The organism is Pseudomonas sp. S2_F03 (genome assembly GCF_054668335.1).
Genome location: NZ_CP162759.1, coordinates 3206507 through 3263007, shown reverse-complemented (window position 1 = coordinate 3263007; position 56501 = coordinate 3206507). Strand labels below are relative to the sequence as shown.

The following is a 56501-nucleotide window of genomic DNA, read 5'->3' as shown; positions in this document are numbered from 1 at the left end:
CTCGCCGGCCTGAAAATCCTGCCGCTGGCCGAGGCCAAGGGCCTGGCCGTGCAATTGGAGCGCGACTGGCCGGGCGTGGTGGTCAGTGACATTCGCATGCCGGGCATGGACGGCCTCGAACTGCTGACCGAACTGCATGCCCAGGACCCGGAGCTGCCCGTGCTGCTGATCACCGGCCACGGCGATGTACCGCTGGCGGTGCAAGCCATGCGCGCCGGGGCTTATGACTTCCTGGAAAAACCCTTCGCCAGCGATGCCTTGCTCGACAGTGTGCGTCGCGCCTTGGCGTTGCGTCGGTTGGTGCTGGATAACCGCAGCTTGCGTCTGGCCTTGAGCGATCGCAATGAATTGAGCACCCGGCTGGTCGGGCAATCGGCGCCGATGTTGCGTCTGCGCGAACAGATTGGCGCGCTGGCCGCGACCAAGGCTGATGTGTTGATTCTGGGTGAAACCGGTGCCGGCAAAGAAGTCGTGGCGCGGGCGCTGCACGATTTGTCGAACCGTCGTAATGGCCCGTTCGTGGCGATCAATGCCGGTGCGCTGGCCGAGTCGGTGGTGGAAAGCGAGTTGTTCGGCCACGAGCCCGGAGCGTTCACCGGCGCGCAAAAGCGTCGCATCGGCAAGTTCGAGTTCGCCAACGGCGGCACGTTGTTCCTCGATGAAATCGAAAGCATGAGCCTGGATGTGCAGGTGAAATTGCTGCGATTGCTACAGGAGCGCGTCGTCGAGCGCTTGGGTGGCAATCAATTGATCCCGCTGGACATCCGCATCATCGCCGCGACCAAGGAAGACCTGCGCCAATCCGCCGATCAAGGACGCTTTCGCGCCGACTTGTATTACCGCCTGAACGTCGCACCGCTGCGCATTCCGCCGCTGCGCGAACGTGGCGAAGACGCGTTGATGTTGTTCCAGCATTTCGCCGATGAAGCCAGCGCCCGCCACGGTTTACCCTCCCATGAATTGCAACCGGGGCATCGCGCCCTGTTGCTGCGCCACACCTGGCCCGGCAACGTTCGCGAGCTGCAAAATGCCGCCGAACGCTTTGCCTTGGGCCTCGAACTGGCGCTGGACAACAACACGCCCGGCGGCGGCCCCAACACGATGGTTGATGTGGTCAGCGGCGGCTTGAGCGAGCAAGTGGAAAACTTCGAAAAGAGCCTGATCGCCGCCGAACTGGCGCGCTCACACAGCTCCGTGCGCAGCCTTGCCGAAGCGCTGGGCATCCCGCGTAAAACCTTGCACGACAAGCTGCGCAAACATGGGCTGATCTTCGCCAGCGGCCCGACCGACGATCTCGATTGAGCGACCGTTAATCAACACCTTCAGACAAGAGGCCCATGCATGAACCGCGACAGTCGTCACCTGGAATCCATTCTCCATCACGACATCCCCTTGACGCAGGCCATGGGTATCAAAGTGCTCGACTGGCACGACCAGCAATTGCGCCTGTACTTGCCGCTGGAAGCCAACGTCAACCACAAAAGCACCATGTTCGGCGGCAGTCTCTATTGCGGGGCGGTGCTGGCGGGTTGGGGCTGGCTGCATTTGCGCTTGCGTGAAGAGGGGATCAAAGACGGGCACATCGTGATTCACGAAGGGCAGATCAGCTATCCACTGCCGGTGACCATGGACGCGACGGCGATTTGTCAGGCGCCGAGTGCGGCGGTGTGGAAGAAGTTTTTGGTGATGTATCAGCGCTATGGGCGAGCGCGGTTGACGTTGCATTCGCGGATTGTGAATGTCGACAGTGATGACGATGCGGTGACGTTTACCGGGCAGTACGTGCTTCACCGTTGACGCAAAAATTCGCAGCCTCGTTTCACTCGACAGCTCCTACAGAAGACCGCGCGCCCCTTGTAGGAGCTGTCGAGTGAAACGAGGCTGCGTTTTTTTGATCTTTATGCCCGCGCCAACGCCAGCAGTTTTTCGCGCCAGGCAGCCTTGGCCGGCAGCGCCAAAAAGAACTCATTCAACAACGACTCGCGCGCCGGATAGCAAAACGGCGCACCGCTCAAATCCAGCACCTCGCCGCCCGCGCCTTCCAACACGCCTTGCGCAGCTGCCGTGTCCCACTGCGACGTCGGCGCCAGACGCGGATAACAATCTGCCGCCCCTTCCGCCAACAGGCAGAACTTCAGCGAACTGCCGATATTGGCCAGTTGCAACTCACCCAGACTCTCGCTCAACCCGGCCAGCAAGCGCTCTTGTTCCGGGCTGGAATGCCGACGACTGGCGACTACGGTAAACGCCTCGCCCGCCGCAGGCACTTCGCGGACCTGGATCGGCAATGGCTCACCGCCCTTGTCGCCGCGCCAGGCCCCCAAACCTGCTCCCCCGACGTAGAAACGTCCGTTGGTCGGCATCGACACCACGCCAAACACCACACGCCCGTGCTCGATCAGCGCGATGTTGACGGTGAACTCTTCACTGCCGGAAATGAATTCCTTGGTGCCGTCCAACGGGTCCACCAGCCACCAGCGCTGCCAACCGGCGCGCACGCTTTGCGCGATGTTGGCGTCTTCTTCGGACAGCACAGGAATACTGGGGTCCAGTGCAGTCAACCCGGCCAGAATCAAATGATGAGCCGCCAGATCGGCAGCGGTCACTGGCGAATCGTCAGCCTTGGCCGTCACGGTTGTGCCGGTGCGCCAGAACGGCAGAATCGCTTCGCCCGCCTTCAAGGCCAGTTCAACCACCTGCGCCATCAATGGATGCGGAAAATTCATGGCAGAAACACCCCTCGCTGAGTCAGCAGATCACGGGCCAGATACAGCGCCGCCAAGGCACGGCCCTCGGTGAAGCGCGGGTTCTGCGCCAGGGCAGACAGTTCATGCAGATTGATCTTGTCCACGCCCATCGGCTCAGGCTCGTCGCCCTCAAGGCTTTCCTCGTACAAGTCAGTGGCCAGCACCACCTGAATTTTTTGGCTCATGTAACCGGGTGACAACGACAACTCGGTCAGGTGCTCCAACTGCCGTGCGCCATAGCCGGCTTCTTCCTTGAGTTCCCGCTCGGCCGCCGCCAGCACGTCTTCGCCCGGCTCGATCAGGCCTTTAGGCAAGGACAGCTCATATTCATCCGTACCGCCGCAGTATTCCTCGACCAGTACCGCATGATCGGCATCGAGCATGGCCACGATCATGACCGCGCCATACCCCGCGCCCTTGCCGACCAAACGCTCGTACGTGCGCTCCACGCCATTGGAAAAGCGCAGTTTCAGCTCTTCGACACAGAACAAACGGCTGGTGGCAACGATCTCGCGGGCGAGTACGGTGGGTTTCTGGCGCATGAAAAGCTCCTTGGCGTGAACGCGTTACTATACCCGGCCTATCCTGATTGTTGACCTCGGATATCTTTTTTACCGCTGGAGATTTTTTAATGCCCCTGCTGCCCTGGCTCGACATCGATACCGTTCTGCTGGACATGGACGGTACGCTGCTGGACCTGCACTACGACAACCATTTCTGGATGGAGCACTTGCCCCAGCGCTACGCCGAATTGCACGGAGTGAGCCGAGCGATGGCCGAGTTGGAGTTGCAGCCGCTGTTCGAGCGCAATGCCGGTCAGTTGCAGTGGTATTGCCTGGATTTCTGGAGCGCCGAACTGAAGTTGCCAGTGCGCGAACTGAAACTGGAAACCGCCCACCTGATCGCCCTGCGCCCCGACGCGGATACCTTCCTGGCAGCGATCAAACAGGCCGGCAAGCGCGTGGTGATGATCACCAATGCGCACCGCGACTCGCTGTCATTGAAGCTGGAAAGGATTGAACTGGCGCCGTACTTCGAGCGTTTGATCAGTTCTCACGATTACGGTTTTCCCAAGGAAAATCCACAGTTCTGGGAGGCGTTACAGGCCGACATCGGCTTTGATCCGGCGCGCAGTCTGTTTATCGATGACACGCTGCCTATCCTGCGCAGCGCGCGCCATTTTGGCGTGGCACATCTGTTGGCGGTGAGTGAGCCGGACAGTCGAAAAGGGCCCAAGGACACGGCGGAGTTTGCGGCGCTGGGGGATTATCGGGATTTGATTGCAGGGCTCTAGACCGCGCCGCCTGCATCGCGGGCAAGCCATGCTCCTACAGGTTTTGCGTCGTATGCACTCCACGCGAACAACACAAAACCTGTAGGAGCATGGCTTGCCTGCGATGGCCATCACACGGTCTTGAACCTTACTCAGGAATCCGCAACGACTGCCCCGGATAAATCTTGTCCGGGTGCGACAGCATCGGTTTGTTGGCATCGAAGATTTTGTTGTACTTGTTGGCGTCGCCATACACGCGCTTGGAAATCGCGCTGAGGGTGTCGCCCTTCACAACCGTGACAAATACCGCCGCGGCCACCACCGGCCCGGTCACCGTGATCTGGTCATCCACACTGCCGACACCGGCAATATTGCCCACCGCCAGCAGAATCTTTTCCTTCTCTTCCTGACTGCCAACTTCACCCGTCACGGTCACCTTGTCGCCGTCGACCGTCGCCTGCACATTCGGGTTACCCAGACCGACCTTGCTGATGTGATCCTTCAACTGCTCACTGGCATTGGCGTTGCCGGGGGTCAACAGATCCAGCAATTTTTCGCCTGCTTCCTTCACAAAGCTCAAAAGACTCATGGTGCACTCTCCTTGGGTTTAAAGTTCCAGACGCAAAAGACTAGACCAGGCCTGTCATCCCCGGTTCCAACCCGACCAATGACGTCGATCCGGCGCAAGCGCTAGAATCGCGCCTTCACCGCGCCCTGGAGCGAAGATGGACATCAAGCAGCTGAAATTCCTCATCGCCCTCGACGAAACCCGGCACTTCGGCCAGGCCGCCGCGCGTTGTCACATCACCCAGCCAACCTTGTCCATGCGCCTGCGCAGCCTCGAAGAAGAGCTTGAATTGCCGCTGGTCAATCGCGGTCAGCGTTTCGAAGGGTTTACCGCCCCCGGCGAGCGCGTGCTGGCCTGGGCGCGCACAGTGCTGGCGGCTTACGACGGTTTGCAGGCTGAAGCCGCGGCCTGTCGTGGCAACCTGGTCGGCACATTGCGGTTGGGCGTGGTGCCGTTGTCGAGTTTCGATCCGTTGCCCTTGATGCAACGCTTGCACGCCGAACACCCGAACCTGCGCTTCGAACTCTCGGCGTTGAGTTCCGAGCAAATCCTCGAACAGCTGGCGAACAACCGCCTCGACCTCGGCGTGTCCTATCTGGAGCGTCTGGACAACGAGCGCTTCGATTCGCTGGCCTTCAGCGAAACCCGTATGGGTCTGCTCTACGACCAGCGCTTCTTCAATTTCGGCGAGGCGCCGTTGAGCTGGGAATCGTTGATCGAACTGCCGCTGGGCATGCTCACCAGCGGCATGCACTTTCGCCAATCCATCGACCACAACTTCCACAGCCGTGGCCTGACGCCCCAGCCGTTGCTGCAAACCGATGCAGTCCATCAATTGCTGCAAGCGGTACACGGTGGCATGTGCTGCGCGGTGATGCCGCTGGACGGCGGGCTGGAGAACCTCACCGATCACCTGCGCCTGCAACCGATCGAAAACGCGCAGACCCTCGCCCGGCTGGGGCTGATCATGCGTCGAAGTGCGCCGCGTTCGGCGTTGGCGGAAGCCTGTTTCGCGCTCTATCAGAAATCACCAATAGCTTCTTGATCGACGGCATCTATCGGCAGATCAGTAATAGCGATTAGACGCGACAAGTTGACACGCCTAGGCTTAAAGCTGACTAAAACGTCGGTGATACCTCATGAACGCCAAGCGCCCTACTTGCGCGGCGCCTGCCCTCGACACGCCCGCGCCAGACGCTAGCCAGAAGTACAGTTTTTGCGACCTTCAATACACCGAATCGGCCAGCACCGCGCTGGCTGAAGAAGTCGCGTTGGCGATCGCCTACAACGGCATCAGCCAAGCCGTAATGCTGGTAACACCGACGGACCTTGAAGACTTTATTGTCGGCTTCAGCCTCGGCAGCGGCATCATCGAAGACGCCAACGACATTTACGACCTGCAACTCAGCGGCTCGGGCTCGGCGCAGTACGCGCAAGTGACCATTGCCAACCGCGCCTTCTGGAACCTCAAGCAACAGCGTAGGCAATTGGCCGGCACCAGCGGTTGCGGGCTCTGCGGCGTGGAAGCCGTGGAACAGGCGTTGCCGGATCTCAAGGTGTTACCCGGCGCACCGCTGCCGCCTGCCGAATGGCTCGATGGCCTGCGCCAACGCATCGGCGCCTTCCAGCCGTTGGGCCAGCATTGCGGCGCAGTGCACGCGGCGGTGTTCATGAACGGTCAGGGCGAATTGCTGATGGGCCGTGAAGACATCGGTCGGCACAACGCCCTCGACAAACTGATTGGCGGGTTGATCCGCCAGAAGATCCCGACCACCGGCGGCCTGGCGATTGTCACTAGTCGGTGCAGCCTCGAACTGATCCAGAAAGTATTGCGCGCCGGTATCCAGACCCTCGTCAGCCTGTCGTCGCCCACGGGCCTCGCCGTGCAATGGGCCCGTCGTCACCACCTCAATCTCATCCACCTGCCGCAAAAAGTGCGCCGCGGGTTTACAGCCCTGCGATGGAGAACCAAGCGTGAGTCAACACCGTCAAGCCGATCAGACACCCGTCCCTCGCTACAAGCCCTACAAAGGACCGGCCGGCGGCTGGGGTGCACTGATCAGCGTGGCCCAGGCCTGGTTGACCAGCGATAACGCACTGAAAAACCTGCGCATCATGCTCAAGACCAACCAGAACGGTGGCTTCGACTGCCCAGGTTGCGCCTGGGGCGATTCTCCGGAAAAGGGCATGGTGATGTTCTGCGAGAACGGCGCCAAAGCGGTGAACTGGGAAGCGACCAAACGCCGGGTGGACGGTGCGTTTTTCGCCAAGCACAGCGTTACGTCCTTGCTGGAGCAGAGCGACTATTGGCTCGAATATCAGGGTCGTCTGACTGAGCCTATGGTTTATGACGCCCAGACCGATCGCTACAAACCGATCAGCTGGGAGGGCGCCTTTGCGCTGATCGCCAAACATTTGAAGGGCCTGTCGAGCCCGGATCAGGCCGAGTTTTACACCTCGGGCCGGGCCAGCAACGAAGCGGCTTACTTGTATCAGCTGTTCGTGCGCGCCTACGGGACCAACAACTTCCCGGACTGCTCGAACATGTGCCACGAGGCCAGCGGCGTGGCGCTGGCGCAAAGTGTCGGCGTCGGCAAAGGCACCGTGACCTTCGATGACTTCGAGCACGCCGACGCGATTTTCGTCTGGGGCCAGAACCCCGGCACCAACCATCCACGGATGCTCGAACCACTGCGTGAAGCGGTGAAACGCGGCGCTCAAGTGGTGTGCATCAACCCGCTCAAAGAGCGTGGCCTGGAACGCTTCCAGCATCCACAGCACCCGATCGAAATGCTCACCAACGGCGACAAGCCCACCAACACCGCCTACTTGCGCCCAGCGCTTGGCGGCGACATGGCGCTGATGCGCGGCATGGCGAAGTTCCTGCTGCAATGGGAGCGCGACGCACAGAAGGCCGGTGAGCCGGCCGTGTTCGACCACGACTTCCTCAATGAACACAGCGCCAACGTGCTGGAGTACCTGGGCATCGTCGACGATACGTCATGGGAGCAGATCGTCGAGCAGTCCGGCCTGACCCTGGTGGAGATCGAGCAAGCGGCGCGCATGTACGCCAAAGGCAAGAACGTGATCATGTGCTGGGCGATGGGCATCACCCAGCACCGCCATTCGGTGGCGACCATCCAGGAAATCGCCAACCTGATGCTGCTGCGTGGCAACATCGGCCGACCGGGCGCCGGCCTGTGCCCGGTACGTGGTCACAGCAACGTGCAGGGCGACCGGACCATGGGCATCAACGAACGTCCGCCAGTGGCGTTCCTTGACTCGCTGGAGCGTCGCTTCCAGTTCAAAGTGCCACGCCACAACGGCCACAACGTGGTCGAAGCGATTCACGCCATGGCTGAAAGCCGCTCCAAAGTATTCATTGGCCTGGGCGGCAATTTCGCCCAAGCCACCCCGGACAGCCCGCGCACCTTCAAGGCCCTGAGCAATTGCGACCTGACCGTGCAAATCAGCACCAAGCTCAACCGCAGCCATTTGGCCCACGGCAAAGACGCGCTGATCCTGCCGTGCCTGGGCCGTACCGACATCGACATCCAGACTGAAGGCCCGCAAGCGGTGACCGTGGAAGACTCGTTCAGTATGGTCCACGCCTCCAACGGCCAGTTGCAGCGATTGTCCGATCAGATGCGTTCGGAGCCGTCGATTATCGCCGGTATCGCCGCCGCGACCCTGGGCAGCAAACCGGTGGACTGGAACTGGCTGGTGGCTGATTACGGGCGCATTCGCGACCTGATCGCCGACACCATTCCGGGCTTTCGCGATTTCAATGAGAAGGTCAAGAACCCGGGCGGTTTCTACCTTGGCAACAGCGCCGGCGCGCGCAAGTGGAATACCCCGTCGGGCCGGGCCAATTTCCGTCCCAATACGCTGCCCAAAGACCTTGTGCACGAACGTACGCGTGCGACGGGCGTGTTGCCTGACTTGATCATGCAATCGATGCGTTCACATGATCAGTACAACACCACGATTTATGGTCTCAACGACCGTTACCGTGGAGTGAAAGGTCAGCGCGATGTGCTGTTTGTGAACGAAGCCGACATCATTCGCCTGGGTTTCAAACCGGGGCAGAAGGCCGATATCGTTTCGATCTGGGATGACGGACGTGAGCGCCGCGTCAAGGGCTTCACCCTGCTGGCGTTTGATATTCCGGCGGGGCAAGCGGCGGCTTACTACCCGGAAGTGAATCCGCTGGTGCCACTGGAAAGCACCGGGGATGGCAGCCATACGCCGACGTCGAAGTTTGTGGCGATCCGTTTGGAAGCAGCGAGTGAAACCGGATTGATCATGGCCAGGTCGGCCTGACGTCCAACCCCTGATCGTTCCCACGCTCTGCGTGGGGATGCAGCCCAGGACGCTCCGCGTCCCAATGCGTCCATTGAGGCGTTCCCACGCAGAGCGTGGGAACGATCACTCTTCGCGACGAACAACTTTCCAATCGCCCACAAAAAAGGCCGTTTCTGTATAGAAACGGCCTGTCCGAAGTAACTAAAGACCGGCGAAAAACCGTTAAGTTCCGTCTATAAAACAGTAACTTATCAAAATGTGCTGAAGTCGTGTTACTCGTCGGATTTCGATTGTCACACCCCTGACACAGCCTCAGGATCGCGCCGTCATCCCCTTGAGGTTCCCCCATGAAGTTCTCCTCGATTCTCTTGTTGTCCCTTGGCTTGGTCAGTGGCATTGCTTCTGCTGGCGGCACCACCGAAGCAGGTGTGGGCGGCGCATTGGGCGGGGTTCTTGGCTCGGTCGTCGGTCAATCGTTAGGCGGCAATACAGGTTCCACCATCGGCGCGGCCCTGGGCGGCGCGGGTGGTAGCGCAGTTGGCGCAAACAAACACAGCCGTGGCGAAGCCGCTATCGGCGGCGCACTGGGCGCAGCAGGCGGTAACGTGGTCGGCCGCAGCATGGGCGGCACCACCGGCAGCCTGATCGGCTCCGCAGCAGGCGGCGGCGCCGGTGGCGCGCTGGGTAACTACATGGGCAACAAATACGATGATGAGGGCGACAACGATAATCGCTCCTATCGCGGTGATCGTGGCTACTACCGTGACGGTCACCACGATCGTGGCCACCACTACGGTCATCGCAAGCACCACAAGTACTACCGCGACCGCGATTGAGACTTCAGTCGCCTCGCTAGCCGGTACGTCAAAAAATCGCAGCCCTCGGGCTGCGATTTTTTTTGCCCGGTCTAAACCACCAAACGCTCCAGCGCCCCACGCAATCCGGCCGGAATCGACACAGGCTGATTCGACAGGCGATCTACAAACACATGCACGAAGCGCCCCGCCGCGCAGGCTTCCTCTTCCCCTTGCTTGAACACGGCCAATTCATATTGCACCGAACTGTTGCCCAGCTTGCCGACTCGCAGACCGATCTCGATCCGGTCCGGAAACGCGATGGAAGCAAAGTAATCGCAAGCCGAACTCACGACAAAACCCACCACCTCGCCGTCATGGATATCCAGGCCGCCGACTTCGATCAGGTAGGTGTTCACCGCCGTGTCGAAGAAGCTGTAGTAGGTGACGTTGTTGACGTGACCGTAGGCGTCATTGTCGTGCCAGCGGGTGGTGATGGGCTGGAAGTGCGGGTAGTCGGTGCGTTGGTTCATGGGAGGCTCTCGTCTTGAAAGATCGTTCCCACGCTCTGCGTGGGAATGCAGCCCGTGACGCTTGGCGTCACAGTGGACGCAGCGCGTCCAAGGAGGCGTTCCCATGCAAAGCATGGGAACGATCACCGGTATTGAAGTCTACCGATCCGCGAATCCTTTACCCACCGCCGCCAACTCGCCAATCAGCCGCGCTGGCTGCCAGTGATCGCCTTGCCGGGTTTCCAATGCCATCAAGCGTTGGTGGATGTCCGCCAATCCTTGCTGATCCGCCCAGGCCATCGGCCCGCCCTTGTTCGCCGGGAAACCATAGCCGTTGAGGTACACCAGATCGATGTCGTGTGCCGACCCGGCAATGCCTTCCTCAAGGATCTTCGCGCCTTCGTTGACCAGTGCCAGCAAGCAACGCTCCAGAACCTCTTCAGGGCTGATTTCGCGGCGCAGGAAGCCCAAGCCTTCGCTGACCTTCAATACCAGCGCATCTACCTCTACATCGTGCTCAGCCTGGCGACTGCCCGGTTCGTAGTGGTAATAGCCGTTGCCACTTTTCTGACCGAAGCGCCCGAGTTCACACAGTCGGTTATCCACTTGAACCTCTGGCGCATCCTGCCCGGTGCCGGCCAATTCCCGCGCACGCCACCCCAGGTCGACCCCGACCACGTCGTACATGCGGAACGGTCCCATGGCAAAACCGAAACCTTGCAGCGCCGCATCCACCTGGTAGGGATAGGCCCCCTCCAGCAGCATCTTGCGCGCTTCGAGCACGTAGGTATTGAGCATGCGGTTGCCAATGAATCCGTCACAATTGCCCGCCACCACGCTGACCTTGCCCATGCGCTTGCCCAGCACCAGCGCGGCATCGAGTACCGCCGGCGCAGTCTGGGCGCCACGGACGATTTCCAGCAGTTTCATGATGTGCGCCGGGCTGAAGAAGTGCAGCCCCAGGACCTGTTGCGGACGGCGAGTGGCGGCGGCAATGGCGTCGATGTCCAGGGCCGAGGTGTTGCTGGCCAGGATCGCTTCGGGCTTGAGCAGGCCGTCCAGTTCCCGGAAAATTTTCTGCTTCAATTCCAGGTTTTCGTAGACCGCTTCAATCACCAGATCAACATCACGAATCGATGCGTAATCGGCAGCCGCCGTTACCCGTGCGAGGCGCGCATCCGCCTCCGCCTGATCGATGCGGCCCTGACGCACGTTATGGGCGTAGGTGTCCGCGACGGTGGCCAGCGCCTGTTCAAGCATCTGCGGATTGTTATCCACCCACTGCACCGGCACCCCGGCATTGGCCAGACACATGACAATGCCACGGCCCATGGTGCCTGCACCGATGACGGCGGCACGCTGAATATTGAATGGCGTCTGGCTCATGATTTGCTCTCTTGTTGGCGATCCAAAGACAGCCCTCACCATAGTCAGACGCCCTGCATTTTTGAAATTTATTCCTGTGATGAGCAACATTCAGCGGATGGATCTACCCCGGGAGATGCGCCTCGGCCCACTCCCGCACGTCGGCATAGGGATAATTCTCCAGCGCCGCGAACCCCGCAATTGCCCGCACCTTGAGCTTGGTAAACAGCGGTACGCTGATGCCGCACAGAAACCGCGTGGCGCGCTCGGCCGACGGTGCATTGCCGGTGTGCTGCTCGTGCCTGTGGATAAAATCACCGCACAGTGCTTCGAAACTTTTATCCACAAGTGCCGGCAACTCCGGCGGTGCTGGCAGCCGGGCTACGTGCCCGTGACAGACCGAACAATGCCCGCACTGCCGAGGCGCGTTTTCATCACCGAAATACTCGGCCAGGCGATAACCCAGGCACTGGTCAGTGGCAAACAGATCAAGCATGGCGTGAATCCGAGCGATCTCGGTTCGCTCGTGTTGAGTGAGGTAGGCATGTAACTCGACACTCAAGGCCTGAGAATCAACTTCCGATTGCAGCAGGCTGTAGACCTCGGTCATCTGCTTGCTTTCGAGTTCGACCCAACCCTTTTCCTGGAAGTAATCCAGTGCCTTGACCACCCGATTGCGCTCGGCCTGGTGCTGCTCGTACAGCGCATCGAAATTCACCGTCGCCCAAGTCCGTGCGCGACTGGAGGTCTGGATGATTGCCGCGACAAAGTCCCTTCGCTCACCCTCAAAACGGGCTAACAGGGCCTCGGGTTCCTGCAAGTATTTGAAGCGGTATTCGGCGTAATAGGCGTAACGCGGGGCAATCAATCCGCGCAGTTCCAGTTGCACCAGCAAGGTCTTGAGCGGTAATTGCCGGATGTTGCTCTGGTCCGCCAGCGGGCCGATTAAAAACTCCCATTGACCTTCGGGGGCGGACGCTTGCAACTCGTCGAGTACGCAGCGAATGCCGTCCAGTTCCGGCGTATCGCCGTAGACGAAGTTTTCCAGCACGTTGAGGCTGTCGCGGTTGGCTAGCACCAGACAATCGGACGGCTGCCCGTCACGTCCGGCACGGCCGATTTCCTGGCTGTAGTTTTCGATGGATTTGGGCAGGTCGAAATGCACCACATTGCGGATGTCACTCTTGTCGATGCCCATGCCAAACGCGATGGTGGCGACGATGCAATTGGACTGCCCGCCCATGAAGCGTTTTTGAATGGCTTCGCGTTGTTCGTGGGGCAAACCGGCGTGATACGCCTCGGCCTGAATGCCGTTGCGGCTCAAATGTTCAGCAATATGCTCAGCGGTTTTTTGCAGGGTGACGTAGACGATGCTTGGCTGATTGGGGCGCTCGTTCATCCATTCGACCAGCCGTCGGCGTTTGTCCTGACCACGCACGGGCTCTACCAATAAGTTGAGGTTGGGTCGATAGAAACCCGTGGTCACTACGTCTTCCGGTGCGATGGCAAACTTGGCCTCCATGTCGGCGATGACCTTGGGCGTCGCGGTCGCGGTCAGCAGCAGCGCCTGTGGAATATTGAACTGGCGCTGGTAGTCCGGGAGCTTGAGGTAGTCGGGGCGGAAGTTGTGGCCCCACTCGGAAATACAATGCGCCTCGTCCACCACCAGTAGCGAGATGGGCACTTGCTGCAAAAAGTTACGGAAGCGCTCGTTCTTCAGCCGCTCCACTGAAATCATCAAGATCTTCAGCTCGCCAGACTTGGCCCGCGCCATCACATCACTGGCGTCATCACGGCTCTGCGCCGAGTCGATGCTGCCCGCGGCAATACCGTGGCGTTGCAGGAACGCCAGTTGATCCTGCATCAGCGCCAGCAATGGCGAGACCACCAGCGTCAGGTGTGGCAGCAGCACGGCGGGTAATTGGTAGCAAAGGGATTTGCCCGAACCTGTCGGGAAAATCGCCGCCGCCGAGCGCCCGGCCAAGACCGCGCTGACTGCCGCCTCCTGGCCAGGACGAAACTGTGGATAACCGAAAACCTGTTCCAGGGTGTTGTGCATAAGCTGTCACTCCGTTGACCGCTGCGAAGCCCAAAGCCTAGCCGGCAAACGCAGCGAGTCGACAAAAGGTCGGGGGCCAAAACGATACGGGATGATACAGCTTCAAAGGATCACCAGCAGGCGAAGGGGCTAAGGCATCGCATGCCTGACTCGCTTTAAGCGAAACGCAGGCGTTTTCGAATCGTCCTACGGATTCTGGCGCGCGCGTAGGCAAAAGACGACATCGACGGTAAACCCCCTACAAAACCTGTCCATTTGCGCGGTATTGCGACCCCCTGATGCGCGCCCCTATAGTTTGCCGCGCCGCTGAAAACAGGACGGACCTCATGCAAGACCGCTATCGCCCACTCAAATCCAACTACAGCGAAACACCGGTGCTGGTCATCGACACCGACGCAGATCCTCACGAAATTCTCGACGCCGCCCGACAACGCATCCGCGCCGCCACCGGCCTGCTCGAAACCCTCTATTGCCTATGCTTCAAACACGCCGATACAGCCGACATCCCCAACATCGTCAACGCGTTGTACCTGCTGACTCAGGACGGCAACGAACTGTTGGACATCGCCCACCAGCGCCTACCGAGAATTAGCGCTGGTTGATGCCCGGATGAAAATCCCTGTAGGAGCCGGGCTTGCCCGCAATGGACGATAACGCGGAAGGCCTGATGGCTCTAAACGATAGATATTTCGGCTGGGGATAAGTCTGTAGGCAGCGCCCTATCAAAGCTTCATCCCGGTCCTACAACGACAGATCCCTTGTCGCCTTTCGCTGCCTGGCGGCTCACACCTATAGTCGTGACCGTCGCTGCCAAATCAGCGGCTCGGGCTTGGTCACCCGACAAAGAGAGTTCACATTTCCAATTAAATACAGGTGTTCATCAGTGACAACGTTAAATCCTCTTTTTGATCGCTACCGCCCGCTGCAAACCAATCTCACCGACTCCCCGCCCCTGATCATCGACACACAGGCCAACCCCCAGGACATCCTCGAAGCTGCCATGCAGCGCATCCGAGCCTCCAGTGATCTCCTCAAAACCCTGCACTGCATCTGCTTCAAACACGGCGACGTCGAAGACATCCCGCACATCACTCACGCGCTCTACCTGCTGACTCAGGACGGTTGCGACCTGATGCAAGTCGCCCAACAACGCATGATGGGCTGGAAAGCACCAACCTAAGACACCCTTTTCACCGGGAAGCCAACTTCACTGTGAGCTGGCTGCCCACGAAAAAGGATACTAATTCCTACATCCCTAATGGAGGCAAAAGATTGCAAACTATTATTGATTGCGTAGCATGTGAGCCACTGATCAGCCACGGGCTCCTTTTTATGACAACCGAAACGATTGATCACAGCACGCTTGTCAAACTGGTTGAAAACGGCGCCGTTAACGCCGCTCACATCTCAGCCAAACAGGGTGGGTGGGCGGTACAGATTGAACATGGATCACAAGCACATTCCCTGGCAGCGCAACGCAGCCAACAAATTCGCCTATTTAAAAAACTTGAAACGCTAGTGATTTATTTGCAAGGAATAGGCATCAATCATTTCGATGTCGATGCATCGGGCTATGACCCCCTACAAGTAAAAACCTATTCGCGCCCGGACCGTTCCGACGCAATGAAGCAAGCTCATGAAGCCGCTGCTTATGAGGAGTGGTTCAGGAAGCAGGTTCAGGCCAGCATTGATGATCCCCGACCAAGCGTGAGTGACGAAGAGGCACGCCGAATCTTTGCTGCAAAACGTGATGCCATACGTCGACGGAAGCGCTAATGCGGGTTGTTTGGCGCCCCTCGGCGCTGACTGACCGGGACAACATCATGAATTACATTTGCCAGGACAACCCTTACGCGGCAATTGCTTTAGACGAAGTCTTCGAATTCAAAGCAGAGCAAGCACGCCAGCAACCAAAGCTATATAAAAAGGGCAGAATCCATGGCACTCATGAAATAGTCGCCACACCAAATTACGTTATGGTCTATGCGGTCTTGCCACAAACGGTAGAAGCAATACGGGTACTGCATGCTAGACAACAATGGCCGTGATTAGGCCCACCACCAGGTTTCGAATGCTACAAAAGCTCTCCGACGCCGACCCAACCGCTCGTTATTTGAAAGAAGGCACTGAGCGTATCAACGCCACTTTTCTCCAACTGGAGGCCATCATGAACCTCGCCCCCAACTTCCCCGACGACCACACCATGCACCTGCTCATGCAGTTGTTGCACGAGGAACTCGGCCTGCCTGAACGCAAATCCATCAGCCTCACCACCTCGATCAACTTCGACCTGAGTTGTGACGGCACCGATGCGCGGCACTTGATGGAAGCGCTGGAAGAGCAGTTTGGGATCGACTTGATAGATTACGACGCCTATCGCTACTTTCAGCCGGAAGGGTTTGATGTGTTCCTCAAGCGCCGAGCCAAAGGTCGCGGTGACAAAGTCCCACTGACCATTGGCATGCTGTACAAAGCAATCAAAGCTCAACGGTGGGATACGCTCGAATTGGAAGGCTCCAAATCGAACGCATAAGTGCCATTATCCTGGTCGTTTTACGCAGTTTCAGCTGGAATATTGGCAGTTTCGTGAATCTGACGAGCTGAATAGCGCCCACAAAAAAGCCGCCCCGAAGGGCGGCTTTTTCATTCGCCAGAACCAGTCTTACAACTTCGGCCCGGCAGCCTTGATCGCATCGCTCACTTCGAACTTCTTGAAGTTCTCAACAAACAGACCCGCCAGTGCTTTGGCAGCTTCATCGTAAGCAGCCTTTTCAGCCCAGGTGTTACGTGGGTTCAACAGGCCAGTCTCAACGCCCGGCACGGCCAATGGCACGTCGAGGTTGATAGTGTCGAGGTGTTCGGTTTCAGCACCGATCAACGCGCCGCTCTGGATCGCTGCGATCACCGCACGGGTGGTCGGGATGTTGAAGCGTTTGCCGACGCCGTAGCCACCGCCGGTCCAGCCGGTGTTGACCAGGTAAACCTTGGAGCCGAAGCCGCGGATGCGCTTGATCAGCAGTTCTGCGTATTCGCCAGCCGGACGCGGGAAGAACGGTGCGCCGAAGCAGGTGGAGAAGGTCGACTTGATGCCGCTGCCCGAACCCATTTCAGTCGAGCCCACCAGAGCGGTGTAGCCGGACAGGAAGTGGTAGGCCGCTTGTTCTTCGCTGAGGATCGACACTGGCGGCAGCACGCCGGTCAGGTCGCAGGTCAGGAAGATCACAGCGTTTGGCTCGCCACCGAGGTTCTTCTCGGAACGCTTGGCAACGTGCTCCAACGGATAGGCCGCGCGGCTGTTCTGGGTCAGGCTGACGTCGGCATAGTCGGCGTGCTTCGCGTCATCGATAACGACGTTTTCCAGGACTGCGCCGTGCTTGATGGCTTTCCAGATGACCGGCTCGTTCTTCTCGGACAGGTCGATGCACTTGGCATAGCAACCGCCTTCGATGTTGAACACTACGCCCTCGCCCCAACCGTGTTCGTCGTCACCGATCAGGTAACGGCTTTCGTCGGCGGACAGGGTGGTTTTACCGGTGCCGGACAAACCGAAGAACAGGGTCACGTCGCCTTCTTCGCCGATGTTGGCAGCACAGTGCATTGGCAGCACGTCGGCGGCCGGCAGCAGGAAGTTCTGCACCGAGAACATGGCTTTCTTCATTTCACCGGCGTAGCGCATGCCAGCGATCAACACTTTTTTCTGTGCGAAGTTGAGGATCACGCAACCATCGGAGTTGGTGCCGTCACGCTCTGGATCGCATTCGAAGTTGGCAACGTTCAGAACCTGCCACTCTTCACGACCAGCCGGGTTGTACTGGGCCGGGTTGATGAACAGGCAACGACCGAACAGGTTCTGCCAGGCAGTCTGGGTGGTCATTTTCACGGCCAGGTAGTGATCGGCAGCCGCACCTACATGAACGTGGGAAACGAAATGCTCTTGTGCATTGTTGAACGCCTCAACGCGGTCCCACAGGGCATCGAACTTGTCGGCCGGGAACTTGCGGTTGATCGGGCCCCAGGCGATGGCAGCCTGAGTGGTTGGCTCTTCAACAATGAAACGGTCGACTGGCGAGCGGCCGGTACGGTGACCGGTGCGAACAACCAGCGCGCCGGTATCGGCAAGCTCGCCTTCACCGCGATTCAGGGCTTCTTTAACCAGATCATCAACACTCAGATCGGTGTACACGGCGTTATTGGCTTGCGTCATGAGGTTCCCCGTCGGCCAGTGGCCGAGTGCTCCAAACGTTTTTGTAGTAGAAAGTCGTGCACTACTACCGCGAAAAAAGTGGGCCGGATTATGCCAGAAAAGCCCAAAAAGAGTAGGCCCCTCCTGTCGTAACGGCGTTATTCCGGCACTTACCAGTGAATTTACCTGCGCTGAACCGTTTTAGTGACGGGTATCTGACGGCGTCTCGACCCCTGCGCCCGCGAACAATTGAGTGACGTCAGCGGCATCGAACAGGTAGCGCTGGTTGCAGAATTGGCAGTCGATTTCGATGTTGCCACCGTGTTCAACCACCAGATTTTGCGCATCGTCCATCCCCAGACTGACCAGGGCATTGGCCGAACGTTCGCGCGAGCAGCTGCAACGGAAGCGCAGTTTCTGCACGTCGAAGAGGCGCACTTGCTCTTCGTGGTAAAGACGATGGAGCACGGTTTCGTTGTCCAGGCTCAGCAATTCATCGGCGGTCAGGGTGGTGGCCAGCGCAGTGAGGTGCTGCCAGTTGGCGGCGCGTTCTTCTTCGTCTTTCAAGCGATCGGCAGGCAGTTGTTGCAGCAGCAGGCCACGGGCGCGGCGGCCATCGGCGTACAGCCAGAAACGGGTGCCGACCTGTTGGGACATGACGAAATAGTTGGTGAAGCACTCGGACAGGGTCTCGCCGTCGAGGTCGACGATGCCCTGGTAACGCTGACCCTGGGTCGGGTCGACTGTCAGCGCCAACACGCCGTTTGGCATCAAATCGGCGAGTGTCGCATCGGGGGCAATCTGATCGGCCTCGTAACGGGCCAGGCCGCGGATATCGCGCTCGCTGGAGCACTCGATCATCAGCAGCGGGATCGGGCCATCGGAACGGGCCTGGAGAATCAGCAAGCCATCGAACTTCAGCGCGCCGACCAGCAGCGATGCAGCCGCCATCAGTTCGCCGAGCAATTGTGCGACCGGTTCCGGATAGGCGTGTTTGGCCAGGACTTCGGCGTAGCTGAGCTCCAACGAGACCAGCTCGCCACGGGTGTCGCTGTCATCGAAGATGAAGCGTTGGGTGAAGTCGTTATCCGGTAGGTCGGTCATAAGTCTGGGTATCTGAATTGATCAAAATGAAGTTTCAACGCCTCTGACGCCATAGGCCCTCTTTATGGCCCATGGGGTCGGATGCGGTAGTGATTTTCGACGAGTGGCTATTTATCAGCTCGTAGTACCGTCAGGGAATGACCCGATATGGTTACTCATCCCGCCAATTGCAAGTCCGCCGCGGTCAAAGGGCCGGATTTCAGGCTAGTCGCCGCTGCTACTGCCACGAAACTTGAACAAATCCCGTCGCTGTTTCTTGCTCGGTTTGCCATCGGTGCTCACACCCAGCGCGCCAGCCTTACGCTGGGCGGCGGCGTTTTCGCGCTTGGCGATGCTGGCTTCGGTTTCGGCATACAGCGTCTGGGCCTCCGGCGCGCCCCGACGAACGATCGACAGCGCCTGAACCACCACCGTGCGCTCGTCGAAACCGGCTCGAATCACAAACTCATCGCCGACTCTCGGTTCCTTGCCTGGCTTGCAACGCTCGCCCCGGCAATGCACCTTGCCGCTTTCAATGGCAGCCTTGGCCAAGGCACGGGTTTTGTAAAAACGCGCGGCCCACAACCATTTATCGAGACGGACTTTATCGTCCTCTTCGTTTTTTTGTGCCATGGGATTTCCTCATTCTGAAATATTGCTGAACTGTACTACCGTTTCAGTCGTACCAAGAATTCCACCGGCTCGGATTACAATGCACGCATTCCAGAACCTCTCGCAGGGGCTGGAAATCCGGGCCGTAGATATCTGTCGCCTTTTAACCATTATTCTGCGTGAATACCGCGAATTCGGCCGCTTGCCGGGCCGTGCGGTTTCTACCGGTTGAGCACTTTGAAGACATTTGACCATTTGACCGTTGTCGGTCTGCGCGAGTGGGTGGCGCTCCCGGATTTGGGAGTCGCGGGCCTGCGGGCAAAAATCGACACCGGTGCCAGTACCTCCAGCCTGCATGCCACCGACATCGAGCCGTTCGAGCGCGATGGCGAGCAGTGGGTTCGCTTCACCGCGCACTTGGGCACGGTGGTGCAGTTGCGCCATCGACGCTGCGAAGCGCCGCTGGTGACGATGAAAACCATTAAAAGCTCCAACGGTCACGCGCAGAAGCGATACGTGGTCAGCACCACCCTGGCCCTCGGTGATCGGGTCTGGCGGGTCGAGTTCACGCTCGCCTGCCGCAAATCCATGCGTTATCGCCTGTTGCTCGGTTCCAAAGCCCTGATTCACGGCCAGCTGGTGGTCAATCCGGGCATCAAGTACGTACAAGACAAGCCGGTGTTCCCGGTATCTACCTCCTCCACAGGTGTTGCATGAAGATCGCTGTGCTGTCGCGGAACCCGCGTCTGTATTCCACTCGTCGTCTGGTTGAAGCCGGTACCGAGCGTGGCCATGAAATGGTGGTGATCGACACCCTGCGCGCCTACATGAACATTGCCAGCCACAAGCCGCAGATCCACTACCGCGGCAAGCCGCTGGAAGGGTTCGACGCGGTGATCCCCCGGATCGGTGCGTCGGTCACGTTTTATGGCTGCGCGGTGTTGCGCCAGTTTGAAATGATGGGCGTGTTTCCGCTCAATGAATCGGTGGCCATTGCCCGTTCGCGGGACAAGCTGCGTTCGTTGCAATTGCTGTCACGTCGCGGCATCGGCCTGCCGGTGACCGGGTTCGCTCACTCGCCGGATGACATTCCCGACCTGATCGACATGGTCAACGGCGCCCCGCTCGTGATCAAGGTGCTGGAAGGGACCCAGGGCATTGGTGTGGTGTTGTGTGAAACGGCAACGGCGGCGGAGTCGGTGATTGAAGCGTTCATGGGCCTGAAGCAGAACATCATGGTTCAGGAATACATCAAGGAAGCCGGCGGTGCCGACATTCGTTGCTTCGTGGTCGGCGACAAGGTGATCGCAGCAATGAAGCGTCAGGCCAAGCCCGGGGAGTTCCGCTCCAACCTGCATCGAGGTGGCAGTGCCAGCCTGATCAAGATCACACCCGAAGAACGCATGACCGCGTTGCGTGCAGCGAAGGTGATGGGCCTGGCGGTGGCGGGCGTGGACATCCTGCGCTCCAATCACGGGCCGCTGGTGATGGAAGTCAATTCGTCGCCGGGACTGGAAGGGATCGAGACCACCACCGGGAAAAACGTGGCGGGGATCATCATCGAACATCTGGAAAAGAATGGCGGGCCGAACATGACCCGAACCAAAGGAAAGGGCTGAGGCTGATCGTTCCCACGCTCTGCGTGGGAATGCATCAACGGACGCTCCGCGTTCGGCTTTAAATGGGACGCGGAGCGTCCCAGGCTGCATTCCCACGCGGAGCGTGGGAACGATCAGGTAAAAATACCGGCGCTTAGACAGCATCCCGCGGCAACATCAACCCCAGCGGCAACCGTACCCGAGCTTCCAGCCCGCCACCGGAACGGTTACGCAACTCAACATTCCCACCGTGCATCGACGCAATCCGCTTCACGATCGCCAGGCCCAGGCCGGTCCCTTTGCCACCCCGGGCACGATCCCCCCGAGTGAACGGATTGAAGATCGCCTCCAGCTCCGACGGATCAATCCCCGCCCCACGGTCCATGACACTCAGCACCACATACGGCGCGGCAGTATCGCCAGACACATAGGCCGCCACCTCAACGCCGCTGCCGGCGTGATGCAAGGCATTGCCGATCAGGTTGTTCAACAGGCGTTTCATCGACACCCGGCGCAATGGAAACGGCTGGATCGGCTCCAGGCGCAAACGCACTCTTTCTTCGTTCTGGTTGTACGGTGCCGCGACTTCGCGCACCAGGTCGCTGAGGTCCACTTCCTCCACCGACTCGTCACGACCATCGCGGATAAACGCCAGGAACTGATCGAGGATTGCGTCCATGTCTTCGATGTCGCGCACCATGTCGTCGGTCAGATCGGTGCGATCACCCATCAGCTCCAGGGACAAACGCAATCGGGTCAACGGCGTACGCAAGTCGTGGGACACACCGGCCAGCATCAGCTCGCGTTCCCGGCCGGCCTGCTCGACGTCTTCCGCCATCTGATTGAAGGCGCGATACACCTCGGTCATTTCACTGGGCGTGTCGCTGATGGGCAATCGCACGCTGCGCCCCTGGCCGAGTTGCCTTGCGGCATACACCAGACGTTTCAATGGTTGGTTGAGCTGACTGACGAAGATCCATGCCGACGCCGTGGACAACAAGCCAATGGCGAGGAACCAGCCGAGCACATTCCAGATTTTCTGCCCCCGCAACGGATGCGGATACAGCGGCACTTTCAGCCAGCCATCACCCAGGCTCGGCGCCCGGACCCACAGCGCCGGCGGCGAGTGCATGCGTAACCGGACTTCGGTATCGGCGCCCAGTTCAGCCTGCATCTGCCGCTGGTAGATCTCGCTGTATGGCCAGTGCTGCTCACCCTCAGGCACACCGGCACCCACCACCCGAATCAGGGTGGCGGCATCGGCGATCTTCGCGCGGTTTTCTTCATCGGCGGCCCAATAGGCGCGCAGCGTCAGGGCGACACCGTGGCTGTATTGCCGGTCCACCAGCACGTCTTCGTTCATCAACAGATAAACCAGGGTCAGCGCCTTGGAAAACAGAACGACGATCAGCACCAGCCAAAGGGTGCGGGAGAAGAAACTCTGGGGGAACCAAACGGGGTTTTCATGGATAACCGCTACACACTTGCAGGAGCGAGCGATGCTCGCATATTGCGGATCGCGAGTCTGCGGACAATGTCGTCCGCAGGACCCGCTCCTACAAATCGCCGATCACTTGGTGGCGGCGCCATCCGGAACGAACACGTAGCCCACGCCCCAGACTGTCTGGATGTAACGCGGCTTGGACGGATCGGGTTCGATCATCCGGCGCAGACGGGAGATCTGCACGTCGATGGAACGCTCCAGGGCATCCCACTCGCGGCCACGGGCCAGGTTCATCAACTTGTCGCGGGTCAGTGGCTGACGCGCGTTCATCACCAATGCCTTGAGGACCGCAAACTCACCGGTGGTGAGCATGTGTACTTCGTCGCCACGCTTGAGTTCGCGGGTCGCCAGCGACAGTACGTAATCACCGAAGGTCACGCTTTCGTCTTCGCTGCCCGGTGCTCCCGGCACAGGTGTCGACTGACGACGCAGAACCGCTTTGACGCGGGCCATCAGCTCATCCGGGTTGAACGGCTTGGCCAGGTAATCGTCGGCGCCCAGTTCCAGGCCCTTGATACGACTCAGCTCATCGCCCTTGGCGGTCAGCATGATGATAGGAATCTGATTGTTCGCGGCGCGCAGGCGGCGGCAGGCGGTCAAGCCGTCTTCGCCGGGCAGCATCAGGTCGAGGACGACCAGGTTGAACACTTCACGCGACAGCAGACGATCCATCTGCTCGGTGTTGGGTACGGCGCGGGCGCGGTAGCCCTTGCTGACGAAAAAACGCTCCAGCAGGCTGCTGAGGCCCGGATCGTCGTCAACAATAAGAATTTTTTCGCCTTCAGCAGTGTTTGCAGTGCTGCTCATTAGATGCTCCTTTGATCTCGGCGCGCATTATGGCGTAGCTGCCGTTATACGCACCGTGTGCATTGTTAGCAGATTTTTCCTCCACCGCCAGTAAACCGGCCATTCCCCTTCCCGCCAGCGATGCCCCGGAACGCGCGAACGCTGGTTATAATGCGCGGCGTTTTGTGTCAGGCAACATCAGACAGGTACTACAGGCAGGCGCTATTTATTTCCCTGCCGCCCGCAGTAATTGTTCGATTTCACGGGTCAATGGGGTGCCCTTTGATCCAGGCAGCGGCGCAGGCCAGGCCGCTCAACCAGACTCGCAGAGCCTCTATCTCTGCGCCTGCGAGCCTGCTTTCACAATTTGTCAGGTGGTTTTATGGACAGCATCAACAGCCGCATCGCCGAGGAACTCGGTGTACGCCCACAACAGGTCGAAGCGGCCGTCGCGCTACTCGATGAAGGCTCTACCGTTCCCTTCATCGCCCGTTACCGGAAAGAAGTGACCGGCAGCCTCGATGACATCCAGTTGCGTCATCTGGAAGAGCGTCTGCGCTACCTGCGAGAACTCGACGAACGGCGCATCAGCATCCTCGCCAGCATCGAAGAGCAAGGCAAGCTGACCCCGGCACTTGAGCGCGATATCAAACTCGCCGACACCAAGACCCGCCTCGAAGACTTGTACCTGCCGTACAAGCAAAAGCGCCGCACCAAGGGCCAGATTGCCCTGGAAGCCGGCCTCGGCGAACTGGCTGACGGCCTGTTCAACGATCCATCCCTGACGCCAGACACTGAAGCCGCACGCTTCATCAACGCCGAAAAAGGCGTGGCCGATGTGAAGGCCGCCCTCGAAGGCGCCAAGTACATCCTCATGGAGCGCTTCGCCGAAGACGCCGGTTTGCTGGACAAACTGCGCAGCTACCTAAAGCAGGAGGCTACCCTCAGTGCCCGCGTTATCGCTGGCAAGGAAGAGGAAGGCGCCAAGTTCCGCGACTACTTCGAACACGACGAACCGCTGAAAAGCATGCCGTCGCACCGCGCGCTGGCAATTTTCCGTGGCCGCAACGAAGGCATTTTGAGTTCGGCCCTGAAAGTCGGTGACGAACTGCCGGGCACCATGCACCCGTGTGAAGGCATGATCGGCCAGCAATTCGGTATCCAGAACCAGAACCGCGCCGCCGACAAATGGCTGGGCGAAGTGGTGCGCTGGACCTGGAAGGTCAAGCTTTACACTCACCTGGAAACTGACCTGCTGGGCGAGCTGCGCGACGGCGCGGAAACCGAAGCGATCAACGTGTTCGCGCACAACCTGCACGACTTGCTGCTGTCGGCTCCGGCCGGCCCGCGCGCGACACTGGGCCTCGACCCGGGCCTGCGTACCGGCTGCAAGGTCGCCGTGGTCGATGCCACCGGTAAGCTGCTGGACCACGCCACCGTTTACCCGCACGTGCCGCACAACAAGTGGGATCAGACCCTCGCGATTCTCGCCGCCCTGTGTGCCAAGCATTCGGTCGATCTGATCGCCATCGGCAACGGCACCGCCAGCCGTGAAACCGACAAGCTGGCCGCCGAGCTGATCAAGAAATACCCAGCGATGAAGATGACCAAAGTCATGGTCTCCGAGGCCGGTGCATCGGTTTACTCGGCGTCGGAACTGGCTTCCAAAGAATTCCCGGACCTGGACGTATCGATCCGTGGTGCGGTGTCGATTGCCCGTCGCTTGCAGGATCCACTGGCTGAGCTGGTGAAGATCGATCCGAAATCCATCGGTGTCGGCCAGTACCAGCACGACGTGTCGCAACTGAAACTGGCGCGTGGCCTGGACGCGGTTGTCGAAGACTGTGTGAACGCCGTGGGCGTCGACGTCAACACCGCCTCCGTGGCGCTGCTGGCCCGCATCTCCGGCCTCAACGCGACCCTGGCACAGAACATCGTCAGCCATCGCGATGAACACGGCGCGTTCAAAACCCGTGTGGCATTGAAGAAAGTCGCGCGTCTGGGCGAGAAAACCTTCGAACAGGCCGCCGGTTTCTTGCGCGTGATGAACGGTGACAACCCGCTGGATTCCTCGGCCGTTCACCCGGAAGCCTATCCGTTGGTGCAGCGCATTGCCGCTGAAACCGACCGTGACATCCGTTCGCTGATTGGCGACGCCAGCTTCCTCAAGCGTCTCGATCCGAAGAAGTACACCGACGAAACCTTCGGTCTGCCAACGGTCACCGACATCCTGCAAGAGCTGGAAAAACCCGGTCGCGACCCGCGTCCCGAGTTCAAGACCGCCGAGTTCCAGGAAGGCGTCGAAGACCTCAAGGACCTGCAACTGGGGATGATCCTCGAAGGCGTCGTCACCAACGTGACCAACTTCGGTGCGTTCGTCGACATCGGCGTGCATCAGGACGGCTTGGTGCACATCTCCGCGCTTTCGGAGAAGTTCATCAAGGACCCACGCGAAGCGGTGAAGGCCGGTGACGTGGTGAAGGTGAAGGTCATGGAAGTCGACATCCCGCGCAAACGCGTGGGCCTGTCGATGCGCATGAGCGACACCCCGGGCGAGAAAATCGACGGTGCTCGCGGTGCACGTCCGGGGTCGGCGCCACGCCAGTCCCAGAACAGCGCGCCGCGTAAGGAAACCACAGCCGCCGCGCCGAGCAACAACGCCATGGCATCGCTGTTCGCCAACGCCAAGCAGTTGAAGAAACGCTGATGGACATCCCCGCCGGGTACACCGAAAGTGCCTTTTTCAAGCTGCTGGGCTGTCGCTTGCACAGCCTGGAAACCGGGGTGGCGCATGTCGCCCTGGTGCTTGAGCCCGAGTTGCGCAATCGCGCTGGCAAGCTGCACGGCGGGGCCTTGTTCAGTCTGGTGGACATTGCCATGGGGCTGGCCTGTTCCAGCGCCCACGGCTTTGACCAGCAGAGCGCGACCATCGAGTGCAAGATCAACTACATCCGCGCGGTATCCGACGGCGAAGTGATGTGCACGGCACGGGTGATTCACCCGGGCCGACGCACATTGGTGGTCGAAGCCGATGTGATGCAGGGCGACAAACTGGTCGCAAAAGCGCAAGGCACGTTCGCTGTCCTGTAGCTAGTCGTCATCAATTTGAGTTAATTTCAGCGCTGTGACCGCAGCGTCGGAGTTTCCTGTGGGAGCGGGCTTGCCCGCGAAAAGGGAGTGTCAGTCAACATCAAGTCGTCTGACACACCGCCTTCGCGGGCAAGCCCGCTCCCACAGGGATTGCGTTTCCTTCGCGTGCATCTGCCAGATTCAAGGATTGAAGCCGGTGGCTCCACAGGGGCTTTGAGAGCCCGAAAAACCAGGCGAAAACGCCAGTTTTAACTTCACCCTTGTAGACCGTCCTGCCCACCCCCATATTGGGGCGACTGACGCGTGAAGGAATCCAACTTGAGCGAACTTCTCAACCGCCGCCTGGCCCTGCTTGGCGAGCGCGCTAACCTCTCTCTGCTCGAACAGTGCCTTCACGGCATCGAACGTGAATGCCTGCGCGTGACCGGCGAAGGTCGCCTGGCGCAAACGCCGCACCCGGAAGAATTGGGTTCCGCGCTGACCAACGAACAGATCACCACCGACTATTCCGAGTCGCTGCTGGAGTTCATCACTCCGGCCCTGCCCGACCCGGCGGACACGTTGGCGAGCCTGGACAAGATTCACCGTTTTGCCTACAGCAAGCTCGGCAACGAGTACCTGTGGAGCCCTTCGATGCCGTGCCCGTTGCCGGCCGAGGAAGACATCCCGATTGCCTACTACGGCACGTCCAACATCGGGCAGCTCAAGTACGTGTATCGCAAGGGCCTGGCCCTGCGTTACGGCAAGACCATGCAGTGCATCGCCGGGATCCACTACAACTTTTCCCTGCCGGAAAAGCTCTGGCCCCTGCTCAAGCAAGTTGAAGATTTTGTTGGCGACGATCGCGACTATCAGTCAACGGCCTACATCGCCCTGATCCGCAACTTCCGCCGCTACAGCTGGCTGCTGATGTACCTGTTTGGCGCCTCGCCCGCACTGGACGCCGGCTTCCTGCGTGGTCGCTCGCACCAGTTGGAACAACTGGACCCGGACACCTTGTACCTGCCGTACGCCACCAGCCTGCGCATGAGCGACCTGGGTTACCAGAGCAACGCCCAGGCCGGCTTGACGCCGTGCTACAACGATCTGTCGAGCTACACCGATAGTCTGCGCAAAGCGGTCGCCACACCGTATGCACCGTATGTCGAGATCGGCACGCATCAGGACGGTGAGTGGGTTCAGCTCAACACCAACATCCTGCAGATCGAAAACGAGTACTACTCCAACATCCGCCCGAAACGCGTGACCTACACCGGCGAACGGCCGATTCAGGCGCTGGTGGCCCGTGGCATTCAGTACGTTGAAGTGCGCTGCCTGGACATCAACCCGTTCCTGCCAATGGGCATTGATCTCACCGAGTCGCGTTTCCTCGATGCGTTCCTGCTGTATTGCGCGCTGAACGACAGCCCGCTGCTGACCAACACCAGTTGCGGCAACGCGACGTCGAACTTCCTCAGCGTGGTCAAGGAAGGTCGTCGTCCGGGCCTGCAACTGCAACGGGATGGCCAGCCGGTTGACCTGAAAGAGTGGGCGGGCGAGCTGTTGGAAAAAATCGCTCCGCTGGCCGCACTGCTCGATCAGAGCCATGGCGGCGATGCGCACAGCAAGGCGCTGGATACGCAAATGGCCAAGGTCCAGGATCCGTCCCTGACACCGTCGGCCCAGGTGTTGGCGTCGATGGCTGAGCATAAGGAAAGCTTCGCGCAGTTCTCCTTGCGTCAGAGTCAGGCCCATGCCGAGTTCTTCCGCAGCGAGCCATTGCCGGCGGATGAGCAGGCCAAGTTTGAAGAACTGGCGCGTTCGTCGCTGGCCCAGCAGGTTGAGCTGGAACAGAACGAAGTCGGTGATTTCGACGTGTTTGTCGGCGCGTATCAAGCGAGCATTTTGGCAATCAGTAACTAAACGCTGACTTCTGCTTGATCGTTCCCACGCGGAAGCGTGGGAACGATCAAGCTGATTTGCAGCGACGCCCTTAACGTTTTCCCCTCATAAGCTAATTCGAAAAAGTTATTTATTTTTGAATTCTTAGATCATTTAGTCTCTTTATCACGCCGACACTCGGTCGCCGGATAAGGAGCTTCGCAATGAAACTGACCTTCCCACTTCGCTTGCTGGCGGCCGCCACTCTGGCTGCAGCGAGTCTGTTTGCCCAAGCCGCTGACGTTACCGTTGCCTACCAGACCACCGTTGACCCGGCGAAAGTCGCCCAAGCCGACGGGGCCTACGAAAAAGCCACCAAGGCCGATATCAGCTGGCGAAAATTCGACAACGGTGCCGACATCATTGCCGCCATCGCCTCGGGCGACGTGCAGATCGGCTACCTCGGTTCCAGCCCCCTGACGGCGGCGATCACCCGCAAAGTGCCGGTGGAAACCTTCCTCATCGCCACCCAGATCGGCGCTGCCGAAGCGCTCGTCGCGCGTGACGGTTCCGGAATCAAGACACCGCAGGATCTGATCGGCAAGAAAATCGCCGTGCCATTCGTTTCCACCGGCCACTACAGCCTGTTGGCTGCGTTGAAGCACTGGAACATCGACCCGTCGAAAGTCACCGTCCTCAATCTGGCTCCACCCGCGATCATTGCTGCGTGGAAACGCGGTGACATCGACGCCACCTACGTCTGGGATCCAGCCCTGGGTGTCGCCAAGGAAAACGGCAAAGTATTGATCACCTCCGGCGAACTGGCCAAGTTCGGCGCACCAACCTTCGATGCCTGGATCGTGCGCAAAGACTTCGCCGAGAAGCACCCGGAAATCGTCACTGCGTTCGCCAAAGTGACCCTGGACGCCTACGCCGACTACCGCAAAGACCCGAAAGCCTGGCTCGCCAACCAAAGCAACGTCGACAAACTGGTGAAGCTCTCCGGCGCCAAGGCCAGCGACATTCCATTGCTGCTGCAAGGCAACGTCTACCCGCTGGCGGCTGACCAGGTGATCACCCTCGGCGCACCGACCACCAAAGCCATCACCGACACCGCCGCGTTCCTCAAGGAACAAGGCAAGGTCGAAGCCGTGCTGCCGGACTACGCACCGTACGTCAACGCCAAGTTCATCACCAACTGATCGGGAGCTGACCGCAATGGCCTTGCTACAGCTGGAGCGCATCAGCGCACAGTACCCCGGTAGTCCGGAACCGGTACTGGCGGATATTTCCCTGAGCCTGGGGCCCCAGCAGTTGCTGGTTGCCCTCGGCCCGTCCGGCAGTGGCAAGACTTCGCTGTTGAACCTGATCGCCGGTTTTGTCGAGCCCAGTGCCGGGCGCATTACCCTCGACGGCGTGCCGGTCAGGGGCCCGAGTGCCGAACGCGGCGTGGTGTTTCAGGACGACGCGTTACTGCCTTGGCAGGACGTATTGGCCAACGTCGGTTTCGGTCTGGAGCTGGCGGGCGTTCCTCGGGACAAACGTGAAACCCGCGCGAAGGAAATGCTCGCGCTGGTCGACCTTACCGGTTTCGAAAACCGTCGCATCTGGCAGCTCTCGGGCGGCCAGAAGCAGCGTGTCGGCCTTGCCCGCGCATTAGCCGCCGACCCTCGCGTCTTGCTCATGGACGAGCCCTTCGGCGCTCTCGACGCATTCACCCGCGAACAGATGCAGGAGCTGTTGCTGCAAGTCTGGCGACGTACCGCCAAGCCGGTGTTCCTGATTACCCACGACATTGAAGAAGCGGTCTTCCTCGCGACAGACCTGATTCTGCTGGCCCCCAATCCTGGGCAAATCGTCGAGCGCCTGAGCCTGGATTTCGGCCAACGTTATGCGGCCGGCGAGTCGGCGCGGGCGATCAAATCCGACCCGCGCTTTATCGAAACCCGCGAACACGTGCTCGCCAAAGTATTCTCCCAACGCAGCGCCGCCCAGCGGCAGGAGCGCGCATGAGCAGCTATGAAATTCCGGCCGTGACGGTGAAACCGAGTTCGCCGGTGATTCCGGTTCGTCGCAGTTTGAGCACCCGCTGGATCAGCGTGCTGACACTGGTGGCGCTCGTGATCCTCTGGTGGGCCGTCACGGCCACGGGGATGATCGAACCGTTGTTCCTGCCGCCACCATCCGCGGTACTGCAAAAAGGCTGGCTGCTGGCGACTTCCGGCTACATGGATTCGACGTTATGGCAGCATTTGGGCGCGAGCCTGAGCCGTATCGGCCTGGGCCTCGGCTTTGCCGTGCTGACCGCTGTGCCAGTGGGGATCGCCATCGGCCACAACCGCATCGCTCGCGGCATTCTCGATCCGCTGATCGAGTTCTACCGCCCGATTCCACCGTTGGCGTATCTGCCGCTGATCGTGATCTGGTGCGGCATCGGTGAGTTGTCGAAAGTCTTGCTGATCTACCTGGCGATTTTCGCCCCGATTGCCATCGCTACCGCGACCGGTGTGCGCACTGTCGACCCAGCCAAGTTGCGTGCAGCGCAGTCGCTGGGTGCAACCCGCGCGCAGTTGATTCGTCATGTGATTCTGCCGAGTGCCTTGCCGGATATTCTGACCGGCGTGCGCATTGGCCTGGGCGTGGGTTGGTCGACCCTGGTCGCCGCCGAATTGATCGCCGCCACCAGCGGTTTGGGCTTCATGGTGCAGTCGGCCGCGCAGTTCCTGGTCACCGATGTGGTGGTGCTGGGGATTCTGGTGATTGCCCTGATCGCCTTCGCCATGGAAATGGGCCTGCGCGCCCTGCAACGCAAACTGGTGCCGTGGCATGGCCAGGCTCACTAGAGCATTGAGATCGCACTGACTACGCCGACATTCGGCGCCCCGTATTGAAGAGAGCCACCATGAGCTACCTGACCATCGTCCCCCTCAGTTCTGCCCTCGGTGCGCAAATCAGCGGCGTCGATATCAGCCAGCCACTGAACCTGGAACAGCGCGACGCCATCGAGCAAGCGCTGCTCAAGCATCAAGTACTGTTCTTCCGCGACCAGCCGATCACGCCGCAGCAGCAGGCACGATTCGCCGCCCATTTCGGCGACCTGCACATTCACCCGATCTACCCCAACGTACCGGAACAACCGGAAGTGTTGATCCTCGACACTGCCGTCACCGACGTGCGCGACAACGCGATCTGGCACACCGATGTGACCTTCCTGCCGACCCCGGCCATGGGCGCAGTACTCAGCGCCAAGTTGCTGCCGGAGTTTGGCGGTGACACGTTGTGGGCCAGTGGGATTGCGGCGTATGAAGCATTGTCCGCGCCGATGAAGTCCTTGCTCGAAGGGCTGACCGCCACCCACGATTTCACCCGTTCGTTCCCGCTTGAGCGTTATGGCAATACGCCCGAAGCGCTGGCCCAGTGGGAAGAGGCACGACGCAAGAATCCGCCCTTGTCGCACCCGGTCATTCGTACACACCCGGTGAGCGGGCGGCGCTCGCTGTTCGTCAATGAAGGATTCACGTCGAAGATCAACGAACTGTCGGACACCGAGAGCGAAGCGGTTCTGAAGTTCTTGTTCGCCCATGCCACACGGCCGGAATTTACCATTCGCTGGCGCTGGCAGAAGGATGATGTGGCGTTCTGGGATAACCGCGTGACCCAGCATTACGCGGTGGATGACTACCGCCCGGCGCGGCGGGTGATGCAGCGGGCGACGGTGTTGGGGGATGTGCCGTTTTTCCGGTGATCAGGCAGTTTTGTACTGACTTTGATGGCCCCATCGCGGGCAAGCCCGCTCCCACAGTGTCCATGTCGTACACAAAATCTGTGAACACCGTCAAACCTGTGGGAGCGGGCTTGCCCGCGATGGGGTTCGAACAGGCACCGGATCAGCCGGCGCCAATTTGTTACTCAGCCGTAGAAGGCTTTTCCCAAAGATTGATCCCTCCCTCTTGGGCGAACCGATCAATCTCCGCCAGTTCTTCCGCGCTGAAGCTCAAATTCTTCAACGCCTCGACGTTCTCGATAATCTGCTCCGGCCGGCTAGCACCGATCAACGCCGAGGTCACCCGAGGGTCGCGCAATGTCCAGGCCAACGCCAATTGCGCCAGACTTTGCCCACGACGCCTGGCGATTTCATTGAGCCCACGCACATGGGCGATGTTGGCTTCGGACAGGTGCGACGACTGCAACGAACCACCCCCCGGACGATTGACCCGCGCATCCTTCGGAATGCCGTTGAGGTATTTGTCGGTCAACAGGCCCTGCGCCAATGGGGTGAAAGCAATCACGCCGGTGCCGAGTTCGTCGGTGACTTCAAGCAGGTCCTTTTCCACCCAACGGTTGAGCAGGTTGTACGCCGGCTGATGAATCAGCAGCGGCACTTTCCACTCTTTCAACAGCGCCGCCATCTCACGGGTTTTCACCCCGGAATAGGACGAGATGCCGATGTACAACGCCTTGCCTTGTTGTACAGCGGTCGCCAGTGCACTGGCGGTTTCTTCCAGTGGTGTGTCCGGGTCAAAGCGGTGCGAGTAGAAAATGTCCACATAGTCCAGGCCCAGCCGTTGCAGGCTCTGATCCAGGCTGGCCAGCACGTATTTGCGCGAACCGCCGCCCTGACCGTAAGGACCGGGCCACATGTCCCAGCCAGCCTTGCTGGAGATGATCAGCTCATCGCGATACTGCTTGAAGTCTTCACGCAGCAATCGGCCGAAGTTGATCTCGGCGCTGCCGTACGGCGGGCCGTAGTTATTGGCCAGGTCAAAGTGATTGATGCCCAGATCGAACGCCGTGCGCAACAACGAACGCTGGGTGTCGATCGGCGTGCTGTCGCCGAAGTTGTGCCACAGGCCCAGCGACAACGCCGGCAATACCAGACCGCTGCGCCCCACGCGGCGGTAAGGGATGGAGTCGTAGCGGTTTTCGGCAGCGGTGTAGGTCATCGAATCCTCTCTTGTCGGTCTTGAATGTGGTATCGACTGCTTCGCAAGCGGCCAAGCATACGCCCGGACAAGCGCCGATAAACCTCGGACTCGAGAAAATGCTGAAACGTTTCACATATTTCGATTCATAAACGTTTACGCCGACAATTCTCTCAGCGCAGCAGCCGCCAAAAATCCCGATCTTGAGCTATATCGCCGGTCGCGGCTGACTGTCTGGTCGATACGCTCAAGCAACTGTTCAGGCAACGTGGCATTGAAGCGCACTGATTTGCCGAAATAAGGCGTGATATCAAACTCGACCACTCCCCACACACCGCCCGCGTAATCCGGGTTATCGAGGTGAGCATCGATTTCACGCACCTGCGGCAGCGGATCACCATCGGCCACCAGACCTTCATAGTGCAAAGACAACGCTTCTTTTACGTTTTCAAATGCCTGCGCCACAGTACCGCCTGCGGAGAAGCAGCCCGGTACGTCCGGGATAATCACTCCGTATTCTGAGTCGGCATCCTTATGCAGAACGACCGGGAATTTCATTTCGGTAAATCCTTCCTGTGATGTGGCCTCATCGAGGCTCGCGTTTCCGACGTCGGGCCTCATTTCAGACCCGCCTGTTTCAATATGCTGTTGATCGTCCCTTTTGGAAGATCCGAATCAGGGTGCTTGATCGTTACCCTGCCTGACTTATACAAATGCTTGTACTGATGGTGGCTGCCTTTTACGGCCACCAGATACCAACCATCCTCCTCGATCATCCTGATCATTTCCCGACTTCGCATCACCTTCGTCCTTGTGGGCAGCATCTGCCGAGCACATTACGCGATGACCGCAAGACTTATACACACGATACACACTCTGATAAATATTAGCGGAATGCAAGCCGGTCAGAGTGGCCGTAGACCACCGGCTACCCCGCCCCCGCAAACACCTCCCCCAACCAATCCACAAACACCCGAACCCGTGGCGACATGTGTCGGTTGTGCGGATACAACACCGAGACCGGCATCGGCGGTGGCGGTATATCGGTGAGGACTTCCTGCACCAGTCCTTGGGCAATCTGCGTTTCCATTCGGTAGTGCGGACACTGGATCAACCCCAGTCCGGCAATCGCCGAGGCGGCGTAGATTTCCGCGCCGAACACTGAAAGCGCGCCGTCAATGGCGACTTCCTTGATCTCGCCGTCCACTCTGAATTCGAACGGAAACAGCTTGCCCGTGGTGCGCGAAACGTAGTTCACCGCACGGTGATGCTTGAGGTCTTCGAGGGTTTTCGGTTCGCCGTATTTGCGTAAGTACGCGGGGCTGGCGCAGGTGATCTGGCGCAGGTTGGCGATGCGTTTACCGACCAGCGCCGAATCCGTCAGCGTACCCGCGCGCAGCACGCAGTCGACGCCTTCGGCGATCAAGTCGACAAAGCGGTCGGATTCGCTGATGGACAGGTCGATGTCCGGGTAGCGCTCCATGAATTGCGGCAAGGCGGGGATCACAAAATTTTTAGCCAGCGTGCCGTGCAGGTCGACCCGTAATCGGCCTTTCGGCGCGCAACCGCGAAACGCCAGCTCGGCCTCTTCCAGCTCCGCCAACAGTTGCACGCAGCGCAAGTAGTACGCCTCGCCGTCCAGGGTCGCACGCACCTTGCGCGTACTGCGCTCCAGCAACCGTGTGCCGAGCCAGGCTTCGAACTGGTTCAGGGTGTGAGTCAACGTTGCGCGGGGCAGGTTCAAGTCTTCGGCCGCCAGGGTGAAGCTGCTGCGCTCGTAGATCCGCACGAACACCTTCATCGCTTTGACTTGATCCACGTGAGCCTCCGATTGTTGGCGATTATTGAACAGTCAAGGCAACTCTCGTGCATTTATCGGCCTGAGTAAACATGTGAAATTGGCCTCACACCCAGCAACCCACCTCATCAGGATTCAACGCCATGACTCACCAAAAAGTTGCCATCGTCACCGGCGCCTCGCGCGGCATCGGCGCAGTGATCGCCAAACAACTGGCCAGCGACGGTTTTGCCGTCGCCATCAATTACGCCAGCAGCGCCACTGAAGCCTCAAGGCTGGTTGTGGAATTGCGTCAGGCCGGTCATCAAGCCATAGCGATCAAGGCTGATGTAGCCAGCGCCGACGACGTGCGCCGGATGTTCGACGAGACTGAAGCGCAATTGGGCAAGGTCGATGTGCTGATCAACAACGCTGGCATCCTCAAGGTCATGCCCTTGGCGCAGCACACGGATGAACTGTTCGAGCAGACCTTCAACATCCACGCGCGCGGCACGTTCAACACCTTGCGCGAAGCAGCGACGCGCCTGAACGGTGGCGGACGGATCATCAACTTTTCCAGCAGCACCGTCGGCCTTAACTTGCCGGGTTACGCGGTGTACATCGCCAGCAAAGCGGCGGTGGAGTCGCTGACCCAAGTGTTTGCCAAGGAAATGCGCGGGCGCAACATCACCGTCAATGCCGTGGCACCGGGACCGGTGGCCACCGAGTTGTTTTTGCAGGGCAAGAGTGAGGAACAGATTCAGAGCTTCGCCAAGATGCCGCCGCTGGAGCGCTTGGGTCAGCCGGAGGACATTGCCCGGGTGGTGTCGTTTCTGGCGGGGCCGGATTCGGGCTGGGTCAACGGGCAGATTTTGCGGGCCAATGGTGGGTTGGTTTAACTAAGCTCACACTGACACTGCTGCTCGCGATAGCGGTTTATCAGGCGACACACAACGACCAGGTGAGCTCACCATGCACACAGCAATCATCATCACCTTCGGCCTGGCCCTCCTCGCCCTGATGCTGTTCATCGGCGAAAAAATCGGCTTCAGCCGCCAGACACTGATCTACAGCTTTGTGATCCTGTGGCTGGCGCTGACGGTGATCAACGGTGCCGTTGGTGTGGTCACGGCCGGCCAGCCCTTGAGTTCAGAGCTGGTGATCGGCACGGTGGTGTTCAGTGTGCCGGTGGCGGCGTTGGTGCTGTTCATGGTGATGAGCGCCGAGGCCTGATAAAGCCCCGGCGCCTGTCCGTCTGGATCAACGCACCAAGTGCAGGAATTGCAGGTGCCGTTCGTACTGATCGAGGATGTCGTTGATGATCTGGTCCTTGGTGTAACCCACCAGATCGTAGTCCTGGCTGCCCTCGCTCAAATGCACTTCGGCCCGGTAATAACGCCGGTTGTTGATTTGCTTGGACCCCATGCCGCCTCGGGCAAAGGATGGCGTGAAATAACCGCGCATCTGCACCTGATAGATAAACGGATGCTGTTCACCGTGACCGATTTCCAGGCTGACGCTGTCGTTGACCGGGTCCGGTTGCGTAATCACGTTCAAACCCTTTTCGACAAACACCGCCGACACTTCCTCGATCGCCGGCCGCACCGTCGTATCCAGAAAACGATACACCTCATCGCGCGACGGGAAGTGCACCGCCTGGCTCAAACGCTGTCGCCAGCCACCCTTGCCACGCCTTGACCCGGAAACCGGTGCCAGCGAATGCAGTTGCGCGATCTGCTTCTGGGATTCCAGGTAGAACGCCTTGTGCAGCCCCCACATCATCAATAGCAAGATCAACGAAAACGGCAGCGAGGTCAGCACCACTGCTGACTTCAACGCATCGATGCTGCCGGAGAACAACAGCGCGCTGGTCACCAATGCCGTCATCGCGCCCCAGAACACCCGCAGCCATTTCGGCCCGTCTTCATCCGGGTTGCCGCCCTTGGCGGACAACGTCGACAACACCACCGTGCCGGAGTCAGCCGAGGTGACGAAGAATACGAAGCTGATGAACACCGTGACGGCAATCACGGTTTTGCTCCACGGGTAGGTTTCCAGTAGCAAATAAAGCGTCATTGACGGGTTGTCGATGGCCGACATGCCGAGCGCGCTCATGCCATGGTTGAGCACTTGATCGATGGCGCTGTTGCCGAAGATCGACATCCACGCCAGGGTGAAACCAAGCGGAATCAGCAGCACGCCGAAGACAAATTCACGGATGGTGCGGCCACGGGATATCCGCGCGATGAACAGGCCCACGAACGGCGACCATGCGATCCACCAGGCCCAATAGAACACCGTCCAGCCGCCGAGCCAGTCGCTCGGTTTGTCGTAGGCGTACAGGTCGAAACTCTTCATCGGCAAGGCGCCGAGGTAGTCGCCCAGGTTCTGGATCAGCGTGTTGAGCAAGTGCTGCGTGGGGCCGGCGAACAACACGAACAGCAACAGCGCGCAGGCCAGCAGCATGTTGATGTCGGACATCACCCGCACGCCTTTATCGACGCCGGAGACCGCAACGATGATCGCGGCGCCCATCATCAGCGTGATCAGGCCGACCTGAATCCACTGGGTGTGGGCAATGCCAAACAGGTAGTCCAGCCCTGAGTTGAGGTGCAGTACGCCGAAGCCCATGTCGGCGCCAAGACCGAACACCGTGGCGATGATGCCGAAGCCGTCTACCGCGTAACCGATGGGACCGTTGATGCGCTTGCCGATCAGCGGATACAACGCCGAACGCAAGGCCAGCGGCAGGTTATGCCGATAGGCGAAGTAGGCCAGCGCCATGCCGACGAAAGCAAACACACCCCAGCCGTGCAGGCCCCAGTGCAGAAACAGAATTTGCATCGCCTGACGCGCCGCGTCCGCCGTACCGGCCTCGCCTTGTGGCGGCTGGAGCATGTGGGTCAGCGGTTCGGACACGCAAAAGAAAAACAGCGTGATGCTGATCCCGGCGGCGAACAGCATGCCGGCCCAGGACAGGTAACTGAATTCGGGTTCGTCGTGGTCGGCACCGAGCTTTATCTTGCCGTAGCCGGACAAGGCTGTGACCACCACGAAGACCAGATACAGGGTCATCGCGAGCATGTAATACCAGCCGACCGTGTTGGCCGCCCAGTTTTGCGCCGCCAGCAACCAGGCACCGGCCTGTTCGGGCATGGCGATGACGACGATGCCGAACAACAGAATGAAGCTCGCCGAGAAGTAAAAAACCGGCGGATTCATGCGGATCAAACCGCTGGGAGGGAGGGACGATGCACTCATGAAACGTGCACCGCGAAGGGATTGAACATGGCTGTAGAAATCGGACTCAGCAAAGGCAAGCCTCCTGTTGTGAGCGGGCAGCGAGCTACCGGTTTAACTTGAATGAACGTTCAAGTTAAACATGGATAGGCTGCTAAGGACTAATCGCAAGGCTCGGCGGTACTGTTCGTACGCTAGCTCAAGGAGGGGTAAGAGGAGGGGTTTGAGGATGATCGTTCCCACGCTCTGCGTGGGAATGCATCCCGTGACGCTCCGCGTCACTTATACGAACTGGAACGCGGAGCGTCCCTTGAGGCATTCCCACGCAGAGCGTGGGAACGATCCGTTGTAGGTTTATTTCTGCGTCCCGTCATCGTGTTGAAGATTGGCCTGTGTCAGGTTGCAGCCCGCCGGCACGCTGCGGGTCAGCCAGACGTTGCCACCGATGGTCGAGCCCTTGCCAATCGTGATCCGCCCCAGAATTGTCGCCCCGGCATAGATGACCACGTCATCTTCAACAATCGGGTGCCGCGGATGGCCCTTCTGCAATTGACCGTCCTCATCGGACGGGAAGCGCTTGGCGCCCAGGGTGACTGCCTGATAAATCCGCACGCGCTCACCAATAATCGCGGTTTCGCCGATCACCACGCCGGTCCCGTGATCGATAAAGAAGCTGCGACCGATCTGCGCCCCAGGGTGAATGTCGATACCGGTGGCCGAGTGGGCGATTTCCGAGCTGATCCGCGCCAGCAACGGCAAACCGGCGCGATACAAATGGTGGGCCAGGCGATGGTGAATCACCGCCAGAATGCCCGGATAGCACAGCAACACTTCATCGACACTGCGCGCCGCCGGGTCGCCGTGATAGGCCGCCAGCACATCGGTATCCAGCAAACTGCGCAGCCCCGGCAAGGCGAGCGCGAAGTCCTGAATGATCTGAATGGTCTTGGCTTCGATGTCAGAGTCGGCCTGCTGACTATGGCGGGCGGCATAGCGCAATTCGAGTCGAGCCTGAGCCAGCAGCGCGTTCAACGCCACATCTAGGGTGTGGCCAACGTAGAAGTCTTCACTCTCTTCGCGCAAATCCACCGGCCCCAACCGCATCGGGAACAACGCCCCGCACAGCGCCTCAAGAATGTCCGCCATGGCCGCCCGCGAAGGCAATTCGCGACCGCCCTGCTCTGTGCTGGCGCGGCCATTTTGTGCGCGCCACTGATCACGCGCCGCGCGCAGTTGGCTGACGATGGTCTGCAGTTGCCAATGACTGGAACGCTCGCTCACGGTAAAAAACTCCTCACAGGCGGCCGGACAGTCTGGCCGCATTAACGGCGATTACTTTACGGCAAGGTCTTGAGGTCGAATTAAGAACCAATTGTGCAGAGCTCAGAATCTTTGGCTATAAGCGATTGGCGGTTGCCCAGGCAAATGGGCGTGCCTATAGTCCTGACAATCTTTCTGCGCCAGTACGGACCCATGATCAAACAACAGCTCGCTCGCTTTAACCGTCTCGATTTACTCGGCCACCCCACTGCCCTGGAAAAACTTGAACGCTTGTCGACCTGGCTGGGCCGCGATGTGTACGTCAAACGCGATGACCTGACGCCACTGGCCATGGGCGGCAACAAGCTGCGCAAGCTCGAATACCTCGCCGCCGATGCCCTGGCACAAGGCGCCGACACGCTCATCACCGCGGGGGCGCTGCAATCCAACCATGTGCGCCAGACCGCCGCCATTGCCGCCAAACTGGGCCTGGGTTGCGTTGCGCTGCTGGAAAACCCGCTGGGCACCGACGACGCCAACTACATCGGTAACGGCAATCGTCTGTTGCTGGACCTGTTCGATGCCAAGGTCGAGTTGGTCGAAAACCTCGACAACGCCGATGAGCAATTGGAGGCATTGGCCACACGACTGCGCAATAACGGCAAAAATCCTTATCTGGTGCCGATAGGCGGCTCGAATGCGCTGGGCGCATTGGGTTACGTGCGCGCCGGCCTGGAACTGGCCGAGCAGATCAAGGACACCGGGCTACAATTTGCTGCCGTGGTCCTGGCCTCCGGCAGCGCCGGCACCCACAGCGGTTTGGCGTTGGCGCTGAGTGAAGCACTGCCGGATTTGCCAGTGATTGGTGTCACGGTTTCCCGTAGCGATGAAGACCAGCGCCCGAAGGTGCAGGGCCTGGCCGAGCGTACCGCCGAGTTGTTGGGCGTGAAGTTGCCGGCGAGCTTCAAGGTCGAGTTGTGGGACGAGTATTTCGCACCGCGCTATGGCGAGCCGAATGCCGGGACACTGGCAGCGGTGAAGCTACTGGCCAGTCAGGAAGGTTTGCTGCTCGACCCGGTGTATACCGGTAAGGCCATGGCCGGGTTGCTGGACGGCATCGGTCGCCAGCGATTCGATGAAGGACCGATTATCTTTTTGCACACCGGTGGGGCTCCGGCGTTGTTTGCCTACAAGGATTTTCTCTAACCGAGACGCTGACTGATCGCTCCCTCGCCCTGCGTGGAGTTGCAGCCCGTGACGCTCTGCGTCACTGGACGCGGAGCGTCCCTTGAGGCGTTCCCACGCGGAGCGTGGGAACGATCCAATCTTATATGCAATTTAAGAATATAAAATACAGCATTGATTATTTTCAATTCTATAGGCGTCATCATATAGTCACGCCGCAGGCGAATTTGTAGCAAGACGCATATGCTGCTTTAGGGCAGGATATTGCAGTCGTTCAATTCCCGAATTTGCCAACTTTCCTAATGCGTCTTCCATAAGAAAACACAGGGGCTTGTCATGAATTTTTCCGCACTACGTCGTAACCTGCTGGTAGGTTCACTGGGTCTGGCGCTGAGCGCTGGTCTGCTGGGGCAAGCAGTTGCCGGTGAGCAACTGCAAAAAATCAAAGACGCTGGCGTTATCAACGTCGGCCTGGAAGGCACTTACCCACCGTTCAGCTTCGTCGACGCCGACGGCAAACTGTCCGGCTTCGAAGTCGAATTCTCCGAAGCCCTGGCCAAAGAGCTGGGCGTGAAGGTCAAGCTGCAACCCACCAAATGGGACGGCATCCTCGCGGCGCTGGAATCCAAGCGTCTGGACGCCGTCATCAACCAGGTGACCATCTCTGAAGAGCGCAAGAAGAAGTACGACTTCTCCGAGCCGTACACCGTTTCCGGGATTCAGGCGCTGGTGCTGACGAAGAAGGCCGCCGATCTGAACATCAAGTCCGCCGCCGACCTGGCCGGCAAGAAAGTCGGCGTAGGCCTGGGCACCAACTACGAAGAGTGGGTGAAAACCAATGTGCCAAAGGCTGACATCCGCACCTACGAAGATGACCCAACCAAGTTCCAGGACCTGCGTGTCGGGCGCATCGACGTCATTCTGATCGACCGTCTGGCCGCTCTGGAATACGCCAAGAAAGCCAAGGACACCTCCGCCGCCGGCGACGCGTTCTCTCGCCAGGAAGCCGGCATCGCCCTGCGCAAAGGCGAACCTGAGTTGCTGGCCGCTGTGAACAAGGCCATCGACAAACTGCGCGCCGACGGCACCCTGAAAAAGCTCTCGGAAAAATACTTCAACGCTGACGTCACTCAATAATGGAAGAAGCTTTCCAACTCGCACTGGATTCCGTGCCCTTTCTACTCAAGGGCGCGTACTACACAGTGATCCTCAGCCTGGGCGGAATGTTTTTCGGCCTGCTGATGGGTTTCGGCCTGGCACTGATGCGCCTGTCGCGTTTCAAGCTGGTGAGCTGGATTGCCCGCATCTACGTGTCGTTCTTTCGCGGCACGCCGTTGCTGGTGCAACTGTTCGTGATCTATTACGGCTTGCCGCAATTGGGCATCGAACTTGATCCGCTGCCAGCGGCCCTGATCGGCTTCTCGCTGAACATGGCCGCCTATGCCTGCGAAATCCTGCGTGCCGCGATCAGCTCCATCGAGCGCGGCCAATGGGAAGCCGCCGCGAGTATCGGCATGACCCGTGCGCAAACCCTGCGCCGGGCCATCCTGCCGCAGGCGATGCGCACGGCCTTGCCGCCGTTGGGCAACAGCTTCATTTCGCTGGTCAAGGACACGGCGCTGGCCGCTACCATCCAGGTGCCGGAACTGTTCCGTCAGGCGCAGCTGATTACCGCCCGCACCTTTGAAATTTTCACCATGTATCTTGCCGCCGCGCTGATCTACTGGGTTCTGGCCACGGTGCTGTCGCACCTCCAAAACCAGTTGGAAGCACGGGTCAATCGGCACGACCAGGAGTCCTGACCCAATGATTGTCGTGGAAAAACTGACAAAGCAGTTCAAGGGTCAAGTGGTGCTCAATGGCATCGATCTGGAAGTGAAGGAAGGCGAGGTCGTGGCGATCATCGGGCCCAGTGGCTCGGGTAAAACCACGTTCCTGCGTTGCCTGAATTTTCTGGAAGAGCCGAGCAGCGGCCGGATCAAGGTCGGTGACATCGAGATCGATGGCAGCCGGCCACTGAACCAGCAGCAAGGCCTGGTGCGACGCTTGCGTCAACACGTGGGTTTCGTGTTCCAGAACTTCAACCTGTTCCCGCATCGCACTGCGCTGGAAAACGTCATCGAAGGCCCGATCATCGTCAAGAAGATCCCGCAGGCCGAAGCCATTGCCCTGGGCAAAAAGCTCTTGGCCAAGGTGGGGCTGGCGGGCAAGGAAGATGCTTACCCGCGACGCCTTTCCGGGGGTCAGCAACAGCGTGTGGCGATTGCCCGTGCGCTGGCGATGGAACCGGAAGTGATCCTGTTCGATGAGCCGACCTCGGCGCTCGATCCGGAACTGGTCGGTGAAGTGTTGGCGACCATCCGCGGCCTGGCCGAGGAGAAGCGCACCATGGTCATCGTCACTCACGAAATGGGCTTTGCCCGGGACGTGGCCAATCGCGTGGTGTTTTTCGACAAGGGCGTGATCGTCGAGCAAGGCGAATCAAAAGCGTTGTTTGCCAACCCGAAAGAAGAACGGACAAAACAGTTCCTCAGCAAGTTTCTGAACAACGCCCACTCCTGAGTCGCGCTTAACTACTTGTTAACTTCCATGGATGGAAGTAACAACTACCCCAGCGACACCCCCTTCTAAGCTACTTTTCCAGCTCACACTTTAGATAATTCATCCAACACTTTGTGCGGTACATATATATGTCCTGCAACAGATCTTTCCCGCCTGGAATTCGTTTATATCGACGCTGCGACTTTTGACCGTTGCCCGCCCTCACGCGCCTTCAAACCGTGGTCATATTCGACGAAGCGCTGACGCTTATTAACTTCACCACGTAGGATTATTCTGAATAACAAGTTATCCAGCACTTAACTAGCCAGCTCTATTGACACCTATTCAAGCGCACTCTTATCTAGTCACCAACAGGCGCCAACTTTCGCACTCAATCATTATTTAACGGCCCAATAATGAGCCGTTATGTTGCTGGGTAATGCACGCCTTTTGATCTTTCAGAAACGGAACTTCGCTGCAAGGCTTCAAGGAGAAACCCCATGACAAGCACTTCGAACACACCCGAACTTGCGGCCCCGACCCTGGCGCAATCGCACAAGGCCGGCGTCAACATGATCTCGGCGGCTCACCTCATGATCGACATCGCACCCTACTCCCGCATGGACGCAGGCGACCTTATCGAACTGTTCTGGAACAACTGCTACGTCGCCTCCAGGGTGCTGACTGCCGACGACAGCGGCAACGTGATCAGCCTGCGAGTGCCGCAAAGTTTCATCGCCAACGGCTGCGCACGCATCCACTACAAGGTCATGCAGGTCGGGCAAGACCCGGCGTTGTCACCGGCCACCCGCGTCCAGATCAAACTGGATGGCCCTGGCGGCCCGCACTCCGCCCAGGGCGGCGACGAAAACCAAAACCTTGCACCCGTCGGCATCCCCGAGACCATCCGCCGCCAAGGAGTCAATCCGAATCAGATCAAACGCGGCGTCCCGTTGACCATCGAGCCTTACCTGAACATGGCCATCGACGACGAAATCACCCTGCGCTGGGGCGATGTGCGCATGGACCTGCCCCGGCTCAAGGCGGACGAAGTAGGCCAGCCGATTCAGGTGTGGGTGCCACCGGCGATCATTCTCGAAGCGGGTGAAGACCTGCGGCTGGAAGTGACGTATTGCATCCTCGACCACGTGGGCAATAACTCACGCTGGGCGCCACCGCGCTGGCTGAAGATCGGCTGCGCGAATCCGTATCTGAAGGTGCCGCCCAAGGACATGTTGATGGCCGCTGAACCCCGAAAACGCTGATCTCTCTGTGGCACTGGGCGATCTCGATCCTGTAGCAGCTGGCGAAGCCAGCTGCTACAGGGGTATGCTGCACACTCATCAAATGGGTGTATGCCACCCCTTCTATGTATATTCCTAAAAGTTAGTTTATTAATTTTTTATACACGCTTAGGGTATATGAACCGGACCACCGGACATTCTTGTTTTTATTCGTCGCCACCACGCGGCGATCCCATGAGATGTGAGGTAGGTATGGTCCGGAACACAATCACCCCAGTGCAGATCGCCAGGGCATTGCGTGCAGCCAAGGAGCGGCACTGATGTCCAGTCTGGCAGAAGCCCACGTTCAGAGTGATCTGGACATCGCCCCGTTGTTGTTGCCCGCACAGGTCCTGCGCAACGATGCTCAAGCCATCGAAGCCGCCCATGAGCTGGCGCAAGTCGCCCGTCTGCACGCGGCCAAACGTGACCGGCAGCGCAAGTTGCCCTGGTCGGAAATCGAACAGTTCACCCGCAGCGGATTGGGCAGCATTGCCATCCCGCGTGAGTACGGTGGCCCACAGGTTTCGTTCGTCACCCTGGCCGAAGTCTTCGCGATCATTTCCGCAGCAGACCCGGCACTGGGGCAGATCCCGCAAAACCAGTTCGGCATTCTCAACCTGGTGCTCGGCAGCGCCACTGAAGCGCAGAAAAAGCAGCTGTTCAAAAGCGTGCTCGACGGCTGGCGCATCGGCAATGCAGGGCCTGAACGCGGCACTAAAAACACCCTGGAGCTCAAGGCGCGCATTACCGCCGACGGCGACGGCTTTGTCCTCAATGGCCAGAAGTTTTACTCCACGGGCGCGCTGTTCGCCCACTGGGTCGCAGTCAAGGCGCTGAACGATGACGGCAAGCAAGTGCTGGCCTTTGTCCGTCGTGGCACCCCGGGGCTGCGCATCGTTGATGACTGGTCGGGCTTCGGTCAGCGCACCACTGCCAGCGGCACTATTTTGCTCAACAACGTGCGGGTCGATGCCGAGCTGGTGGTGGATAACTGGAAGATCAACGATAAGCCGAACATTCAGGGCGCCGTGTCGCAACTGATTCAAGCCGCCATCGACGCCGGGATTGCCCGGGGCGCCATCGATGATGCCATCGATTTCGTGAAAACCCGCGCCCGTCCGTGGATCGACGCCAAGGTCGAACGGGCCAGCGATGACCTGTATGTGATCGCGGACATCGGCAAGTTGAAAATCGAGCTGCACGCCGCCGAAGCGTTACTGCGCAAGGCCGGGCAAGTGCTTGACCAGGTCAACGCCGCCCCCTCACCCCCGAGTCTGCCGCCCGCGCTTCGATTGCCGTGGCCGAAGCCAAAGTGCTGACCACCGAGATCTCGCTGCTGGCCAGCGAAAAGCTTTTCGAACTGGCCGGCAGCCGCGCCACCCTCGCCGAATTCAACCTCGACCGCCACTGGCGCAACGCCCGCGTGCACACGCTGCACGACCCGGTGCGCTGGAAATATCACGCCGTCGGCACCTATCACCTCAACGGCACCTTGCCGGCGCGGCATTCCTGGATCTGACGACCAGCACCCTTTTTTGACCAGATCTCTGGAGAAACACATGACTTATTCTCACCACGTCGCGGTCATCACCAGCGACGAGCAAGCCCTGGTCGTCGCCAGCGATCTGGCCGAAGACTTCAAACGCGACAGTGCCCTGCGCGACCGCGAACGCCGACTGCCGCACCCGGAACTGGAAGTGTTTTCCCGCTCGGGCCTGTGGGGCATCAGCGTGCCAAAGGAGTACGGCGGCGCCGGGGTTTCCAACGTGACGCTGGCCAAGGTGATCGCCTTGATTGCCCAGGCTGACGGCTCGCTCGGGCAAATCCCGCAGAATCATTTTTATGCCCTCGAAGTGCTGCGCGTGAACGGCAGCCATGCGCAGAAAAAACGCTTGTACGCCGAGGTATTGGCCGGCCAGCGCTTCGGCAATGCGCTCGCCGAGCTCGGCACAAAAACCGCGCACGAGCGCATCACCAGCCTCAAGCGTGACGGCGACGGTTATCGCATCAGCGGTCGCAAGTTCTACGCGACCGGCGCCATTTACGCGCAACGCATCCCCACTTCGGTGGTGGATGAAAACGGCGTGCAGCAACTGGCGTTCGTCCCACGCGATAGCCAAGGCCTGACGGTCATCGACGACTGGAGCGGCTTTGGCCAACGCACCACCGGCAGCGGCTCGGTGGTGTTCGAAGACGTGCATGTGGCGGCCGAAGACGTGATCCCGTTTCAAAGCGCGTTCGAGCGCCCGACCACCGTCGGCCCGTTGGCACAGATTCTTCACGCGGCCATCGACACCGGTATTGCCCGCGCGGCGTATGAAGATGCGCTGCATTTTGTGCGCACCAAAACCCGGCCATGGATCGACGCCACCCACGAAAAAGCCACTGACGACCCGCTGACCATCAAGAGTTTCGGGCACCTGAGCATTCGGCTGCACGCCACCGAAGCCCTGCTGGAACGCTCCGGTGAATTCCTCGATATCGCTCAAGCCGAACCCAATGCCGAGACCGTCGCCGCCGCATCGATTGCCGTTGCCGAAGCCCGGGCCCTCAGCACTGAAATCTCCCTCGCCGCCGGCAGCACGTTGTTCGAACTGGCCGGCAGCCAGGCCACCCTGATCGAACATGGCCTGGATCGGCACTGGCGCAACGCGCGCGTGCACACCTTGCACGACCCGGTGCGCTGGAAGTACCACGCGGTGGGCAACTACTACCTCAACGATGAAAACCCGCCACTGCGGGGGACCATTTGATGGCCAGCGCGAAAAAGAAAATCCTGCTCAACGCGTTCAACATGAACTGCATCGGGCACATCAACCATGGCCTGTGGACGCACCCACGGGACAATTCCACGCAGTACAAGACCATCGAATACTGGACGGAACTGGCGCAACTGCTGGAGCGCGGGCTGTTCGACGGATTGTTCATCGCCGACATCGTCGGCGTGTACGACGTCTACCAGAACTCGGTGGAGGTGCCGCTCAAGGAGTCGATCCAACTGCCGGTCAACGACCCGCTGCTGCTGGTGTCGGCCATGGCGGCGGTAACCAGAAACCTCGGCTTCGGCCTGACCGCCAACCTCACTTACGAACCGCCGTACCTGTTCGCCCGGCGCCTGTCGACGCTCGATCACCTGAGCCGCGGCCGGGTCGGCTGGAACATCGTCACTGGCTACCTCGACAGCGCCGCCAAGGCCATGGGCCTGAGCGAACAGGTGGAACACGACCGTCGTTATGACCAGGCCGATGAATACCTGGAGGTGCTCTACAAACTCTGGGAAGGCAGTTGGGAAAACGGCGCGGTGCTCAACGACCGCGAGCAGCGGATCTATGCCCAACCGGACAAAGTGCACAAGGTCGAGCACAAGGGCGAGTTCTATCAGGTCGAGGGTTATCACCTGTGCGAGCCGTCGCCACAACGTACACCGGTACTGTTTCAGGCCGGCAGTTCGGATCGCGGTTTGCTGTTCGCCGGTCGGCATGCCGAGTGCGTGTTCATCAGTGGCCAGAACAAACCGTCGACCAAAATCCAGGTGGACAAGGTGCGCGCCAGCGCCGTCGAGGCCGGGCGCAAACCCGAGGACATCAAGGTGTTCATGGGGCTGAACGTGATTGTCGGCGCCACCGAGGAACTCGCCTGGGCCAAGCACGCCGAGTACCTGAGCTACGCCAGTGCCGAGGCTGGCGTGGCGCATTTCTCGGCGTCTACCGGCATCGATTTTTCCGAGTACGCCATCGACGAACCGATCCAGTACGTGAAGAGCAACGCGATTCAGTCAGCGACCAAAAACCTGCAAAACAACGATTGGACCCGGCGCAAATTGCTGGAGCAACACGCGCTCGGTGGCCGCTACATCACGCTGGTGGGTTCACCTGAACAAGTGGCGGATGAACTGGAATCGTGGATCGCCGAAACCGGCCTGGACGGCTTCAACCTGACACGGATTGTCACGCCGGAAAGCTATGTGGATTTCATTGAGTGGGTGATCCCGGAGCTGCAACGCCGCGGGTCGTACAAGACCGCTTATGACGCGGGCAGCTTGCGCGAAAAACTGTTTCACGCAGAGGCGCTTTTGCCTGAGCAACACACTGGCTCGGCGTTTCGCCGCTAAAAGCATCGCGGGCAAGCCCGCTCCCACAGGGATTGCGTGAACACCCGAGATCACTGTGGGAGCGGGCTTGCCCGCGAAGAGGCCCGACCAAACACCCCAAATTTATGCACTGACTGGAAACTACAACATGACCAAGACCTACCTCACTCACCCAGTCAAAGCACTGGCCCTGGCCCTAGGCCTCTTCAGTTCGGCGGTATTCGCCGCCGACGCGCCGCTGAAAATCGGCACCACCGCCGCCTTCGCCATCCCTCTGGAAGCCGCTGTCGAGGAAGCCTCCAAACAAGGCCTGAAAGTCGAGCTCGTCGAGTTCAGCGACTGGATCGCCCCCAACGTCAGCCTGGCGGCTGGCGACATCGACGTGAACTATTTCCAGCACGTCCCGTTCCTGGAAAACGCCAAGGCCGCCTCGGGTTTTGACCTGGTGCCGTTTGCACCGGGGATCATCAACAACGTCGGCCTCTACTCGAAGAAATACAAAAGTTTCGACGAGCTCCCGCAAGGCGCCAGCGTCGCCATCGCCAACGACCCGATCAACAGCGGTCGCGGTCTGCAACTGCTGGCCAAGGCAGGGCTGATCACGCTCAAACCGGGCGTGGGCTACAAGGCCACCGAAGACGACATCATCGCCAATCCGAAGAACATCAAAATCCTGCAAGTCGAAGCCGTGCAACTGGTGCGCGCCTACGACGATGCGGATCTGGTCCAGGGCTACCCGGCCTACATCCGTCTGGCGAAGACGTTCGATGCCGGCTCTGCGCTGCTGTTCGACGGCCTCGACCACAAGGAATACGTGATCCAGTTCGTGATCCAGCCCAAGAGTAAAACCGACCCGCGCCTGATCAAATTCGTCGACATTTATCAGCATTCACCGGCCGTTCGTGCCGCACTGGACAAGGCTCACGGCAAGCTCTACCAAGCTGGCTGGGAAAGCTGAGGATGACGGCAGCCACCCAACGGCGACTGGAGATTCCAGAGCCCCATAACGCTATACAAACCGAACTGCACCCGGACCTGAACCGCGCCCACGTGCGTTTCATTGGCCTGGGCAAAACCTACGACGGCCAACAAGGCCCGGTGGCGGCACTGCACGGCATCGACCTGGCGATACAGCGCGGCGAAGTGTTTGGCATCATCGGCCGCAGCGGCGCCGGCAAATCGTCGTTGATCCGCACCATCAACCGTCTGGAACAACCGAGCAGCGGTCGCGTATTGATCGATCAGGTGGACATCGGCGAGTTCGATGAAGACCGTCTGGTGGCGCTGCGTCGGCGCATTGGCATGATCTTCCAGCACTTCAACCTGATGTCAGCCAAAACGGTGTGGCAGAACGTCGAGTTGCCGCTGAAAGTCGCCGGTGTGCCCAAGGACAAACGCGAGCAGAAGGTTCGTGAACTGCTGGAACTGGTGGGCCTGCAAGGCAAGCACCAGGCCTACCCGGCGCAGCTGTCCGGCGGGCAGAAACAGCGCGTCGGCATCGCCCGTGCGCTGGTGCATGACCCGGCGATTTTGCTGTGCGACGAAGCCACTTCGGCGCTGGACCCGGAGACCACCCAATCGATCCTCGGCCTGTTGCGCGAGATCAATCAGCGCCTGGGTTTGACCATCGTTTTGATCACTCACGAAATGGCGGTGATCCGCGATATTTGCGACCGCGTCGTGGTGCTCGAACACGGGAAGATCGTCGAGCAGGGACCGGTGTGGGAAGTGTTCGGCAATCCGCAGCACGAGGTCAGCAAAACGCTGCTGGCGCCGCTGCAACACGCCTTGCCGGAGGAATTGCACAGTCGCTTGCGAGCGCAATCGCAGAGCCCGGATGCCGCTGTGGTGCTGCGTTTTCAGTTCACCGGCAGCGCCAGCGATGAGCCGGATCTGGCGGCATTATTCGCCGCCCTCGGTGGCCGGGTGAAGTTGCTGCAGGGTGGCGTGGAACGGATTCAGGGCCATGCGCTGGGGCAGTTGTTGTTGGCGGTGAGCGGTTCGCCGTTCGATGCCGAAGACCTGCGCCAGCGCGCCAGCCAATGGGCGCAACAGGTGGAGGTGCTGGGTTATGTGGTTTGATCGCTTGCTGCAAGGTTTCATCGACACCTTCCTGATGGTCGGCGTGTCGTCATTGATCGCGCTGCTGGTGGGCATTCCGCTGGCGGTGTTTCTGGTCACCAGTTCCAAGGGTGGCATCTACGAAGCGCCGACGCTGAACCGCGCGTTGGGCGCATTCGTGAACCTGTTCCGCTCGATTCCGTTTTTGATTTTGATGGTAGCGCTGATTCCGTTTACCCGGCTCATTGTCGGCACGACGTATGGCGTCTGGGCGGCGGTGGTTCCACTGACCATTGCCGCGACGCCATTCTTTGCGCGCATCGCCGAAGTCAGTTTGCGTGAGGTCGATTTCGGCTTGATCGAAGCGGCGCAAGCAATGGGCTGCCGGCGTTGGCACATTGTCTGGCATGTACTGCTGCCCGAGGCGCTGCCGGGGATTGTCGGCGGTTTCACGATTACGCTGGTGACGATGATCAACTCGTCGGCCATGGCCGGGGCGATTGGTGCCGGCGGTTTGGGCGACATTGCCTATCGCTATGGTTATCAGCGCTTTGATAGCCAGATCATGCTGACGGTGATTGTGTTGCTGGTGGTGTTGGTGGCGGTGATTCAGTTGGGCGGGGATCGGTTGGCGCGGGGGCTCAACAAGCGTTAAGCCGCGACACACTCTGTAGCAGCTGGCGAAGCCTGCGTTCGGCTGCGAAGCAGTCGTAAACCCTGCTTGCAGAGTCTTCCTGAAACACCGCGAACACTGATTTCACGACTGCTGCGCAGCCGAACGCAGGCTTCGCCAGCTGCTACACGTTGCATTGCGGCTTGGCTGATCGGGGAAGTTTTCGTACAGGAAAATCAGAGCTTCCGAAGGTCCGTTCCCTTTCCTTTGCAGGACATTTCCTAGATCATTCCGCTCGCTTGCGCCTGCCAGATTCGGTGGCTAGTCTCGGTCCGTCACTGCTCATCAGTGATCGGGTTTAGTCGCCCGGATCTCTCTAGGCGCACAGCGCCACCTCATTTCAGGTGTTCTCATTTCCTGAAAGCTATGGTGGCTGTGCGCAGGGCACCTTCGGGTGCGCCGGTATGCCTGGAGGCCGGTCGACTAACCTGCGTGCAGCCGCCACCCCTGCTCGTTTAGTCGCGATTACGGTTGGCTCCAATTAGCTCTAGGAGTTTTACCAATGAAGAAATCCGTACCCGATCCACCTCCCGAAACCTCTACCCACGAAACCGCCACTGAAGCCCCGCCCAGGGATCGATCAGCGCTCTACCGTGCCATTGATTTCTACCTCACTGGCGACCAACCCTCACCGCCCGATGAGCTGCGCTTCTACAACGTCAGCAAAGACGTGAGTTTCGAAGACACCCAGCTCTATGTTGCCGATCTGCTGCGCTGTGCTTCGGTGACGGCGTATCAATGTGGCGATCACCTCAAAGGGGCGGACCGCGCCATGGTGTTTTCGGTCTGGCATTTGCTGGAGATTGCCAAAGCCATGGTGGATCGCTCGATTGATTGCCTGGGGATGAAGCAGGGGCTGAGTTATTGGTTGCCAGACATACCGCCATCGCGGGCAAGCCCGCTCCCACAGTGATTTATGTCGCTCACAAATCCCCTGTGGGAGCGGGCTTGCTCGCGATGGGCTGCGAAGCAGCCCCAGTCTTGATGGCGTATATTCGGCAAACCCTAATTGCCTGCGCAGCCCCCTCATGAAACAGACCCCCGACGACCTCCAGCAGATCACCGCCACCACCCTCGGCCATTACAACTCGGTGGCCGAGGACTTTCGCGAGGGCACTCGCGATCACGATGTCAGCCAGAACATCGATGCCCTGTTGCGGCATATTCAAGGCGAGGCGCCGTTCGACATTCTTGATTTTGGCTGCGGCCCGGGCCGTGACCTGCAAACCTTCACACGCATGGGCCATAGCGCCGTCGGCCTCGACGGCTCAGAAAAACTGGCGCAGATGGCACGCGAGGACAGCGGTTGTGAGGTCTGGCAGCAGGACTTCCTGAAGCTTGATTTACCGGCCGAACGCTTCGACGGAATTTTTGCCAATGCGGTGTTGTTTCACATCCCGCGCCAGGAATTACCACGGGTGTTGAAGCAACTGCGCGGGGCGTTGAAACCGGGTGGGGTGTTGTTCAGTTCCAATCCTCGCGGGGAGAATCAGGAGGGCTGGAACGGGCCGCGTTATGGGTCGTATCACGACCTTGCGGCTTGGCAGCAGTTACTGACCGAGGCGGGGTTTGTGGAGATGGAGCATTACTACCGGCCAGCGGGGCTGCCGCGGGAGCGGCAGCCTTGGTTGGCGAGTGTTTGGCGTAAGCCTGTGTAGTCAGTTCGGACGCCTTCGCGGGCAAGCCCGCTCCCACAGGGTACGCGGTCACTGTGGGGGCGGCGGTGCGACGATTCGACTTGCCCGCGATTAGAGCGCGAAGCGCTCGCCTTTAAGCCACCTCTTTCTTCGGCTCGCGAATTTTGTACCAGGCCACATAAAGCGCCGGCAAAAACAGCAGCGTCAGCAAGGTTGCGATGACAATCCCGCCGATCATCGCGTAGGCCATCGGCCCCCAGAACACTTCCCGGGCAATCGGAATCATCCCCAGGCTCGCCGCCGCCGCCGTCAGCAGAATCGGCCGACGTCGATGCTCGGTAGCCTCGACCACCGCGTCCCACGGCGCATAGCCCTTCTTCTCGTACTCATCGATCTGGGTCACCAGAATCACCGAGTTACGAATGATGATGCCGATCAGCGCCAGAATCCCGAGGATCGCCACAAAGCCCATCGGCGTCCCCGTCGGCACCAACGCAATGACCACGCCGATCAGGCCCAACGGCGCGACGCTGGCCACCAGGAACAGCTTCTGCACGCTGTGCAACTGGATCATCAGGAAGGTCGCCATCAAGAACAGCATCAACGGCACAACCTTGGCAATCGGCCCTTGGGCCTTGCCGCTCTCCTCCACCGTACCGCCGGTAGCGACCTTGTAGCCTGCCGGCAGCTTGGCGGCGAAAGCGTCGATGGACGGCTTGAGGATTTTCACCAGGTCCGTCGGCTGGATCTCATCGCGTATTGCCGCCTTGATAGTGATGGTCGGCAGGCGATCGCGACGCCACACCAGCGGCTGCTCCAGTTCGTAGCGCACCGTGGCGAATGCCAGCAACGGAATCGAGGTGCCGCTCGGCGTGAGGATCTGCAGGTTTTGCAGGGTTTCCGGCGTACCGCGCTCGGAGTCCACGGCACGACCGACCACGTTGATCAGATAGATGTCGTCGTCGACCTGGGTCACCGCCTGGCCGCTGACGATGCCGTTCATCAAGTTGGCCACGTCTTCGGAAGACAGCCCTAACTGCCGCGCCTTGTCCTGGGCGATGTCGATGCGCAGCACTTTGCCCGGTTCGTTCCAGTCGTAGATGATTTCGCCAACGTGCGGATTCTTGTCCAGCTCTGTGGCCAGGTCGATGGCATGTCGGCGCACCTGATCGATGTCTTTGCCGCTGACGCGGTACTGGATCGGGCGCCCTACCGGCGGGCCCATTTCCAGTGCCTGGACATAACTGCCGATGCCGACGAAGTCGTTGCGCAAGCGCTCGCGAAGCTTCTGCATCATGGCCTCACGGGTCTTGCCTTTGCTGACGATCACCAACTGCGCGTAGAACGGGTTTTGCAGTTGCTGGTCCAGTGGCAGGTAGAAACGGATGGCGCCCTGACCGACGTAGGTGCTCCAGCGCACGATGTCCGGATCGTCCTTGAGCGTGGCTTCGAGACGATCGACGGCCCGGCGGGTTTCGTCGATCGAGGCGTTTTGCGGCAGGTTCAGGTCGACCAGGATTTCCGGGCGATCCGAAGACGGGAAGAACTGGTTCTGCACAAAACGCATGCAAAACAACGCCAGCACAAAACACAGCACAGTGATGCCGATGGCCCACCAGCGATTGCGCATGCACCACAGCAGCCCGCCATTGAACGCCTTGCCGATGCGCCCGGGTTCGCCTTCATGGGGTTTCACGTTGGCACTGAGAATGTGCACGCCGAGCACCGGTGCAAACAGTACCGCCACCACCCACGACACCAGCATTGCGCAGGCAATCACCGCAAACAGCGTGTAGGTGTACTCACCCGCGGAACTGGCGTTCAAGCCGATCGGCACGAACCCCGCCACCGTTACCAGCGTACCGGTCAACATCGGGAACGCCGTGGAGGTGTAGGCGAACGTGGCGGCTTGCTCCTTGGTGTCGCCCAACTCAAGGCGCGTGACCATCATCTCCACGGTGATCATCGCGTCGTCCACCATCAGGCCGAGGGAAATGATCAGTGCGCCAAGGGAGATCCGCTGCATGGTAATGCCGCTGTACTCCATGAACACGAAGACCAACGCCAGCACCAACGGGATCGAGCACGCCACCACCAGCCCGGCACGCACACCGAGGCTGATGAAGCTAACCACCAGCACGATGATCACCGCTTCGAACAGCGCACGGGTAAAGCCGCCGACGGCCTCTTCCACCACCACGGCCTGATCCGAGACGTTGTAGATGCCAACACCCACCGGCAGGTCGGCGGTCAGTTGTTCGATACGCTCGTGCAAGGCCTTGCCGAACGCCTGGACGTTGCCACCCGTCTGCATGGCAATCGCCAGGCCGATGGCCTGTTTGCCGTTGAAGCGAAATTCCGGCGAGGCCGGGTCGACATAGCCGCGACTGATTTCGGCAATGTCGGCCAGACGATAGTAGCGGTCGTTGAGCTTGAGGTTGACCTCGGCCAGGTCTTTCTCCGAAGCGAACTTCCCTGAAGTGCGCACCGAAATCCGCTCCGGCCCGGCCTCTATGACACCTGCCGGGGTCACGGCGTTCTGGGTTTGCAGGCTCTGCACCACCTGACGCTGATCGATGCCCAGCGCTGCGAGTTTGCGTGTGGAGAAATTCAGGTACAGCACTTCGTCCTGCTGGCCGACCATTTCGATCTTGCCCAGCCCCGGCACGCCGCGAATTTCCATGCGCGCCTGTTCCACGTAGTCGCGCAACTGACGCAAGGTCAGGCCGTCAGCGGTGAAGGCGTAGATCGACCCGAAGACGTCACCGAACTCGTCGTTGAACGACGGCCCCTGTATGCCTTGCGGGAACTGGTACTTGATGTCGTTGATCTTCTTGCGTACCTGGTACCAGATCTCCGGGATGTCCTTGGAATTGGTAGTGTCGCGCAAGTACACGTACACCGTGGACTCGCCCGGCCGTGTGTAGCTTTTCACGTAGTCGAGGGAGTCGAGCTCTTCGAGTTTTTTCTCGATCCGGTCAGTGATCTGCTTGAGCGTTTCCTCCTGGGTCGCGCCCGGCCATTTGCTCTGGATCACCATGGTTTTGATGGTGAACGAAGGGTCTTCTTCGCGCCCCAGGTTGAAGTACGAGAACACACCCATCAGCAACGCGACGAACATCAGATACCAGACGAACGACTGATGCTTGAGGGCCCATTCCGAGAGATTGAAAGGCCCTTTCATTGACTGTCCTCGTCGAATTTCACTGGTTGCCCCGGTTTGAGGCTGTTTACGCCGGCCGTGATGACGCGCTCGCCGTTCTTGACGCCGCCGGCCAGCACCACGGTGCTGTCGGTACGGCTGATGACCTTGACGTCCCTGGGTGCCACGGTCTTTTTCTGTGTATCAATCACCCAGATGCGGGGTTTGCCGTCGACCTCCTGCAACGAGGTGAGAGGCAGTTCGATGCGCGGCTTGATCGCCGAACTCAGGGTGACGCTGATCGCGGTGCCCAAACGAAAGCCTTCCGGCGTTTCAGCGAGGGTCAGG

General features: G+C 59.6%; 53 protein-coding genes and 2 pseudogenes (2 of these 55 running past the window's edge). 36 read left to right on the top strand and 19 right to left on the bottom strand.

Going from position 1 to position 56501, the window contains the following annotated elements:
- Both AB4N76_RS15335 and AB4N76_RS15330 read left to right on the top strand, forming a co-directional pair.
- Positions 1 to 1302 carry the 3' portion of a sigma-54-dependent transcriptional regulator gene (locus tag AB4N76_RS15335; protein ID WP_460163216.1) on the top strand. It extends 81 nt beyond the left edge of the window, so the window shows 1302 of its 1383 coding nt (coding positions 82–1383); its start codon lies beyond the left edge, outside the window; its stop codon occupies positions 1300 to 1302.
- Positions 1303 to 1341: 39 nt separating this feature from the next.
- Positions 1342 to 1797, top strand: coding sequence for a thioesterase domain-containing protein (locus AB4N76_RS15330; protein ID WP_046031285.1), 456 nt, complete (start codon positions 1342 to 1344; stop codon positions 1795 to 1797).
- Positions 1798 to 1898: 101 nt separating this feature from the next.
- On the opposite strand, the gene cysQ is transcribed toward AB4N76_RS15330, so the two are convergent.
- Positions 1899 to 2726, bottom strand: coding sequence for a 3'(2'),5'-bisphosphate nucleotidase CysQ (gene cysQ, locus AB4N76_RS15325; protein WP_460163215.1), 828 nt, complete (start codon positions 2724 to 2726; stop codon positions 1899 to 1901).
- On the bottom strand, positions 2723 to 3289 hold the full coding sequence (nudE, locus tag AB4N76_RS15320; RefSeq protein ID WP_046031287.1) for an ADP compounds hydrolase NudE: 567 nt from the start codon (positions 3287 to 3289) through the stop codon (positions 2723 to 2725). Before nudE ends, cysQ begins: the two co-directional genes overlap by 4 nt.
- A gap of 89 nt (positions 3290 to 3378) precedes the next feature.
- Here nudE and yrfG point away from each other — a divergent pair, with 89 nt between their 5' ends.
- Complete coding sequence (gene yrfG, locus AB4N76_RS15315; RefSeq protein ID WP_046031288.1) at positions 3379 to 4041, top strand: GMP/IMP nucleotidase; 663 nt, start codon at positions 3379 to 3381, stop codon at positions 4039 to 4041.
- A 127-nt stretch (positions 4042 to 4168) separates the two neighbouring features.
- Here yrfG and lysM read toward each other — a convergent pair whose 3' ends face one another.
- The gene (gene lysM, locus AB4N76_RS15310; protein ID WP_460163214.1) at positions 4169 to 4609 is read right to left on the bottom strand and encodes a peptidoglycan-binding protein LysM; all 441 of its coding nucleotides are present in this window, start codon (positions 4607 to 4609) and stop codon (positions 4169 to 4171) included.
- 136 nt (positions 4610 to 4745) lie between these two features.
- Between lysM and AB4N76_RS15305 the strand changes: the two genes are divergently transcribed.
- The 4 genes and pseudogenes from AB4N76_RS15305 to AB4N76_RS15290 all read left to right on the top strand — a co-directional run bounded on the left by AB4N76_RS15305 (position 4746) and on the right by AB4N76_RS15290 (position 9729).
- Positions 4746 to 5633: a LysR family transcriptional regulator gene (locus AB4N76_RS15305; RefSeq protein ID WP_077432257.1), complete on the top strand. Its 888-nt coding sequence runs from the start codon at positions 4746 to 4748 to the stop codon at positions 5631 to 5633.
- Positions 5634 to 5727: 94 nt separating this feature from the next.
- Positions 5728 to 6566, top strand: a pseudogene (gene fdhD, locus AB4N76_RS15300) (formate dehydrogenase accessory sulfurtransferase FdhD).
- Entirely contained in the window at positions 6563 to 8911 is a 2349-nt protein-coding gene (locus tag AB4N76_RS15295) for an FdhF/YdeP family oxidoreductase (RefSeq protein ID WP_077432256.1), read from the top strand. The pseudogene fdhD and the gene AB4N76_RS15295 overlap by 4 nt, the downstream one beginning before the upstream one ends.
- A 329-nt stretch (positions 8912 to 9240) precedes the next feature.
- On the top strand, positions 9241 to 9729 hold the full coding sequence (locus tag AB4N76_RS15290; RefSeq protein WP_046031293.1) for a glycine zipper domain-containing protein: 489 nt from the start codon (positions 9241 to 9243) through the stop codon (positions 9727 to 9729).
- 71 nt (positions 9730 to 9800) lie between these two features.
- Here AB4N76_RS15290 and AB4N76_RS15285 read toward each other — a convergent pair whose 3' ends face one another.
- The 3 genes from AB4N76_RS15285 to AB4N76_RS15275 form a co-directional block, all read right to left on the bottom strand.
- Positions 9801 to 10220 (bottom strand): acyl-CoA thioesterase, encoded by a 420-nt coding sequence (locus AB4N76_RS15285; RefSeq protein ID WP_460163213.1) that lies wholly within the window; start codon positions 10218 to 10220, stop codon positions 9801 to 9803.
- A 138-nt stretch (positions 10221 to 10358) separates the two neighbouring features.
- Complete coding sequence (locus AB4N76_RS15280; protein ID WP_460163212.1) at positions 10359 to 11585, bottom strand: 3-hydroxyacyl-CoA dehydrogenase; 1227 nt, start codon at positions 11583 to 11585, stop codon at positions 10359 to 10361.
- A gap of 103 nt (positions 11586 to 11688) precedes the next feature.
- Entirely contained in the window at positions 11689 to 13623 is a 1935-nt protein-coding gene (locus tag AB4N76_RS15275; protein WP_460163211.1) for a RecQ family ATP-dependent DNA helicase, read from the bottom strand.
- A 326-nt stretch (positions 13624 to 13949) separates the two neighbouring features.
- Between AB4N76_RS15275 and AB4N76_RS15270 the strand changes: the two genes are divergently transcribed.
- From AB4N76_RS15270 to AB4N76_RS15250, 5 genes are all read left to right on the top strand, one after another.
- Entirely contained in the window at positions 13950 to 14225 is a 276-nt protein-coding gene (locus AB4N76_RS15270; RefSeq protein WP_460163210.1) for a hypothetical protein, read from the top strand.
- A 281-nt stretch (positions 14226 to 14506) separates the two neighbouring features.
- Positions 14507 to 14803, top strand: coding sequence for a hypothetical protein (locus AB4N76_RS15265; RefSeq protein WP_109785301.1), 297 nt, complete (start codon positions 14507 to 14509; stop codon positions 14801 to 14803).
- A 92-nt stretch (positions 14804 to 14895) separates the two neighbouring features.
- Positions 14896 to 15399: an antitoxin PaaA2 family protein gene (locus tag AB4N76_RS15260; protein WP_460163209.1), complete on the top strand. Its 504-nt coding sequence runs from the start codon at positions 14896 to 14898 to the stop codon at positions 15397 to 15399.
- Positions 15400 to 15446: 47 nt separating this feature from the next.
- Positions 15447 to 15671, top strand: a complete 225-nt coding sequence (locus AB4N76_RS15255) for a type II toxin-antitoxin system RelE/ParE family toxin (RefSeq protein WP_460163208.1) — start codon at positions 15447 to 15449, stop codon at positions 15669 to 15671.
- A 119-nt stretch (positions 15672 to 15790) separates the two neighbouring features.
- Positions 15791 to 16156: a DUF1493 family protein gene (locus AB4N76_RS15250; RefSeq protein ID WP_109785523.1), complete on the top strand. Its 366-nt coding sequence runs from the start codon at positions 15791 to 15793 to the stop codon at positions 16154 to 16156.
- Positions 16157 to 16285: 129 nt separating this feature from the next.
- Here the strand turns inward: AB4N76_RS15250 and AB4N76_RS15245 are convergent, their stop codons facing one another.
- The 3 genes from AB4N76_RS15245 to AB4N76_RS15235 all read right to left on the bottom strand — a co-directional run bounded on the left by AB4N76_RS15245 (position 16286) and on the right by AB4N76_RS15235 (position 19522).
- The gene (locus tag AB4N76_RS15245; protein WP_046031304.1) at positions 16286 to 17827 is read right to left on the bottom strand and encodes a phosphoenolpyruvate carboxykinase; all 1542 of its coding nucleotides are present in this window, start codon (positions 17825 to 17827) and stop codon (positions 16286 to 16288) included.
- A 180-nt stretch (positions 17828 to 18007) separates the two neighbouring features.
- Positions 18008 to 18910, bottom strand: coding sequence for an Hsp33 family molecular chaperone HslO (hslO, locus tag AB4N76_RS15240; protein WP_046031305.1), 903 nt, complete (start codon positions 18908 to 18910; stop codon positions 18008 to 18010).
- Between the two features lie 204 nt (positions 18911 to 19114).
- On the bottom strand, positions 19115 to 19522 hold the full coding sequence (locus AB4N76_RS15235; protein WP_046031306.1) for an RNA-binding S4 domain-containing protein: 408 nt from the start codon (positions 19520 to 19522) through the stop codon (positions 19115 to 19117).
- Between the two features lie 216 nt (positions 19523 to 19738).
- Between AB4N76_RS15235 and rimB the strand changes: the two genes are divergently transcribed.
- Together rimB and rimK are read left to right on the top strand one after the other, a co-directional pair.
- A complete protein-coding gene (gene rimB, locus AB4N76_RS15230) occupies positions 19739 to 20218 on the top strand; it encodes a retropepsin-like aspartic endopeptidase RimB (protein ID WP_007949200.1) in 480 nt (159 codons plus the stop codon).
- Positions 20215 to 21120 (top strand): 30S ribosomal protein S6--L-glutamate ligase, encoded by a 906-nt coding sequence (rimK, locus tag AB4N76_RS15225; RefSeq protein ID WP_007949201.1) that lies wholly within the window; start codon positions 20215 to 20217, stop codon positions 21118 to 21120. The genes rimB and rimK overlap by 4 nt, the downstream gene beginning before the upstream one ends.
- Before the next feature lie 133 nt (positions 21121 to 21253).
- Here the strand turns inward: rimK and AB4N76_RS15220 are convergent, their stop codons facing one another.
- Both AB4N76_RS15220 and ompR read right to left on the bottom strand, forming a co-directional pair.
- On the bottom strand, positions 21254 to 22570 hold the full coding sequence (locus AB4N76_RS15220; protein WP_460164614.1) for an ATP-binding protein: 1317 nt from the start codon (positions 22568 to 22570) through the stop codon (positions 21254 to 21256).
- A 99-nt stretch (positions 22571 to 22669) separates the two neighbouring features.
- Positions 22670 to 23410 carry an osmolarity response regulator transcription factor OmpR gene (ompR, locus tag AB4N76_RS15215; RefSeq protein WP_046031308.1) on the bottom strand — a complete coding sequence of 247 codons (741 nt, stop codon included), beginning with the start codon at positions 23408 to 23410 and terminating at the stop codon, positions 22670 to 22672.
- 361 nt (positions 23411 to 23771) lie between these two features.
- Between ompR and AB4N76_RS15210 the strand changes: the two genes are divergently transcribed.
- The 7 genes from AB4N76_RS15210 to tauD all read left to right on the top strand — a co-directional run bounded on the left by AB4N76_RS15210 (position 23772) and on the right by tauD (position 32084).
- A complete protein-coding gene (locus AB4N76_RS15210) occupies positions 23772 to 26096 on the top strand; it encodes a Tex family protein (RefSeq protein ID WP_460163207.1) in 2325 nt (774 codons plus the stop codon).
- The gene (locus AB4N76_RS15205; RefSeq protein WP_046031310.1) at positions 26096 to 26479 is read left to right on the top strand and encodes a PaaI family thioesterase; all 384 of its coding nucleotides are present in this window, start codon (positions 26096 to 26098) and stop codon (positions 26477 to 26479) included. The genes AB4N76_RS15210 and AB4N76_RS15205 overlap by 1 nt, the downstream gene beginning before the upstream one ends.
- A gap of 318 nt (positions 26480 to 26797) precedes the next feature.
- Positions 26798 to 28381 (top strand): glutamate--cysteine ligase, encoded by a 1584-nt coding sequence (gene gshA, locus AB4N76_RS15200; protein ID WP_077432248.1) that lies wholly within the window; start codon positions 26798 to 26800, stop codon positions 28379 to 28381.
- A gap of 182 nt (positions 28382 to 28563) precedes the next feature.
- Positions 28564 to 29541 (top strand): taurine ABC transporter substrate-binding protein, encoded by a 978-nt coding sequence (gene tauA, locus AB4N76_RS15195; RefSeq protein WP_046031312.1) that lies wholly within the window; start codon positions 28564 to 28566, stop codon positions 29539 to 29541.
- Positions 29542 to 29557: 16 nt separating this feature from the next.
- Positions 29558 to 30352 carry a taurine ABC transporter ATP-binding subunit gene (gene tauB / locus AB4N76_RS15190; protein ID WP_460163206.1) on the top strand — a complete coding sequence of 265 codons (795 nt, stop codon included), beginning with the start codon at positions 29558 to 29560 and terminating at the stop codon, positions 30350 to 30352.
- Entirely contained in the window at positions 30349 to 31182 is an 834-nt protein-coding gene (gene tauC, locus AB4N76_RS15185) for a taurine ABC transporter permease TauC (RefSeq protein WP_046031314.1), read from the top strand. Before tauB ends, tauC begins: the two co-directional genes overlap by 4 nt.
- Before the next feature lie 59 nt (positions 31183 to 31241).
- A complete protein-coding gene (gene tauD / locus AB4N76_RS15180; RefSeq protein WP_046031315.1) occupies positions 31242 to 32084 on the top strand; it encodes a taurine dioxygenase in 843 nt (280 codons plus the stop codon).
- A gap of 160 nt (positions 32085 to 32244) precedes the next feature.
- Here the strand turns inward: tauD and mgrA are convergent, their stop codons facing one another.
- From mgrA to AB4N76_RS15160, 4 genes are all read right to left on the bottom strand, one after another.
- Positions 32245 to 33282, bottom strand: coding sequence for an L-glyceraldehyde 3-phosphate reductase (gene mgrA / locus AB4N76_RS15175; RefSeq protein ID WP_046031316.1), 1038 nt, complete (start codon positions 33280 to 33282; stop codon positions 32245 to 32247).
- Between the two features lie 135 nt (positions 33283 to 33417).
- A complete protein-coding gene (locus AB4N76_RS15170) occupies positions 33418 to 33882 on the bottom strand; it encodes a type II toxin-antitoxin system HicB family antitoxin (protein ID WP_175649047.1) in 465 nt (154 codons plus the stop codon).
- Entirely contained in the window at positions 33879 to 34061 is a 183-nt protein-coding gene (locus tag AB4N76_RS15165; protein ID WP_046031318.1) for a type II toxin-antitoxin system HicA family toxin, read from the bottom strand. The genes AB4N76_RS15170 and AB4N76_RS15165 overlap by 4 nt, the downstream gene beginning before the upstream one ends.
- A 128-nt stretch (positions 34062 to 34189) precedes the next feature.
- On the bottom strand, positions 34190 to 35080 hold the full coding sequence (locus tag AB4N76_RS15160) for a LysR family transcriptional regulator (RefSeq protein ID WP_046031319.1): 891 nt from the start codon (positions 35078 to 35080) through the stop codon (positions 34190 to 34192).
- A 122-nt stretch (positions 35081 to 35202) separates the two neighbouring features.
- On the opposite strand from AB4N76_RS15160, the gene AB4N76_RS15155 reads away from it, so the two are divergent.
- A complete protein-coding gene (locus AB4N76_RS15155) occupies positions 35203 to 35937 on the top strand; it encodes an SDR family oxidoreductase (protein ID WP_223523131.1) in 735 nt (244 codons plus the stop codon).
- Between the two features lie 73 nt (positions 35938 to 36010).
- Entirely contained in the window at positions 36011 to 36271 is a 261-nt protein-coding gene (locus AB4N76_RS15150; protein ID WP_046031321.1) for a hypothetical protein, read from the top strand.
- Positions 36272 to 36298: 27 nt separating this feature from the next.
- On the opposite strand, the gene betT is transcribed toward AB4N76_RS15150, so the two are convergent.
- Positions 36299 to 38260 carry a choline transporter BetT gene (betT, locus tag AB4N76_RS15145; protein WP_109785291.1) on the bottom strand — a complete coding sequence of 654 codons (1962 nt, stop codon included), beginning with the start codon at positions 38258 to 38260 and terminating at the stop codon, positions 36299 to 36301.
- A gap of 372 nt (positions 38261 to 38632) precedes the next feature.
- On the bottom strand, positions 38633 to 39559 hold the full coding sequence (epsC, locus tag AB4N76_RS15140; protein ID WP_046031323.1) for a serine O-acetyltransferase EpsC: 927 nt from the start codon (positions 39557 to 39559) through the stop codon (positions 38633 to 38635).
- A 192-nt stretch (positions 39560 to 39751) separates the two neighbouring features.
- Here epsC and AB4N76_RS15135 point away from each other — a divergent pair, with 192 nt between their 5' ends.
- The 13 genes and pseudogenes from AB4N76_RS15135 to AB4N76_RS15075 all read left to right on the top strand — a co-directional run bounded on the left by AB4N76_RS15135 (position 39752) and on the right by AB4N76_RS15075 (position 53032).
- Positions 39752 to 40744: a D-cysteine desulfhydrase gene (locus tag AB4N76_RS15135; protein ID WP_046031324.1), complete on the top strand. Its 993-nt coding sequence runs from the start codon at positions 39752 to 39754 to the stop codon at positions 40742 to 40744.
- 315 nt (positions 40745 to 41059) lie between these two features.
- Positions 41060 to 41860, top strand: coding sequence for a cystine ABC transporter substrate-binding protein (tcyJ, locus tag AB4N76_RS15130; protein WP_046031325.1), 801 nt, complete (start codon positions 41060 to 41062; stop codon positions 41858 to 41860).
- A complete protein-coding gene (tcyL, locus tag AB4N76_RS15125) occupies positions 41860 to 42525 on the top strand; it encodes a cystine ABC transporter permease (RefSeq protein WP_046031326.1) in 666 nt (221 codons plus the stop codon). Before tcyJ ends, tcyL begins: the two co-directional genes overlap by 1 nt.
- A 4-nt stretch (positions 42526 to 42529) precedes the next feature.
- Positions 42530 to 43285 carry an L-cystine ABC transporter ATP-binding protein TcyN gene (gene tcyN, locus AB4N76_RS15120; RefSeq protein WP_077432246.1) on the top strand — a complete coding sequence of 252 codons (756 nt, stop codon included), beginning with the start codon at positions 42530 to 42532 and terminating at the stop codon, positions 43283 to 43285.
- A 479-nt stretch (positions 43286 to 43764) separates the two neighbouring features.
- The gene (locus AB4N76_RS15115; protein ID WP_077432245.1) at positions 43765 to 44529 is read left to right on the top strand and encodes a hypothetical protein; all 765 of its coding nucleotides are present in this window, start codon (positions 43765 to 43767) and stop codon (positions 44527 to 44529) included.
- Between the two features lie 299 nt (positions 44530 to 44828).
- Positions 44829 to 46069, top strand: a pseudogene (locus AB4N76_RS15110) (SfnB family sulfur acquisition oxidoreductase).
- Between the two features lie 40 nt (positions 46070 to 46109).
- The gene (locus AB4N76_RS15105) at positions 46110 to 47303 is read left to right on the top strand and encodes an SfnB family sulfur acquisition oxidoreductase (RefSeq protein WP_046031330.1); all 1194 of its coding nucleotides are present in this window, start codon (positions 46110 to 46112) and stop codon (positions 47301 to 47303) included.
- Positions 47303 to 48661: an LLM class flavin-dependent oxidoreductase gene (locus AB4N76_RS15100; RefSeq protein ID WP_077432243.1), complete on the top strand. Its 1359-nt coding sequence runs from the start codon at positions 47303 to 47305 to the stop codon at positions 48659 to 48661. The genes AB4N76_RS15105 and AB4N76_RS15100 overlap by 1 nt, the downstream gene beginning before the upstream one ends.
- Positions 48662 to 48788: 127 nt before the next feature.
- Entirely contained in the window at positions 48789 to 49598 is an 810-nt protein-coding gene (locus AB4N76_RS15095) for a MetQ/NlpA family ABC transporter substrate-binding protein (RefSeq protein ID WP_460163205.1), read from the top strand.
- A 2-nt stretch (positions 49599 to 49600) separates the two neighbouring features.
- Positions 49601 to 50722 (top strand): methionine ABC transporter ATP-binding protein, encoded by a 1122-nt coding sequence (locus tag AB4N76_RS15090; protein ID WP_460163204.1) that lies wholly within the window; start codon positions 49601 to 49603, stop codon positions 50720 to 50722.
- Positions 50712 to 51356 carry a methionine ABC transporter permease gene (locus AB4N76_RS15085; RefSeq protein ID WP_046031334.1) on the top strand — a complete coding sequence of 215 codons (645 nt, stop codon included), beginning with the start codon at positions 50712 to 50714 and terminating at the stop codon, positions 51354 to 51356. Before AB4N76_RS15090 ends, AB4N76_RS15085 begins: the two co-directional genes overlap by 11 nt.
- Positions 51357 to 51876: 520 nt before the next feature.
- Positions 51877 to 52287, top strand: coding sequence for a DUF6124 family protein (locus AB4N76_RS15080; RefSeq protein WP_460163203.1), 411 nt, complete (start codon positions 51877 to 51879; stop codon positions 52285 to 52287).
- 115 nt (positions 52288 to 52402) lie between these two features.
- Positions 52403 to 53032 (top strand): class I SAM-dependent methyltransferase, encoded by a 630-nt coding sequence (locus AB4N76_RS15075; RefSeq protein WP_077432240.1) that lies wholly within the window; start codon positions 52403 to 52405, stop codon positions 53030 to 53032.
- Positions 53033 to 53144: 112 nt separating this feature from the next.
- Here the strand turns inward: AB4N76_RS15075 and AB4N76_RS15070 are convergent, their stop codons facing one another.
- Entirely contained in the window at positions 53145 to 56195 is a 3051-nt protein-coding gene (locus AB4N76_RS15070) for an efflux RND transporter permease subunit (RefSeq protein WP_460163202.1), read from the bottom strand.
- Positions 56192 to 56501: the 3' end of an efflux RND transporter periplasmic adaptor subunit gene (locus tag AB4N76_RS15065; RefSeq protein ID WP_109785284.1), read on the bottom strand. The gene runs 767 nt beyond the window's last position; 310 of the gene's 1077 nt are visible here — the last part of the coding sequence; the start codon falls outside the window, past its right edge; it ends in the stop codon at positions 56192 to 56194. Before AB4N76_RS15065 ends, AB4N76_RS15070 begins: the two co-directional genes overlap by 4 nt.

What these genes read in the sequence shown, in the direction of transcription:
- AB4N76_RS15330 (WP_046031285.1), top strand. Translation starts at nt 1,342, where the DNA reads ATGAACCGCGACAGTCGTCACCTGGAATCCATTCTCCATCACGACATC.
- cysQ (WP_460163215.1), bottom strand. Translation starts at nt 2,726, where the DNA reads ATGAATTTTCCGCATCCATTGATGGCGCAGGTGGTTGAACTGGCCTTG.
- nudE (WP_046031287.1), bottom strand. Translation starts at nt 3,289, where the DNA reads ATGCGCCAGAAACCCACCGTACTCGCCCGCGAGATCGTTGCCACCAGC.
- yrfG (WP_046031288.1), top strand. Translation starts at nt 3,379, where the DNA reads ATGCCCCTGCTGCCCTGGCTCGACATCGATACCGTTCTGCTGGACATG.
- lysM (WP_460163214.1), bottom strand. Translation starts at nt 4,609, where the DNA reads ATGAGTCTTTTGAGCTTTGTGAAGGAAGCAGGCGAAAAATTGCTGGAT.
- AB4N76_RS15305 (WP_077432257.1), top strand. Translation starts at nt 4,746, where the DNA reads ATGGACATCAAGCAGCTGAAATTCCTCATCGCCCTCGACGAAACCCGG.
- AB4N76_RS15290 (WP_046031293.1), top strand. Translation starts at nt 9,241, where the DNA reads ATGAAGTTCTCCTCGATTCTCTTGTTGTCCCTTGGCTTGGTCAGTGGC.
- AB4N76_RS15285 (WP_460163213.1), bottom strand. Translation starts at nt 10,220, where the DNA reads ATGAACCAACGCACCGACTACCCGCACTTCCAGCCCATCACCACCCGC.
- AB4N76_RS15280 (WP_460163212.1), bottom strand. Translation starts at nt 11,585, where the DNA reads ATGAGCCAGACGCCATTCAATATTCAGCGTGCCGCCGTCATCGGTGCA.
- AB4N76_RS15275 (WP_460163211.1), bottom strand. Translation starts at nt 13,623, where the DNA reads ATGCACAACACCCTGGAACAGGTTTTCGGTTATCCACAGTTTCGTCCT.
- AB4N76_RS15270 (WP_460163210.1), top strand. Translation starts at nt 13,950, where the DNA reads ATGCAAGACCGCTATCGCCCACTCAAATCCAACTACAGCGAAACACCG.
- AB4N76_RS15255 (WP_460163208.1), top strand. Translation starts at nt 15,447, where the DNA reads ATGAATTACATTTGCCAGGACAACCCTTACGCGGCAATTGCTTTAGAC.
- AB4N76_RS15250 (WP_109785523.1), top strand. Translation starts at nt 15,791, where the DNA reads ATGAACCTCGCCCCCAACTTCCCCGACGACCACACCATGCACCTGCTC.
- AB4N76_RS15245 (WP_046031304.1), bottom strand. Translation starts at nt 17,827, where the DNA reads ATGACGCAAGCCAATAACGCCGTGTACACCGATCTGAGTGTTGATGAT.
- hslO (WP_046031305.1), bottom strand. Translation starts at nt 18,910, where the DNA reads ATGACCGACCTACCGGATAACGACTTCACCCAACGCTTCATCTTCGAT.
- AB4N76_RS15235 (WP_046031306.1), bottom strand. Translation starts at nt 19,522, where the DNA reads ATGGCACAAAAAAACGAAGAGGACGATAAAGTCCGTCTCGATAAATGG.
- rimK (WP_007949201.1), top strand. Translation starts at nt 20,215, where the DNA reads ATGAAGATCGCTGTGCTGTCGCGGAACCCGCGTCTGTATTCCACTCGT.
- ompR (WP_046031308.1), bottom strand. Translation starts at nt 23,410, where the DNA reads ATGAGCAGCACTGCAAACACTGCTGAAGGCGAAAAAATTCTTATTGTT.
- AB4N76_RS15210 (WP_460163207.1), top strand. Translation starts at nt 23,772, where the DNA reads ATGGACAGCATCAACAGCCGCATCGCCGAGGAACTCGGTGTACGCCCA.
- AB4N76_RS15205 (WP_046031310.1), top strand. Translation starts at nt 26,096, where the DNA reads ATGGACATCCCCGCCGGGTACACCGAAAGTGCCTTTTTCAAGCTGCTG.
- tauA (WP_046031312.1), top strand. Translation starts at nt 28,564, where the DNA reads ATGAAACTGACCTTCCCACTTCGCTTGCTGGCGGCCGCCACTCTGGCT.
- tauB (WP_460163206.1), top strand. Translation starts at nt 29,558, where the DNA reads ATGGCCTTGCTACAGCTGGAGCGCATCAGCGCACAGTACCCCGGTAGT.
- tauC (WP_046031314.1), top strand. Translation starts at nt 30,349, where the DNA reads ATGAGCAGCTATGAAATTCCGGCCGTGACGGTGAAACCGAGTTCGCCG.
- tauD (WP_046031315.1), top strand. Translation starts at nt 31,242, where the DNA reads ATGAGCTACCTGACCATCGTCCCCCTCAGTTCTGCCCTCGGTGCGCAA.
- mgrA (WP_046031316.1), bottom strand. Translation starts at nt 33,282, where the DNA reads ATGACCTACACCGCTGCCGAAAACCGCTACGACTCCATCCCTTACCGC.
- AB4N76_RS15170 (WP_175649047.1), bottom strand. Translation starts at nt 33,882, where the DNA reads ATGAGGCCCGACGTCGGAAACGCGAGCCTCGATGAGGCCACATCACAG.
- AB4N76_RS15165 (WP_046031318.1), bottom strand. Translation starts at nt 34,061, where the DNA reads ATGCGAAGTCGGGAAATGATCAGGATGATCGAGGAGGATGGTTGGTAT.
- AB4N76_RS15155 (WP_223523131.1), top strand. Translation starts at nt 35,203, where the DNA reads ATGACTCACCAAAAAGTTGCCATCGTCACCGGCGCCTCGCGCGGCATC.
- AB4N76_RS15150 (WP_046031321.1), top strand. Translation starts at nt 36,011, where the DNA reads ATGCACACAGCAATCATCATCACCTTCGGCCTGGCCCTCCTCGCCCTG.
- betT (WP_109785291.1), bottom strand. Translation starts at nt 38,260, where the DNA reads ATGAATCCGCCGGTTTTTTACTTCTCGGCGAGCTTCATTCTGTTGTTC.
- AB4N76_RS15135 (WP_046031324.1), top strand. Translation starts at nt 39,752, where the DNA reads ATGATCAAACAACAGCTCGCTCGCTTTAACCGTCTCGATTTACTCGGC.
- tcyJ (WP_046031325.1), top strand. Translation starts at nt 41,060, where the DNA reads ATGAATTTTTCCGCACTACGTCGTAACCTGCTGGTAGGTTCACTGGGT.
- tcyL (WP_046031326.1), top strand. Translation starts at nt 41,860, where the DNA reads ATGGAAGAAGCTTTCCAACTCGCACTGGATTCCGTGCCCTTTCTACTC.
- tcyN (WP_077432246.1), top strand. Translation starts at nt 42,530, where the DNA reads ATGATTGTCGTGGAAAAACTGACAAAGCAGTTCAAGGGTCAAGTGGTG.
- AB4N76_RS15115 (WP_077432245.1), top strand. Translation starts at nt 43,765, where the DNA reads ATGACAAGCACTTCGAACACACCCGAACTTGCGGCCCCGACCCTGGCG.
- AB4N76_RS15105 (WP_046031330.1), top strand. Translation starts at nt 46,110, where the DNA reads ATGACTTATTCTCACCACGTCGCGGTCATCACCAGCGACGAGCAAGCC.
- AB4N76_RS15100 (WP_077432243.1), top strand. Translation starts at nt 47,303, where the DNA reads ATGGCCAGCGCGAAAAAGAAAATCCTGCTCAACGCGTTCAACATGAAC.
- AB4N76_RS15095 (WP_460163205.1), top strand. Translation starts at nt 48,789, where the DNA reads ATGACCAAGACCTACCTCACTCACCCAGTCAAAGCACTGGCCCTGGCC.
- AB4N76_RS15090 (WP_460163204.1), top strand. Translation starts at nt 49,601, where the DNA reads ATGACGGCAGCCACCCAACGGCGACTGGAGATTCCAGAGCCCCATAAC.
- AB4N76_RS15085 (WP_046031334.1), top strand. Translation starts at nt 50,712, where the DNA reads ATGTGGTTTGATCGCTTGCTGCAAGGTTTCATCGACACCTTCCTGATG.
- AB4N76_RS15080 (WP_460163203.1), top strand. Translation starts at nt 51,877, where the DNA reads ATGAAGAAATCCGTACCCGATCCACCTCCCGAAACCTCTACCCACGAA.
- AB4N76_RS15075 (WP_077432240.1), top strand. Translation starts at nt 52,403, where the DNA reads ATGAAACAGACCCCCGACGACCTCCAGCAGATCACCGCCACCACCCTC.
- AB4N76_RS15070 (WP_460163202.1), bottom strand. Translation starts at nt 56,195, where the DNA reads ATGAAAGGGCCTTTCAATCTCTCGGAATGGGCCCTCAAGCATCAGTCG.